We start from the raw sequence: 57,671 nt of genomic DNA on the forward strand, positions 1-57,671 counted from the left end.
CTACAGAGCAACATGGTCAAAGGTGAAAGTAGCGGTCGTACAAAATACAATGCCAAGCCAAGCATAATAAAGGCAAAGATGATTTTAATTTGATTCATCCATTCGCCCGCTTTAGGCAAAACTTTGGTGCCGACTAAACTCACAAGCAGCAAAGGGATGCCCATACCAAAGCCCAAAGCAAATAAAAGCGTTGCACCATGCCATTGATTTTGTGTCTGTGAAATAAACAACAAAGCCCCAGCAAGCGGTGCAGTCATACATGGGCCAACCAATAGTGCAGATACTGCACCCATGACGGCAGTACCCATTAATGAGCCACCTTTTTGTGTAGACTGTACACGGTCTAGGCGATTGGTTAGGGCGGATGGCAATCGAATTTCAAATAAACCAAATAAGTTCAACGCAAATAAAATAAATAATCCACTAAATGCAATTAACGTACTCGGTTGTTGTAACCAGCGCTGAAAACCAAGTCCTGCATAGGAGGCAACTATTCCTAAAAGAGCATAGACCGATGCCATACTGACCACAAAAGTAAGTGCTGTCAGCCATGCTTTTGTGCCTTTTTGATCACGTAAAATTAAAGAGCTGACAATCGGCAGCATTGGCAAAGAACAGGGTGTAAATGCCAATAAAAAACCAAGCCCTAAAAATAGCCCTAAACCATAAATGAATGAATGGTCTTGTAATTGATCTGACCAACGTTGGTCTTCTGCAACAGATTTTACATTTTGACTTGGTATTGCTGCTGCCGCAGGTTGTAGCGTATTTGATGACTGTGCAGCAAGATCAGATAAACGCAATGCATTATGTGTTTGCGCTTGGTCTTGGCTGATTAGCCCATTTAAATCGGTCGTCACTTCAGTATGCTGCGGTGGATAGCACAAACGATCTTTAGCACAACCTTGCCAAGTTATCGAATACGTGGTGTTTGGTTGAACTTGGATTTTAAATGCCAAATTGTGGTAATACACCAAACTTTGTCCAAAGTTTTCATCATGCTGAGCAATGGCCTTTGGGAAAGCAATTGCTACGTTTTGCTTCTGCGCTGTAACTGCAATTTTTTGTTGGTATAAATAGTAATCAGGTGCAATCTGCCAACGAAGAGTTGCTGTTTGAGATGAATCTGACTCTGCTGAAAAAGCAAATGCTTGTGCAGCAGGCAACAATGGGGCATCGTTGGCATAAATGCTACTTGATACCAGCAAACATAAAATACATTGTATCCCCAAACGCAATGTTGCTTTTATATTTACCAATTGATTCACCCCATCACGCTATCAACTATTGTGTTGATTAAAATAAGAAAGATACGCCAAAACCGCCTTTATAATCAGGAATATCGCCACTTAGACTTGCACCAATGTTTGCATCAAGTTGCATACGCTGATTGACACTATACATTACACCTATTGCCAAAGTGCTTTGAATATTTTCGCTTTCTTGTTTACGGTAAACGAATTCAGAATAACCTGACCATTTCTTAGAAAACTTATAGTTTAATGTTGGAATGGCTGTCACAGCCCATGTGCTATTTTGAATTTCATAACGCATGGTAATGCCTGTGGTTAAAAACTCATTTTGAATATAGTTCACGGTAGATGCCACAGTATAAATATCATCGTGTGCTGTAAAGCCATCATTGCCTGTCGCGATTTGTGCTTGAGCAAGTAATGCCATACTCATACGGTCATCATTTAAATCAATGGCCTTTTTCAAACCAATACTGACATCACCTAAACCTTCATCTGTAATTTTTTTACCCGCTTGGTTGGTTCTGATCCAACCCGGACCGCCAAAGCCTACACGTAATTCAAGGTCTTTTGTTAAACCTGTACGCAATAACATGTCACCTTGGATCGCAATGGTCTTTTGCTGATCATTTTGACGATCTGCTTCAGTATATTGAACTGTTGGTAAGCTTTGCTCCCAAGCTAAGTTCCCAACGGGTGTAATACTTGTGGTAAATCCAGTACGTGGACGATCAAAAGAAAAATCTTCTGCAAAAACTTGCGTTGTGACCAATGTTGCCAATACAAGTGTTGTCATTCTTAACTTGTTATTCATATCAATACCAAACATTTATGTATTCAACTCTTTAGACATCTTTGCACCATGCTCTCGGAGTGTTTGCAAAGTCTTTTTTTCTTCAGGTAAGGCTTGTGACCAATCGATTTCATCATAGTCGCATTCAAAGAATAACTGACTAATAGACGACAATATAGTTAAATTTTCATCATCTCGTGTATTTGGGTCGACGGATTCAGCCAATAAGCGCTCTACAGCAGGTACACATGCTGCACTTGCAGCATCCCAAAGTGGACCATAAAACTCTTCACTGTCCCACAAATGCACATTGGCTTGAGCGGCAATTAAAGCATCCAATAATTGTAAATGAATGCTTAAGCGATCTGTTTTTTCTTGTTCTGATAAAGGTTGCCCAGACTCATATGCCTCAGCGACCCCTTCCCACCACTGAAATAATCCATCACAAACAATAGAAATTGGAAATCCTTGATCAGGATCAATGAAATTCACATCTAAGCCTGTACTTAATAATGTTTGAACTGTCGTCAAATCTAATTCTTCAAGTGCTTTAACTAGCGCTTGTTGTTCTGTTGTCAGCATAGCGATCTCGTTTAATGTGTGCTTGAACTGCACGTAAATTGGCTAGAAGTGGTTGAATCATGCCATTATAAACGATAAAAAAAGCGCCAACAGGCGCTTTTTTAAATAATCCACTTTAAATGCTGCTTTCAACTGCTTCTAATAGAGGTTTAGGCACACGCGGATTTTTCTTTTTCTCAAAAATATGGTCTAGGCTATGCTTTAGTCGTACCACAGCACCATGAATTGCTGCATCAATATTGGTTGCTTTATGAGACACTGCCACAGGTTTAATGCCTGCCGGACGTGCTTCAATCATACAACGCAAATCTTCTTCTCCCCCTTTTGCGGCATTTTCATCGCTGATATGGACTGAAAAATGGGTGATTTTCTCACCATGTCGTTGGAACTTTTCATTTAAAGATGTACGGATGTAACTGATTAAACGTTCACTATTTTTGATGTTCTTGTCGGTGCGAATTTCAATATTCATAAATCGTCCTCACTTTTGACTTTACGGTACAAAAATCTTAAACACAAATGTACCTTACGACTATATAGCATTATTTTTCATAGATATAAATTTAACATATAATTTAATTTTTTCTAAAAACCTCACCATTAATTGTTTCCATACTTTTAATATGCGCTTAATTTAAAAAGATGCAAGTGGTATTTATTAAAAATTTGCAAAACAAAAACAATTCATTTCGTTGTGCAACATGCCCTGAAAATTAATGCAAATTATTATGCAAACAAATTCAATCATTAAATGATTTAAGTGAATTATTACACTTTTTATTTGCTATTTTTATTGATACAAAGACATGAATTGTTACTAATTGAGCAGATTAAAGAAATTAATTTATTTCTGATAAGTATTTTTATTCTATTCATTTGCAGCTTTTATGCGAAGAAATGCAAAATAATGCATATACTTTATTTTGCACTTTAAATGCACTATTTCTGCGCTCGCAGCCGCAAATTTTAAACATTCAATGACTCAAACCGTGCACTGTTATTATCAAGCACCAAATAAGTGCATCAATAATGATCATGACATTTTAGATAACCCAAAACACCTAATGAAATGCTCAATCTAGATATTTCAAGCTGTTTAAAATGAACCATCCATTATTTTTCTCGGATTTAACATATTTATATTTAAGTTAAATGAATGAATTCATGTGTAAATTTCAAAAAAACATATTTTTTGTTTATTTTTTGATACAAATTGACTACAGTATGGTTCATTTTTTGCTAGATACGCCAACACATGGCTGATTTCAACACATCAGTCTAGCAAACTAAGGTCAGATACTCGTTTATCTTGGTCGTGCGGTAAGACCACTGGGGCATTTATTATGTTGTTTACTCTCCTATCTACTTATAGAAAATCGGCAATTGCAACTTCGTTGTTCAGCACGCTGTTATTCTCTCAATCAGCATCTGCACTACTTTGGAGTGACAATGCAATCGGCTGGCGTTATAGCAATGATTTTGCTGAACCCTATAAAAACAATAGTGATGGTTCTCGAACAGATATTACCAAACATATTTTTTCATTTACGCATAGCAGCGGATATGCCTACGGTACAAACTTTTTAAACGTTGACTTTTTACAGTCATCAGAAGAAAAGTATGGCGGATTTGGTAGCGATCAAAATGAAACAGGTACACAAGAAGCTTACGTGGTCTATCGTAATAACTTAGACATTGGAAAAGTCTTTAAAAAAGATTTGTCGTCAAAAGGGATTCGTGGTTACTCACTGACTGCAGGATTTGATTGGAACACTAAAAACGACTCATACAGTTCAAAAAAGCAAATGTTTGTGGTTGGTCCAACCATTAACTTTGATGTGCCTGGATTTTTAAGCTTCAGTACACTTGCCTTTTTTGAAAGCAATAAACCAAAAGGTATTGATAGCCGTTATAGCTATGACCCAACAGTTGCATTTCAATTGACATGGGGCATGCCAATTGCGAAAACACCATTGTCATTTGAAGGCTATGCGCTTTGGATTGACTCAAAAGGCAAAAATGAATTTGGTGGCAAAACAGCACCTGAAATTAATATTGATGCCATGGTGATGTATGATTTGAGCTCATTATGGGGCAAAAATGATAAAACCTTACGTGTCGGTTTTGAATATCAATATTGGCACAACAAATTTGGTAACCCATCTCGTGGCAATGCAGGCGCAACTGCACACACGCCAATGGTTCGTGTTGACTACCACTTCTAAGACAGGAATATAGTGTGGATAACAAATGATTTATCCACACCCAAACTCAATACATTCATCCACTTTATGGTGTGAAATGACTTCTGATTGACGTCAGTTTCTTTTACATTTTGTGGTGTTTATGAAGCCTTGCTGATAAAACATTACACAGCGCTTAACTTGCTTTGTTATATTGAATCTTATTTTTATGGGATAATTTATGCGTTTTCATATTTTGATGGCATGCCTTTGTAGTGGTGTTGTTTTGTCTGCGTGTAGCCAAAACCCAGCCAAAAATTTGGCAACAGCCAATCCAGCCAGCCAATATTGTATTGAAGAAGGCGGTAAATTACGCAAATTAAAAGATGCGTTTGGCAATATCAGTTATAACTGTAAGCTGCCAAATGGGGTCGAAAAAAATGAATGGGATCTCTACCGAGAAACCCGCGAGTTAAATAACTCAGCACAATAAAAAAACGGGATATGTAAACATATCCCGTTTTTTGCTTTTTAATTGAATTTTAAACGTCAATATCCGCTAAATTACCATTTAAGCCTAGCCATTCTTTCCGATCGGCAGAACGCTTTTTGGCAAGCAACTTATCGAGTAAATTGGCGGTAAAGTGCATATCATCTAAATCTAGTTGCACCAAACGGCGTGTGTTTGGATCCATTGTTGTTTCACGCAATTGGCTCGCGTTCATTTCCCCTAGACCTTTAAAACGGGTAATTTGCGGATTTTTTGTTTTACATTTTTTCAGGGTTACTTCTAGCTCATTCTCATCTAAGGCATAGTGCACATCTTTACCATCGTCAATTCGAAATAATGGTGGCATAGCGACAAATAAATGCCCCTCTTCAACCAAAGCTCTAAAATGCTTCACAAACAATGCACAAAGTAAGGTCGCAATATGCAATCCATCTGAATCGGCATCTGCCAAAATACATACTTTGCCATAACGTAACTCTGATAAGTCATCACTGCCTGGGTCTACACCAATGGCAATGGCAATATCATGGACTTCTTGAGATGCCAAAACTTCATCAGATGAAACTTCCCATGTGTTTAAAATTTTGCCACGAATCGGCATAATGGCCTGAAAGTTTTTGTCACGGGCTTGTTTGGCACTGCCACCTGCTGAATCTCCTTCAACAATAAACAACTCACTTTCTTCACGGGTTTGACCTGAACAGTCTGCAAGTTTTCCAGGCAGTGCAGGCCCTGATGCAATACGCTTACGCTCAACTTTTTTAGCTGCTTTTAAACGGCGTCCTGCTTTAGCAATCACCATTTCAGCCAAGCGAGAGGCAGTTTCTGCATTTTGGTTAAGCCATAAAGTAAATGCATCTTTGGCAATATTTAATACAATCGCAGATGCTTCACGACTTGATAAACGTTCTTTGGTTTGTCCTGAAAATTGTGGCTCTTGTAATTTCAACGACAAAATATAGTTCACGCCATCCCAAACATCTTCTGGTGACAGTTTGAGGTTACGAGGTAAAAGGTTTCTTAATTCACAAAACTCACGTAAGGCATCTGTAATACCTGAGCGTAAACCATTCACATGGGTTCCGCCTTGTGCTGTGGGAATTAAATTGACATAGCTTTCTTGAACTTGCTCACCGCCATCGACATTCCAACACAAGGCAAATTCACATTGTGCTTTATCAATTTGTCCTGTAGCAACAAAAGCAGGATCTGGCAAAATCTCACGGTCTTGCAATTCATCCATGAGGTAATCAACCAAGCCATTTTCAAACTGCCATTCAATTTGTTCTTGGTTAATTTCATCAATGTAGATAATTTTTAACCCTGCGGCCAAAACGGCTTTGGCTTTAAGGTTGTGCTTTAAGGCTTTTAAAGCAAATTTAGGATGGTCAAAATACTGACTATCTGGCCAAAACTGAACGCGCGTTCCCGAGACTTTTTTGGCAATTCGATTACTTGTCACCTCTAGACCTGTCACAGGTTCGCCATGTTCAAATGCCATTTTATACAGATGACCTTGACGCTGCACTTCGACTTCAACACGTGTCGATAATGCATTCACCACAGAAATTCCAACGCCATGTAAACCACCAGAAAATTGGTAATTGTCTGTGCTGAATTTTCCGCCAGCATGAAGTTTGGTTAAAATAATTTCTATGCCGCTTTGTTGATATTCAGGATGAATATCAACAGGCATACCACGACCGTTATCTTGCACAGCCAATGAGCCATCTTTATACACGGTCACAGTCACTTGATTAGCATGCCCTGCAAGTGCTTCATCCACAGCATTATCAATAACTTCTTGCGCCAAGTGATTTGGACGTGTGGTATCAGTATACATTCCCGGACGACGACGAACAGGATCTAAACCTGATAGAACTTCAAGCGATTGGGCAGTATATTGTGACACGTTTTATAGATTCCTTGATAAACAGCGATGCACTAAAAACATCAATAACATCGGGATTTTGTCTGCAAAGTTACGCATTACATGATCTCCCTGTTGCTCTAAGATCATCATACATTGCGAATCTTCTGCATGATAATAGCGTGCTGCATGACGATAATCCAAGATTTCATCTCCTTGTTGCAATAACAATAAGATTTTTTTGAGATCTTGCGGTTTATGCGCCATGTCATATTGTAAATAATTTAGGTCATCTTGAGTTAATGTCCAATCCGTTGTAATAGCAAATGGCAATTGATGATGACCAAAACGACTATTAAAAAGTTGCCATGGTGAAATGGCTGGATTGATCAATACCGCAGGCAGATGATATTGACTCGCCAAATAATTGGCATAAAAACCACCTAAACTACTACCAACACAAACCAAGTGTTTGTCAGTGTGGTCTTGAATATACTGATCTAGCCGCTGCACCACAGCATGAGGAGATTGATTCAAATCAGGCAAATACACATTTATTTCAGGCACATGTTGCTGACAATACGCAGCCAACAGCTGCCCTTTCACCGAGCGATGGTTACTTTGAAAACCATGTAAATAGATCACATGCATGTGACCTAAATGTTTTTTTAATAAAGCTGACAGCATGTTTAAGTTAAAAGCGAATCATATGGTTTTATTTTGCCTGATTTGCACATCAGTGCTATATATAAACACGGTAAAAACAACGAAGCATTACCGTGAGTATCAAGCGCTTAAAGTGATGCTCAATCTACGTTTTCAAGCAAAGTAACTATACATGATGTGCATAGCTCTGACCATAACGCTTGCAGAGTGCAATACTTTTTTCATTTAAACCGACAATATTGCACGACATTTGATGACGCTGATACTGCTCTATAATGTAGTCCAATGCCTCTGCTGCATTAATGTCCCAAAGTTGTGCTGCGCTAAAATCGATGATGACATGCGTGACTTGGCTTGGATTAAAGTTAAAGGCATTAATTAATCGATCTGTAGAGCTGAAAAAAACCTGTCCTTGTACAACATAGGTTTGTGTCCCATCCGCTACAGATTGCAATCGCACTTGTACACTATTTTCAAGCTGCGCCACCAAACTAAGTGCAGCAACAATCACTCCTGCGAACACACCTACAGCTAAATTATGACTCACCAACACCATAGTCACTGTGACAAGCATGACGATGTTATTGCTTTTAGACTGCTGTTTAAATTCAGTAATCGACTTCCATTCAAAGGTATGAATACACACCACAATCATCACTGCAACCAAGGCTGCCATCGGAATAACTTTGAGCCATGCTGTTAATACCAAAACCAACATCATCAAAAAAATACCTGCAACTAAGGTAGACAGTCTGCCACGAGCGCCTGATTTTATATTAATCATAGACTGGCCAATGATGGCACAGCCTGCCATTCCCCCTAAAAAACCCGTCACAATATTGGCAACGCCTTGTCCAATACATTCTTGGTGCTTATCGCTGACTGTATCTGTCATTTGATCGATAATTTTTGCAGTCATCACTGACTCAAGTAATCCAACAAATGCCATGGCAATCGCATGAGGTAAAATAATACCGAAGGTTTGCCATGTCCAAGGAATATCAGGCAATATAAATGTCGGCAATGTGGTTGGTAAATGCCCCATATCACCAACAGTTTTTACTGAAATATCAAATATTAATGTGAGTACAGTTAAAATAATAATACAGACCAATGAAGGTGGTAGCATCTGACCCACTTTGGGGATTTTAGGAAATGCATAAATAATTAATAAACCCAAAGCCACCAAACCATAAACAGCATAAGGTGCATTCATGAGCTGTGGAAATTGAGCCATTAAAGTCACAATCGCCAAAGCATTTACAAAACCAATGACCACAGGCTTAGGTACAAAGCGCATCAGTTCTGCTAAGCGGACCTTGCCAATCATAATTTGGATCAACCCTGTAAGTAATGTCGTTGCCAACAAATATTGCAGTCCATGTTCTTTCACTAAGCTGACCATCAATAAAGCCATGGCACCTGTGGCAGAGGAAATCATGGCGGGTCGCCCACCCACAAAAGCAGTTACAACAGCCATTGATAGCGCAGCATATAAACCCACGCGTGGGTCTACACCCGCAATCACAGAAAAAGAAATGGCCTCAGGAATTAATGCAAGTCCAACCACTAACCCCGCTAAAATATCTTTATGGATATGGCTAAACCATTCTTTTTTATAGTTTAATAACATAGGTAACCGTACTACTATCAATAAGGGTTAATCAAGCTTCTAACAATTGGGCACTGACCAAATAAGCTTGATTTCAAAGTATTTTAAAGCAATTTTTAGTCTTTTTATGATGCCATTTAGCCATTAAAATTCACTTAACCCATTTAGGGAGATAATTTGAAAATATATTTACTTTTCAAATATATAAAAAAACGCCTCAATTGCTTGAAGCGTTTAACATGAATTTATTTAGTCGTGTGGCAAAATTAATTTGGTCCACGGTCTCTTGGTCCGCCGCCGCCATAACCACCACCGCCTCCACCGCCGTGACCACCATCACCACCATGATGTCCGCCCCACCACCAACCTGGATCAAACAGCATACAACCTGAAGTTGCTAAAACCGATGCAATGATTGCGCATCCAAGTAAGGTTTTAATTTTTTTCATTGAAGCATCATCCATTGTTTAGATGGATTTAATGTATCTTGTTTGATTTGCAAGTCATAGATGAATAATTTCTTGTTATGTAAGCTCGAGCTGACTTTATGAAAGCAATATGAATATGCAGCAGATTTAGACAAGCCAAAACGAAAAATACATCATACAAAAAGTAAGAGCCAATCATATGGCTCTTACTTTTTACTCTATGTACTTAAATTTTACGAAAAACTTGGTATAAAGCGATCACTGCTAAAACAATAAAAAAGAACAATGACCACATTGGCAATGACATGCCAAGCAACGTCCAATCAATTTTGGCACACTCCCCTGAGCCTGTAAAAACTTGCGTTAATACATCTTTCATTGGAAAGGCTTCTACCAAATAATTTAACCCTGGACCACAACTTGGCACTTCATCTGCAGGTAAGTGCTGAATCCACACATGGCGTGCTGCAACACCAACTGACCATAAAATACCTATGGCAGCCAACAATGCATAAATACGTTTTAATACGTTTTGTGCAGGATGATGAATAAAACCAATGAGTGCGAATAATCCCATTGCCATTAGCCCAACACGTTGAAAAATACATAATGGACAAGGATTTAATCCTTTCCAATGCTCTAAGTACAAGGCGAAAGACATGCCGATGATACTGGCCAAAACCAGCAATCCATTGACAAGGCGATAATTCAATTTCATGGTTAAATTCTCTCACTTAATCTAGCGAAATTTACTCAAATACGCTTCAAAGCTTTGGGTTGATGCCTGTTCTAAAGCCTGCTGTTCTTGCAATGAAATATCGACTAGATCATTAAAATACTGCTGCTTTTCTGCGGACAATTGATGTTGTGCATACACTTGTGCATGCTGTTCAGCCAAATAGCCCCCAAAACGCCATGTTCCACCATGCTGAACCATATCTTGAATAACATGTGCAGATAAAGTTTGCTGAGGATCATGAATACGAGATTGCATTTGTTGCAGTGCATCTGCATATAAAGATGTGTTGTTGCTGTCATCAAACAGTTTTGCTAGCGGCTGCATATTAGCAACATGCTGCGCCAACCATGCGAATACTGTGATTTCACCATCTTCTGTTTGCAACACTGTATCTGGAGCACGACCACGTTCTACAATTTGATTTTGGTTTAAATCAATGCGATCTTGCTCTGCATCTGTGATTTCAGGGCTTTCTAACAATAAACAATATAATGCCAAGATTTCTAAAAATGCAGCACTCTTTTTTGTAATCCCAATCGGATCATAAGGATCGACATCCACAGAACGCAATTCTACATACGCTACACCACGGTGTCTTAGTGCATCAGAAGGTGTTTCATCTTGCTTTGGTACTTGTTTTGGTCGCACCAAACTATAATATTCATTTTCAATTTGTAGAGTATGGTCATTAATTTGAATTGGCTGACCTTGCTCATCATTTAAACCAAGCGCTGCAAAAGGTGGATATGGCATTTTTACAGCCTGCTTCACCCCTTCAAGATAACCTGTGATGTTGTTGTAATGAATACCGAGCTTTTTTTGTGCTGAATTTTGATAGCCATACTTGCCCATTCGTAATGCAGTTGCATGAGGTAAATGTAAAGCACCACCCACTAAAGATTTAAGGTCGTGCTTTCTATTAATTAAAAAACTGCCACATGCGGTGGGACTCGCACCCAATAAAAAAATCACCATTGGCGTATAACGAATAAAATTTCGAATTAGACCAAAATACCGATGACTTTTATAATCTTCAAAAGAGAGTTGCTTAAGCGACTCATCTAATTCATGCGCTTGTAACTGCGCAAATAATGTATCTGGAAAAGAAATATTATAATGAATGCCCGCAATCGTTTGCATACGGCGGCCATACCGAATGGCTAAACCCTTACGATAAAGTGTTTTAAAACGACCGATATTCGATGTGCCATATTGTGCAAGTGGAATACGTGACTCATCTTCATCCAACATACATGGCATAGACATTGGCCATAAACGCTCACCTTCAGGTAAGTGCTTATGTGCAATGGCATGTAAATCAGTTAAATAATTCAGTACTTCATCAATTGATGACTGCGGCGGCGTGATGAGCTCCATCAAGGCTTCTGAATAATCTGTTGTAATATGTGGGTGTGTTAACGCTGAACCTAATGCTTTAGGATGTGGTTGTTTGGACAAATAGCCATCGCTTTGCATGCGTAGGCTTTCTCGCTCAATTCCCCGTAAAATCCCTTTCAGCATTGATGCATCGACCCAAGCTGGTAAAATTGAACCTGAACTTGCGCTGGGTTGACTCATATCCACTCACTCTCTTTTATCCAATATTTAATATTTATATGTGTGTTTATTCAAACATACCTTGTTGACTGTATGTTGACGAAAAAACATCAATTTTTCCCATCTCACCAATTTAAAGGGCAAATTCATACAAGATCAATCAAAAAATTCATGTTTTGATAAAAAAGTTAAAAACCAATGGCCTTCATATAAACACATAAAGTGTACTGTATGTTGCAAATACTTCAGCTGAAATCCCTCATAATATGGGATAAAAGATACACAAATGCATCAAAAAATAGCAGTTTAAATGAGAAAGGTTCATGATTTGAATCATAGCGCTCAGTTAGCTTATATCAGGGTGTTTTCTTGATTTGAAGTGAACGTTGTCTTTGCAGATCATGACAGTTAAACCAAGTTAAACATCGTTATTTATCAATCAGATCTTGGAGCAATGACAATGAATAAAAAACGTATTTATTTAGGTGGCGCATTGGCCGCTGTGTTGGCTTTATCTGGATGTACCACATTTTTTACACCACACAGCTTTAATGAGTTAGGACAATTTTCAGCATATCAACTTAATCAATCGACCTTTCGAGTTGGTTTACGAAGTAGCTCTAACATGAGTTATGGTGTAGCCCAAGAGATTGCACTGGTCAAAGCTGCACAAACTACTGTACAAAATGGCTTCCAATATTTTAAAGTGTTGAATGACCCAAGCCAACAAAATCAACCACCTAGACAAGCTGTTGTGTATCAATCAGCTGCACCTATGTTTGGTCCTTATGGTTTTTATGGTCCACGTCATGGATATTGGGGTGGACCTTGGAATGACTTTCCACAAGTGATTACTGTAGAACCCAATGAAGTGGCCTATAACATTGAATGTTTTAAAGCAGGTCAAAACTATCCAAAAGATGCGTTTGATGCTGTATTGATTTTGAAGTCTTTAGGTGCAAAATATGGTGTTGCTGAAAACGGTACATTGCTTGCACCGCAGCCAATAAAAACGAATTAATATGCTTTAATTAAGTGGGACCAACTTATGGGTTTAGAGACAGCACAACCATCATCACCCAATTTAAAACGCAGTAAACGCTATGCAACGATTGCTTTACTCAGCGCGATTATTGCGTGGATTGTGCTTTTAATCAGCGCACATGTGTTTCCACAACACCAATGGATTATTCATTTGCTCATGCTCTCAGCAGAAGCGGGCGTGGTTGGTGGCTTTGCTGATTGGTATGCCATTACAGTTTTGTTTCGCAACCCATTTGGTAAGCTCCCTATTCCTGGCTTTTTACGGGATCACACAGAAATTATTCCACGGAATAAAGCTCGTATTGCTGAGTCTATGGGGCATTTTGTACAGGAAAACTTTTTATCACCACATGTGGTTGAAACCAGTTTACAACGCACTGATTTAAGCATGAGCATCGGAAATTGGCTAAATAATCCCAATAATAGCCGTCAAATTACCGAAGCCATGCAAAATACCTTGCCTAAAATTTTTGATTTTATTGAACAAGAAAAAATTGCACAGTTTATTCAAAGCAACAGTTTACAATGGATTGAAAATACCAAAATTAACCGCTTAGCTGGCGAAATGTTGCACTCTATTTTAGACAATGACTTCCACGAAGATCTTTTACAGCATAGCTTAGATTTAGCACATCAATGGGTTTTAGCGCATCCACAAGAAATGCGAGACATTACAACCAAATTATTTAAAGAACTTGGAATCTCTAAGCTGTCTAAAGGCGCAAGTTGGATTGGGATTGATATGCAGCAACGGACTGTCGACAGCTTTATCGAACAGCTTGAGGACATGTTACAAAACCCTGCACATCCATGGCGTCATTATGTAGACACATATGGCCAAGCATTAATGCAAGATTTGCAAAATGATGATAGTGAGGCCAGTGTTCGTTTAAATGCAAGTAAAGATGCTTTATTACAAAGCCCTCAATTGGTCAACTTTATTAGCAGTGCCATTATTATTTTATTTAATGCAATTAAAGATGACTTAGCAAAAGAACAATCTGGCATTGCCATGAATATCCAAGCTGCTATTGAATTGGTCGGCAAAAACTTAATTGACAGCCAAGAAGTAAGACACCTGTTAAATAGTCGTTTAAGCACCTTGGCTATACATTTTAGTGGTCAATACAGCGATAAAGTCATTCGATTTATCAGTACACGTATTCAAGAATGGGATTCGACTGAAATGATTGCGAAAATCGAAAATGAGGTTGGTGCTGACTTACATATGATTCGAGTCAATGGCGTATTGGTTGGTGCATTTATTGGCTTGGTGTTGGGACTGATTCGTCTTGCTGTCGATGTCATTTTTTAAAGTTGTAGGAGATTTTCATGCTGAGCTTATCATCGAAACTGCCAAATCAAGGCACCACCATTTTTTCAGTGATGTCTGCATTGGCTCAGCAGTTAAATGCCTTAAATTTGTCTCAAGGCTTTCCTGACTTTCCTGCACCACAAGCATTGCTTGATTTATTAAATGATGCCGCACAGCAAGGTTATAATCAGTATTCACCAGGACATGGTTTATTATTATTACGCCAACAAGTTGTTGAGCTGATGATAAATCGAGACCCTCAACTGCAGTTGGATCTTGAGCAAGAAGTCACCATTACATCAGGAGCCACTATTGCCTTACATAGTGCAATACAAGCTTTGGTACAACCCAACGATGAAGTCATTGTTTTTGATCCAAGTTATGACAGCTATGCGCCTTGTATTGAATTGGCTCAAGGCAAACCCATTCATTTGGCATTACAAGCACCTCATTTTTCTGTCGATTGGCAACAGGTTAAAGATAATATCTCTGACAAAACACGCATGATTATTGTCAATACACCACACAATCCGACAGGTACAGTGTGGTCAAAGCAAGATTGGCTGACTTTAATTGAGTTAATTCAAGATCGAAACATTGTGGTGTTATCCGATGAAGTCTATGAACATTTAATTTTTGATGGGCAACCACACTACTCTGCTTTATCTTTTCCCCAATTACGACATCGCGCAATTGTGGTCGGCTCATTTGGTAAAACCTTTCATGTCACAGGTTGGAAAACGGGTTACTGCATTGCAGCACCAGAGCTTACACAGCTTTTTCGACAAGTCTATCAATTTGCAAGCTTTTGTGGGGTAACCCCTGTCCAAATGGCCCTTGCACAATTTATGAAACAGCATCCTGAACATATTCAAGAATTGGCAGGTTTTTATCAAAGAAAAAGAGATTTATTTTTAAATGCCATTCAGCATTCCAACTTTCTATTTCAGCCAAGTCAAGGGACTTACTTTCAAACCTTAGACTACCGTCAAATTCAGCCAACACTCACGGATCGAGAAATGTGCTATTACTTGGCTGAACAATATAAAATTGTTGCGATTCCATTGTCTGCATTTTATAAGAGTCCGCCTAAGAACTTAACCTTATTACGTTTTTGTTTTGCAAAACACGATCACACGCTACAACAAGCAGCTGATATTTTAAATACTTGTTCATAAATCATGTTTTAATACTCATATTAGATGTCTATATTGCTTTATTTGGTTTAGTGATTACAGCTATTTTAATTAGGCGTTATTTGCGACCATCTCAGCTTTGCATACGTACTTCAACATTAACATAAAAGTTAAATTATGTGATACATTACATATTTATATTATATATTGATTAATAGTGAATATTTTAACTAAACTCTTTTTTATTTTATGTGTAATGCAATTTCAATCCATCTATGCCAATGCAACCGTTGGTGAATGGAATTTGAGCGATCCTGTTGTGAATGGTGCTACAACTAGATGGAAAGCAATTAAAAATACATCAAACACTTCTCCATTACCAATATCAACAACCACAACTGCACTGAAAGTCACTAATCATCTTGCAAAAAATGGACTATCTGAACTAGCTCTAAATGCTGTAATACCAGCTGTTCCTGAAGGTACAGATTTTATTGTTGATGTACCTAATCAGTATATAAAATATAGTTTAAAAAAGAATAATCATAATACTTCTAAATATCAATATACTTCACCATTTGGGCAATATACTGGGTATGAAGCTTATATTTATACGTTAGAACAAGCTCGTCTAGAAGTCAGAAAGTATTTAAATGAATATCCTGGGGAAGGAAATTTCTTTATCACAGAATGTATCAATCGTGAATATCAATATGAATGTTATTGGGGATCTAAAGGAGAAGAAAGTAATCCTTATGGGTATTCATTTTTCTTTTCTCAAACAACCAATGATGAATATGATGCCAATGCTAAACCTGAACTTCTTTCATTAAGAAATCTGTCATCAAAAATACTCATTTTAGCGAAACAAAAGAACGTTCAAGCTGAAAAGTATATTTCATCTGTCATACAAGATATGCTTCTGCATGACGAAGCTTATAGAAAGTCTTTGGAAGCGCAATTAAATACCAAATTACAAGCATCACAGAACACTGGAAGTAATAACGGAAATAACTCAACGCCTCCTAATAATGACGATGAGGATGATGCCAACAATAAAATTGATACCCTCTTGAAAAAAACAACGCTTGAAACTAAAAAGGGAAGTAAAAAAGGGGCTAAAAACAGTATTTATGACAGAATTGGAGGGGGAGGGTTTGAACAAGTCATGACTGACTTTAATTCTTTAGCTTTAAAGAATATTCGAAATATACCTTCCAAACCAAATGAGACTGTTGTTATTGGTCAACTTCGAAACAATCAATGGGTAACAGCTCGTTCTTATAGTACTAGAGATGGTAGACCTACTTTGGAAATAACAGATAAAAGTATAAAAATTCGATATTAGAGGATAAAATAATGTCAAATTGGGCCATGAGTAAACTTCTAGAAATAAAAAGTTTTTTATTTCTAACATATATAAAATTTGAAAAAGATGAATTGTTTTTAATATTTACATTTGATGATAATGATAATAAACGAATAGTCGTTTATTTTGATGAATATTTATTTTTTAAAAATATAGATGAAGGATTAGCCTTAGAAACATATGCTTCTCGAGATTTTCATGGCAATGATAGTCATATATTTTCAACAAATCATTCAGAGTTAGTTGACTGGTTCAACAAAGAAAGTGGTGGTGAATTTCAAGATAAATTTCAACACTATGTTATCCCTAGTCAAGAAGATATTACTGTGGTATTAGCTAAATCCCCACCCAAAATATCTAAACCATTCTTGGGTAACTATCTAAATATCTCATTAAAAGATAAAGCTATATTTTCATATTCCGATCAGGATAATTTCTAATGTTAAATTGGTCTCCATGCAATATGGATAGATTGACAGGTATTCCATATCTAGAGAATATTCAAGAAATTAGAGATAGCGAGGAAGAAAGTGGACTAATTTTAAATCTAAAATTTGATACTGGTTCTCAAGCTTTAAAATTTGAATTACCACGTTTATTTAGGATTAGAAAAAAATATATTAGTTCAAACGAACTATCTCAACAAAATTTAGATGATAAATCATGGTTATTCACAGTGAATGAATCTGAATTAATGCATTGGTTTCATAAAGAAAGTTATGGTATTTTACCTGATATAAATCATTTCGTTATTATTACTCAAGAACAAGTAATAGATATATTAACAGATAAAGATTTAACGGATTTTCACCCTAAGATCATTTCTACTGAGCAGTAACTTTATCATAGCTATCTTCTTAGTGAAGGTGGCTTTTTTATACACTGATAGATAGCTTTAAAATGAATAATGATACCTATAAAAATTTCTTATCTGATGTGATTCAAGAAATTTTAGAAAAGAAATTACCAGTTTCTAATGAAACTGAAAGTTTCGATAAAGGCTATAACTTTGCTATTTATGAAATCGTTTCATTACTTGTTCAACAGAGCGAAAATTTTGGAATTGATAAAAAAGAAATAGGGTTAGGTGATATTCAACCTGAGATTAATTATCTTTAATATGGATTCAAGTTTGATAAACATGAATCTGTTTTAGTTTCTAAGAAAATTAAAGTCTTACTGCGTCATTCATTCGGCGAATGTAAGACATTTTATTTTTACCTGAAAATTGCTCTTGGCAAAACAAGATCATACGCTACAACAAGCAGCTGATATTTTAAATACCTATCAATAAATTAAGTATCTATAGGCTTATAATCAATGATACATTGCAAGATGCCTTTATCTATGATCAATTAAATATGAATAAACAATCACTGGTCACAGATCAACCTTTATTTAAAACCTTTTTGATCTTTTTATTGCCATTGGTTGCCACCAATATTTTACAAAATTTATCTGGCACCATTAACACTATTTTTGTTGGGCAAATGCTTGGTGTGCATGCTGTAGCAGCAGTCGCAGTTTTTTTTCCAATCTTATTTGCATTGATGGCATTTGTCATTGGCTTATCCTCAGGTTCAAGCATTTTAGTGGGACAAGCTTGGGGGGCCAATAATTTAGCCAAAGTACGACAAATTGTTGGGGCAACACTCTTTTTGACGCTCATTTTAGGTGTCTGTATTGCTTTATTTGGCATTGCATTTACACCTGATTTTTTAAAAATCTTGGGTGTTTCACCCGATGTCATGCACTTATCTATTCCTTATGTGCGCAGTATGTTGGCGGGCAGTCCATTATTATTTATCTATATTATTTATACCTCTGTTTTACGCGGTGTTGGTGACAGTGTCACGCCTTTACTTGCCCTCTCAATGACCAGTTTATTTGGTTTGGTGATTACACCTGTTTTAATTGGTGGTTACATGGGACTGCCTCAACTTGGCATTGTTGCACCAGCAATTGCATCTATTGTGGGTAATATTGCAGTGATTCTTTTTTTAATTGTGTATCTAAACAAAAAAGACCATGCTTTAAAGTTAAATAAAGATTTACTCAAAGAAATTCATTATCACCCGGCACTTAGCCGTAGCATTTTAAAACTTGGCATCCCAACAGGCATACAAATGGTGACCACGTCTTTATCTGGTTTGGTGATTATGCGTTTAGTGAACTCATTTGGTCCCGATGCCACAGCAGCGTATGGTGCAATTAATCAGGTGATTAATTATATTCAGTTTCCTGCATTATCCATTGCCATTGCCGCTTCGATTTTTGCCTCTCAGGCCATTGGTGCAGGTAGAAATGACCTATTGGCCAAAGTAAAGAAAACAGCGTTACAATCTAGCGTCATCATTACAGGCGGCTTGGTGTTATTGGCATATTTATTTTCACGCCACCTCTTAAATCTATTTATTACTGACCCTCATGTGGTTGCACTTGGTCAAACCTTATTATTTACCGTCATTTGGTCAATTGTGTTTTTTGGTGTGAGTGCTGTTTTTGCATCAATCATGCGTGCTTCAGGCACTGTCAATATTCCCATGATCATTAACATTTCTGCCATTCTTTTGGTTGAACTGCCTTGTGCTTATTTATTTAGCCACTTTTGGGGATTACAAGGTATTTGGATGGCATATGCATTGTCATTCGTGAGCTTATGTTTAATGCAATACAGTTATTACCATTTTGTATGGAAGAAAAAATCAATTCAGCGTTTGGTCTAAGACACACATAGGGCATATTTGCCCTATGTGTATTCAATTAAATCAATGCAACAATCTCTAATAAATATTGTTTATCAACTTCATCAAATGTACTTAACTCTGCACTATCAATATCTAATACGCCAATACACTGACCTGCTTGATAAATAGGGAGGACAATTTCTGAGCGAGATGCTGAACTACAAGCAATGTGCCCTGGAAACTCATCCACATTGTCGACAATAATGACATCTTCTTTCGCCCATGCTGTGCCACAGACACCACGTCCTTTTGCAATTCGTGTACATGCAATCGGGCCTTGAAATGGACCAAGTACCAATTCATTGTCTTTAACCAAATAAAAGCCAATCCAAAGCCAATCAAATTGCGTTTTTAATGCAGCTGTCATATTGGCTAAATTGGCAATCAGGTCAGGTTCATCTTCCACCAAGGCCTTAATTTGTGGTATCAAGTTCGCATATTCAGTAGTTTTGTCGCCCTGTATTACATTTAAATCTTCTGCCATAACCATTATCTTCAAAATAGAATACACTCTATAATGATTTTATCAGTGAATAAATCAAGTCCTGAATGGCATCATCCGTATGTATTTGATCGAAATGTCATTTTACTTTCACAAATAAAACGTATTTTTGTCATAAAAAAGGAACTACTGCATTGGTTGCAATAATAGTGTCATAATAACACTTTGTAATAGCCGAAAGTTTATAAAATGCTCATATAGGATATTGCGCCGTGAAAGAGGAATACATTTTAATTGTTGATGATGAATTGCCAATTCGAGAAATGATTCATACATCATTAGATATGGCAGGCTTCCAATGCTTACAAGCAGAAGATGCCAAACAAGCACATCAAATGATTGTTGATCAACGTCCTGCTTTAGTTTTACTTGACTGGATGTTGCCTGGCGGACTCAGCGGTGTAGACTTATGCTATCGCTTAAAACGCGATGAAACATTATCTGAAATTCCAGTCATTATGTTAACAGCACGTGGTGAAGAAGATCATAAAGTACAAGGCTTAGATGCTGGTGCAGATGACTACATGACCAAACCGTTTTCGACCCGTGAGTTGATTTCACGGATTAAAGCTGTGCTTCGCCGTTCAAATGCATTAAATGGCGAAAAAACCATTGATGCAAATGGCCTCATTCTAGACCCTGTCAGCCAACGTGTAAGTTTTAATGATAGTATCTTGGAAATGGGCCCTACTGAGTACCGTTTGCTTGCATTCTTCATGACCCATTCCGAACGTGCATATACACGTGCCCAATTGCTTGACCATGTTTGGGGCGGCAATGTTTATATTGAAGATCGTACCATTGATGTTCACATCCGACGTTTACGTAAAATCTTAGAACCTTTTGGTGTTGATAAGTTTGTACAAACTGTTCGTGGAACAGGTTATCGCTTCTCAACACGTACTGATGCATTAAATTAAGCCAGATTAAATGAATTATGTATGAACCGTACCCAACGCCGCAAGTGAAGCCTGAACAGCAAAAATATCGTTATAGCAGCCTATGGGAATATGCAAAATACGATATTAAAGTCCTTTTTTTTATTTTGCTGATTACAGGTCTCATCGGTCTTGGGATCAATCATCTCATTTTATGTTTAAGCATTGGCTTTACAATTTTTATTTCGTTTCATTTTTATGCGCTTTATGTGGTCAATCAATGGATTTCCCACCGCTCTTATGATGCCCCACCCAATTTAAATGGCATTTGGGGTGCTCTATTATTTAATATTTATCGTGCGCAGCGCCAAGAACGCATTGTACAAGCTGATATGGTGGGCTTGATTGCGCGTGCGCAAGAATCACTCTTTGCCTTGGGTGAAGCGGTGGTATTAACGGATGAATTACACCAAATTGAATGGTGGAATGCTGCTGCTGAACGCCTACTGAATATTAATCAGCAAGATAAAGGCCGTAATATTTTAGGTATTTTACGCCAGCCTAGTTTTGTCGACTATTTTCACAATATGGAACAATATCCTGATGGCGTTAAGCTCAATTCATCCGTCTATGAAGATCACCATGTTCAAATTAAGTTGACACGCTTTGGAATGGAAAGCCGTTTATTGGTTGCATATGATGTCACACGTGTTCATAACCTCGAGCAAATGCGTAAAGACTTCGTTGACAATATTTCGCATGAGTTACGTACACCACTTACTGTGTTGAGCGGCTATTTAGAAACTTTCACAGATCAAGATGACTTTAACCCAAGATGGAAGCGTGCATTTGATCAAATGCAATCACAAACGCGCCGTATGAATGCATTAGTGAATGATTTATTGCTCTTATCACGCTTAGAAAATGATCGACAAGTTGCAAAAAACCAAATTGTTGATATGCCAAGCCTCATGACACAACTTTTTGATGATGCGCAAGCGTATAATACAGACTATGGTCATATGCTTAACTTAGACATAGACAGCCATTGCGATTTAATTGGTTCAGATACTGAGCTTGCTAGTGCCTTTGGCAACTTAATTACCAATGCCATTAAGTACACTCCACGTGGCGGTAGTGGTGCAATTACGATTGGTTGGCATGATGACCAAGAAAACGGGTATTTTACTGTGCAAGATAACGGCATTGGCATTGATTTAAAACATCTGCCACGTTTGACTGAACGTTTCTATCGTGTCGATTCTGCACGTAGCCGTCATACAGGCGGTACAGGGCTCGGTCTTGCCATTGTTAAGCATGTACTAATGCAACATAATGCTCACTTAGAAATTGAATCTGAAGCGAATAAAGGCTCTTGTTTTAAAGCCATTTTCCCTAAAGATCGCCTTTGTCAAAGTGAAACTCCATGAAGGTTAAACTATCTTAACTCATGATTAAAAAAACATATTTTGTAATAGGACTACTTTTTCTGCTGATCACTGTTGGCATATATTTATTAATTACAAAGCCATCAGAAGAAGAAAAAACTTATCATCGTGCAGCATTGTGTTACATCATTCAACATCATGATATTAGCGCTGACAATGAGCAGAGTTTTGGTCGTGTCAAAAACATTATTGATTATAGCGTGCCTGACTATGCCTATCACAAACCTAAAGTTTACCCTGATTTTGTGCATGAAGTCATTCAAGATTATTTGGCATTGTCTAACGAACAAAAAACCATTGCAAAAAGCGATTACATCAAATGTGATGATTTATTAAAAAAATAAGTCAAAAAAACGCGATCAATGTATCGCGTTTTTTTATGGCTATATCATCAGGCTTAAAGGACTTGACCTAGCTTTTTACCCATGACCACAGCAGATCCTGCGCTAAATGCAGCGTCCCAAGATACTTTTTGGTCTTCAAATAAAACAATGGCTGTTGAACCCAAATAAAAACGCCCAAGCTCATCGCCTTTATTTAATGCCAATTCATGCTTTTCAAGCTCTAAACGACCTGTAGGCTTAACCTTACCCGTTGCCACTGTTTCGATGCCTGCAACAATCATTGCACCAACCAAAACCACAGCCATACGACCGACATCGGTATCAAATAAACACACCATACGCTCATTACGTGCAAATAAACCGGTGACATTTTCTGCAGTCACTTGGTTCACGGAGAAAAGCTCGCCTGGCACATATAAAGTTTCAGTTAATGTGCCTGCAAGTGGCATATGAACACGGTGATAATCTTTTGGAGACAAGTAAATGGTTGCAAACGCACCTTGTTTGAAAGGTGCTGCCAATTGTGGGTCACCCACAAGCTGTTCTGCAGTGAATTTTTGGCCTTTTGCTTGAAAAATATCACCATCAACAATATCACCAATTTGTGACACAACACCATCTGCAGGGCTTACAACATGCGCTGCATCTTGGTCAATCGGACGTATGTCAGACTTTAATGAGCGAGTAAAAAACTCATTAAATGATTTATACTTTAACGCGTTTGTTTGTTCTGCAATCGACAAATCAATCCCATACTTTGCTTTGAATGCTTGAATGGCAAAATTTTTGACCACAGGATGTTCACTTGCTGCAACTTTCCCCACGACACGGCTTAACTGATGTTGTGGTACAACACGTTGAATCTGTAAAAAAGCTTTTTTCTTTAATGATGCGAGGCTCAAAGTGGCTTCTCTCCTGTAACTATTGGACTGCTTGGCATATTGCCCCACTCACTCCACGCGCCATCGTATGCTCGAATATTCCAATTGAGTAAACGTCCCACCATATAAGCAAGACCCGACCGATGATGAGACTGGCAATACACAACGACAGGTTGTGCTAAATCAAAACCTGTTTGCTGTAAACTGTGTTGAATATACTCTAGTTCGTGCAATTTTAAATGATTTTCACGATTTAATGCACGACTCCACTCATAGTTTAACGCATTTGGCATATGACCGCCTCGGCGTGCTGCTAAACGTTGCCCTGTATATTCATCAAATGTACGACAATCCCAAATCTGAACTTCTTTTTTTTCAACCAATTGCAATACATCATGATATGAAATTTGATATTGGCTTAAAATTTTTTCAGGTACAGGAAAAAAATGACTGACCGGTTCAATAGGCTCTTTTTCAGTGGTTGTTGGCAAGCCTGCACCTAGCCATGCATGAATTCCACCATTTAATAAGCTGGTTTGGTGAAAGCCAATACAATGTAAATTCCATAAAAAACGGCTTGCCCATGCACCGCCTTCATCATCATATGCCACCACATGATGCTCAGGTGATAACCCCAAAGCAGCAATGAGCTGCTGTAGTTTTTCATGATCAGGTAATAAGCCCGATGCTAATTCTTGTTGTTTCACCAACTGCTTTGGTTGTACATGAATTGCATGTGGAATATGCAGTTGTTCATAAACAGACGCACGGGTCAAATCCACGATTCGTAACTGAGGATGACCTAAATAAGGAACCAAGTCTTCTGCCTCAATCAGTAAACTTGAAGTCAAATCAGATATTGCCATAATGGGTCGATTCTGTGTTTATTATTACATCAAATCATAACATGATGAAAAAAATTGTTTTTCTCAACTTTGCATAAGCTTTCATTGAAATTTAATTTAAATTGACTCTTCATCAATATCAAATACTTGACGTAAATAAGCCAAAAAGGTGTCATTGTCAGTCATGGTTTTTCCTGGGCTGTCTGAAATTTTAGCCACGGATTGCCCATTACATTCGACCAATTTAAGCACAATATTTAACGGCGTAATACCCATATCATTGGTCAAATTGGTACCAATACCAAAGCTCACCTGAAAACGATCTTTAAAGTATTGATAAAGATCCCATGCTGTTTCTAAGTTTAAACCATCACTAAAGGTCAGCATTTTGGTTTGACTGTTAATTTTTAATGCTTGGTAATGTGCATAGGCTTTATCGCCCCATTCATACGGGTCGCCGCTGTCATGACGCAGACCATCAAAGAGCTTGGCAAAATATAAGTCAAAATCTTCTAAAAATGCGTCCATACCCACCACATCGGTTAAAGCAATCCCTAAGTCACCACGGTATTCTTGCACCCATGCTTCAAGTGCTGCTTTTTGGAAATCGCGTAATCGGACATCTAATGCTTGAAAGGTTTGTAAAAACTCATGTGCCATCGTGCCAATCGGTGTCATGCCCAATTGTTTCGCCAACAAAACATTACTCGTACCACGGAACAACGTCGGTGCTGTCAATTTAAATTCTTGTACCACATGGCGGTGCCATGCATAGCTATAACGGCGTCGTGTACCAAAGTCTGCAATTAAAAACGGTGGATCACCTTTAAGCTGTAACTTTTCATATTCTTTAAGTTTGGTAAGCTTTTCTTGTAAGCGTTTTTCACCCTCAAGCATTACTTCATCTGAATTTAAACGGCTAAAATACAACTCATTCACAATAGCAAGGACATAGATTTCAAACATTAAAGCTTGAATCATTGGGCCTTCAATATGAATATCTAAACGGCCTTCAGCATCAATCCCTGTATGAATAAAACGGCGTTTTAACTGAAACAGTTCTAAATAATCGACAAAGTCACTTTTAATAAAGCGCAATTTTCTTAAATATTGTAATTCTTCTTTTTTAAACTTTAATCGACATAATAGGTCAAGCTGATGGTTTAAATCTTCTAAAATATCGGTCAAAGGATAGCGTGTATGCTCCAAATTACGACAACGGAACTGATATACACTGTGCGTCTGTGGGAACTTATGCAATACCACTTGTAGCATCGTGAACTTATATAAATCCGTATCTAAGAGCGAGTGAATAATTGGTTGCATAACAAGATATATTTTTATGGCTTGCCGCATTAAACCATATTTTATAGGCAATCTGCGGCTATTTTTTGCGAAAAGGCATAGACCATCGTCGTCTTTTACACTTCAAATACGTAATTTATTCAAAAAAGGGAAAATCATTTATGCGTGCATTAATTCAACGTGTCAAACATGCCAAAGTGGTGGTAGATGACAGCATAACCGGGGAAATTGAACATGGCTTACTTGTATTTATTGGTATTGCACAAGGTGACACCTTGGCAACTGCTCAAAAACTCGTTGATAAGATTTTAAAGTATCGTATTTTTGATGATGAACAAGGCAAAATGGGGTGGAATGTTGCTCAAGCCGAAGGCGGTGTGTTATTGGTTTCACAGTTCACATTAATGGCGCAAACGCAAAAAGGCTTACGCCCTGATTTTGGTCCAGCAATGCCACCACAAGATGCCAAAGTGCTGTATGAACAACTTGTCACCTATACCCAATCTCAATATAAAGTGGTAGCAACAGGAATTTTTGCAGCAGACATGCAAGTCCATTTGGTCAACGATGGACCTGTCACGTTTAACCTTGAAGTGAATTAGCTATTTCAGCTTATTTACCTAATTTTTTACGAACAAATAATTTGGCTTGTTTGAATTGGCGCTCAACGTTCTTAGGTAGCTTTGGTGGCAATAAACGCATTAATTTGCTAAACCACACTAAAATGCTTTGGTCGCCATCAATTTTAATAGAACCATCTTTGATGCCTGCGATGAATACTGACGGATCGCCTTTAAGTAAGGTTTTTACGCCATAATCACTGTCTTTAAAAATTAAAGTAAAGTCAGCGTCTTTGTTTAACCCAGGCTCACTGTCCACTTTATCTTTATTAATGATAATTTGACGTGCCATACCATTTTCAGCACAAATTTGAATCTTCAACTGACGATCATGTACAAGCTCTATAAATTTTGGGCTTGTTTTTGCCAATTGCTTCATGCGTAACACCATCCCCACAGTGGTTAAATCAAGTGGATCGGTACTTACATTCACTAAAGGTAATTTTACGACAGGAATCGCAGAAAGATTCATTTGCATTTCGCCTATTGTCATTTTCAAAACGTGATACATCCTATCACAGCTCAAACAATCTCCTAGCTCAAGCTGTCATACTTTGTAACTTTTTTTAAATGAAAAAGCGGCGTATATGAAATACGCCGCTTTAAATACTTATGATGCGTTGTTATTTTTCATCATCATAAATTGGTGTGTGTTCAATTAATTGACGATTCGCAAGCTGTTGTTGCTCTAAACGGCCCAACCGTAACAAAGCAAAGAGCAATCCAAGCATGACCACGCTGATTGCAGCCAAGTACGAATAAAGCAATGACCATTGAAAAATAGACTCCACGCCAAAGCGGAGCATTTCAATTCCACCCCAAAACACCATACCAGCAAACATAAACCCAAGCCAATGACGATATGGTGAAAAGAAAACAGCGATCAATGCAATCAGAATCAGGCTAAACCCTAAAACACTCGCAAAACTAACTGTTAACATAATGCAACCTCCATCAATCACATTGTGTGAATGACATATGCGATAAACGATTATCCCAAACAGATCAGCGATACATTTCACATCTTCCATGTACAGCGTATTGCTTGATTGATGTTTCCATATTATTCAAAAAATGTGGAAAACAATAGTCGATTTTTCACCTTAGACGACGCATTTTGTCGCGATAATCACTTGTCATTACACTTTTGTTTTGGTGCTTTTTGAGCAATAGAAGTCTACTCATGGCTTCGCGTGTCATTACAAATAAATACCCAATTTTTACCGATAAAATAATTATTTTATGAAAAAAAAGGTTTAATTTTATCGGTTTTTCCCCTGAACAGTAGTTTATGCAGAAATGTGATAACTAGGCGATATAAAAGCCATATTTGTTGCTGTTGTTTTAAAATTCATTCAACACCAATGCCAATACGCCATCTAACCCCACATGCGAAATCGCATATTGTGCTTGTGAGCGAACCAATGGCTTCGCGTGATATGCCACCCCAATTCCTGCTGCTGACAGCATTGGTAAATCATTTGCGCCATCACCCACTGTGATGGTTTGTTCTAAGGTTAAATTCAGACGTGTCGCCAAAGTATTTAACAGTTCAGCTTTACGTTCAGCATCAACAATCTGCCCCACAACCTCCCCTGTCACAACCCCATTTTGAATATCTAAGGTGTTGGCATGGACTTCATCAATACCGAGTTTTTTCTGTAAGAACTCTGCAAAGTACTGAAACCCACCTGAAAAAATTGCGGTATGAAAACCTTGTGCTTTTAAAGTGGTGATTAAATGTTGCGCTCCTTCATTGATGGTTAGGCGATCAGCAATTTTTGCCAATACATTTGCATCTAAACCTTTTAACAATGCAACACGAGCACGAAAGCTTTGCTGAAAGTCGAGCTCGCCTTGCATGGCACGTTCAGTAATTTCTGCTACTTGCTCACCAATTCCTGCCTCTTTCGCCAATTCATCAATCACTTCTTGACCAATTAAGGTTGAATCCATATCAAAACAAATTAAGCCATGCGAAATATTACGCTGCACTTGAGGTTGTATGAATACATCAAGCTCATATTGATCAGCCAGTGCTAAGCTAATGATTCCAAGTTCAGTGGGTGAGCTACGCGAAGAAGTTACATCTATACGCAACACGCTCAGTAAGCCATGACGCTCAATGGTTTCTGTTTGTTGTTGGTTAACGATCAGTCCTGCATGTTCTAATTCTGCTTTTACACGTTCAATATGATGTGCTGTAATTGTTTTTGCCAACAAGATGACGGTATAGTCATGCTGTATAGATGGACTATGATTAGAATTCATTTTATACGTTACTAATTGGTTGCAATAGCACAATACTATCTTGCGCTTATGCTAAAGTTAAGGTTATTTTTTAAGATAAATAATAATATGTTGAATTTAGGTTCTCGTGCATTGTCAATTGTGCTGAGATTGCGTATAAAACAGCGTTTTGTACTGTAATGCAGCCATTCGTTACGATGAAGTTCACCTTCTGTCATTGCAACGTCTGACTTTGCCAACCATCAACACGAAAAATGAACTATATTGCTTTGGATGTTTACTTTGAATGCACCTAGACAAGGGCTTTTTGCAAGCCTCCTGATTGTAAGTTTTGCATTACAAACAGTTTTATTGGTTGTTGCAACAACACATCAATTACAAGAAAACCGTATGAGCCAAGGTCAACTCATGACCAGCCAAATGATTGCGGACAGTTTGCAAGAAATGAATCCACCCAATACGGTCTCTTTGGCACTGATTGCAAACCGTTATGCAACCAATCCAAGTGTTGCGTCTATTCGTATTTTAGACAACAGCAATCAAGTGCTTGCAACCAGTGGAATGGAACAAACACGAACAGGTGAGGTATTTTCACGTGATGCATTACAAAACGATCAAAAAGTTGGTCGTATTGAAGTCACACTGATTAAACCGAGCATTGGTGAAATTCTAAGGACTGAATGGCTAGCAATTGTTTTATCTTTTGTACTTTACTTGGTTTTATGGCTTGCTTATCGTGTGATTGCACGTCCAAGCCGCAGTGAATACCTTGCGCGTGTGAACCGTGAAATGACCTTGAAAAATGAAATTCAGGAACTCACCTTAGCACTTGAACAAGAAAAAAATCTGACCACACTCAGCCAAAACCTGCCTGAACAAGCAAAACCTGTGCTTAAAGCTGCTGTCAATGACACAGATCATGAACCAAGTGCTCAACTGAATCAAAAAGCCATTGCACTGAATATTCAGTTTTATGATCCAAAACAACTTTTAAGCTCAGTCAGCCAATCGGTGGCTTTGTCTTACTTTAACTTGTGTCAGCTGTTTTTAAATAAAAGCATTGCGCTATGTGCTAAGCACTATCGCCTTGCTGAAGATGACTTTGTTTTAAAAGACAACTTCAGCGCAGAAGGAATCACCCTCACCATTCAAGCAGAAACGTATAAAGCTGCAGAATGTTTATTGATGATTTCTTCGGTGTTTCAATTGCTCTCAGAAGTATTGTATAAACGCTATCGTGAAGAAAAACGTTTTGTGTTACAAACTCGCTCTGCCATTGCCAGTGCCGTGACGGAAATGAACCTTGAAGCAGAGCAAGCAGCAAGCCGTTTAACACCTGTGTTAAGTGCCAAAGAAAGCGCGGTATATATTAATCATAAACTTTTACGCGGTGCGACAGACTCTTACCATTTGTTGGCATTGCCTAACCCAAATAACGTACTTACACGTCATTCATTTCTTATTAATGGCATGAATACAGAATGTGCTGAACTCGCACAACAGCTCAGAACAGATATATTAAAAAGTAAGAAGTAAATCATTTTTAAATCAAAAAAAGCTCATATTTGAGCTTTTTTTGATCGTATTTAGATTAAATTGCCTAATTTTCCAACAATATTTGCAATCTTGATGCCATGTGATAATGCGGACAAATACATCTCTTCTCTTTTCATCGTTATGATTTTACTTTATTGTAAATATATGGCCATCACCGCTTGTTGAACCACTGCACAGACAGGGTTAAACAGGCTCAGAATCGATTTAAAATAAACAATTAACGCGCTTTGCGTAATACACGCAAACGGGTGCAGGGAAACAGATGTCACTCAATACCGTAGAAGAACTCATCGAAGATATTCGTGCAGGTAAAATGGTCATTCTCATGGATGACGAAGACCGTGAAAATGAAGGCGATCTTGTGATGGCGGCAACCCATGTCCGTGCAGCAGATATTAACTTTATGATCACCCATGCACGAGGGCTTGTTTGTCTAACTTTAAGTAAAGCACGCTGTCAGCAATTAAATTTACCTTTAATGGTCGATCAAAACGGCGCACAACACGGCACAAACTTCACCCTATCGATTGAAGCTGTTGATGGTATTACCACAGGTATTTCTGCGGCTGAACGTGCGCATACCATTCAAACTGCTGTTGCACCGCATGCGAAGCCTGCCGATATTGTACAGCCAGGTCATATCTTTCCGTTGATGGCACAACCAGGTGGTGTTTTACACCGTGCAGGACATACAGAAGCAGGCTCAGATTTATCACGTTTAGCAGGTTTAGAGCCTGCATCTGTGATTTGTGAAATCATTAATGATGATGGCACAATGGCCCGTCGACCAGATTTAGAAAAATTTGCCGAGAAACATGGCTTAAAAATTGGTACAATCGCTGACCTGATTCATTACCGCATGACCAATGAGCAAACGGTTGAACGTTTAAGCCAAGAAACCATTGAAACTGAATACGGTGTGTTCGAGTTATATCGCTATAAAGAACATGGCACCACCGAAGTTCATCTTGCATTAGTGAAAGGTGAGCCGAAAGATGGAATTACCACTGTTCGCGTTCATGGCTTTAACCCAACACGTGATTTAATTAAGCTGAAAAAGCAATCGAATGAAGCCGCTTGGAGTTTAGATCAAGCCCTTCAATATATTGCCCAAAGCGAACGTGGTATTTTTGTGTGGATTGGTCAAAAACATTTATTGGATTTAGGTCAAGCATTAAATACCTTAACCACGCCAAAAATTGCCAAATCAAATGCAGATTTGTCAAAACAATACCAAAATACAGGTGTTGGGGCGCAAATTTTACGTGATTTAGGGGTGGAGAAAATGAAGCTGCTTAGCTCACCACTCCGCTTTAATGCACTATCTGGCTTTAATTTAGAAGTTGTAGAATATATTTCTGCTGACTCATCTACTGAGAAATAATAGAGGTTGTTATGGCTATTCGCCGTATTGAAGGTTTAATGCATCTTGCTGGCGAAGGTCGCTATGCAATTTTGGTCGGACGTTTTAACAGTTTTGTGGTAGAGCACTTGCTTGAAGGTGCAATTGACACATTAAAACGTCACGGTGTTGCGGAAGAGAATATTACTGTTGTTCATGCACCTGGTGCATGGGAACTTCCTGTTGTTGCTAAAAAATTGGCAGCAACATCATCTTATGATGCCATTATCGCGCTGGGTGCTGTTATTCGTGGCAGTACACCTCATTTTGAGTTTGTTGCTGGTGAATGTGCAAAAGGGCTAGGTGTGGTCGGTTTAAATACAGGCCTTCCTATTATCAATGGTGTACTGACCACAGACAGCATTGAACAAGCTATTGAGCGTTCAGGAACAAAAGCGGGCAATAAAGGGAGCGAGGCTGCCTTAACTGCCATTGAAATGGTTAACTTGTTAAAGGCAATTTAATCGATGTCACAAACATTACAGGCAGCGTATGCTGCAAAACGTAAAGCCCGTCGCTTTGCTGTACAAGGGATTTATGAATGGCAAATGACGCATAACCCTGCCCATCAAATTGAAGCACGTACCCGTGCTGAAAATGCGATGCACAAAGTTGACTTAAATTACTACCATGAACTGCTCACTGAAGTGATTGCAGATCATCAAGCACTTGACCTATTGTTGGCAGATGTCTTAGACCGTGATTTAGATTTACTTGATGGTGTAGAACGTGCAACCTTACGTTTAGGTGCATATGAGCTACGCAATCATGTTGAAATCCCATATCGCGTGGTTTTAGATGAAGCCATTGAATTGGCAAAACACTTTGGTGGTGCAGACAGTCACAAGTACATCAATGGTGTACTTGATCGTTTAGCGCAGAATTTGCGTCAAGCAGAAAAACAAGCGTAAAACGGACGAGTTCATGGCCGAATTTTCAATTATTGATCGATATTTCAAAAAAAATATTGTTCAGCAACAAGATGTCATCTTAGGCATTGGTGATGATTCGGCTCTGATCTCACCACCTTTGCATCAGCAATTGGTGGTATGTACAGATACATTAGTGTCTGGACGCCATTTTCCAGTCGATACCAGTGCACATGCCATTGGCTGGAAAAGCGTTGCGGTCAATTTGTCTGACATTGCCGCAATGGGCGCTAAGCCACATAGTATTTTATTGGCTTTAACCCTCCCCGCTATTGACCATGAATGGCTCGAATCATTTTGCCAAGGGCTATTTGACTGCTGTGCGCCATACCAAGTTGACTTAATTGGTGGCGATACCACGCAAGGGCCGCATTTAACCATCACCGTCACTGCAATGGGCTGGGTCGAATCTGGTCAAGCCATTACGCGCTCAGGGGCGCAGGTTGGCGACTACATTGTGGTTAGTGGCCAATTAGGCGATGCTGCTTTTGCTTTAGCACATCCTAATCACCCATTAAGACAACGCTTAGACTACCCAACACCACGCTGTGAACTTGGCCAGCAATTGGTGTCTTTGGCATCAAGCATGATCGATATTTCAGACGGGCTTTGCCAAGATTTAAGCCATATTTTACAAGCATCTCATGTGGGTGCAGATATTTATCTTGAAAGTTTACCCATTGATTCAGCATTACATGACTTGCCACTGACTGAGCAATGGCAATATGCTTTAGCCGGCGGTGATGACTATGAATTATGCTTTACCATTTCGCCTCAGCACTATGAAAAATTATGTCAATTGACAACATCTCCTGCTTTCACTGTGATTGGACAAATTCAATCTAAATTAGGCTTGAATTTTATGCATCATCAACAAAAGCAAATGTTAGATCTACGTGGATACCAACATTTTGCCTAAATCAAAAATTCAGTTTTCCCAATATTCTTTTTACCATCGCTTCATTTTATTTTTAGGGGTTGGTCTTGGTTCGGGACTTGCGCCCAAAGCACCTGGCACCTTTGGCTCATTATTTATTCTTGTTTTAATTCCACTTTGGTTATGGTGCGGTTTTTATCTTTCATTCGCACTCATCACCATCATGTCAATGGTTGGCTTTTACATTTGTGGTCACAGTGCCAAACTCATGAATGTTCATGATGATGGACGCATCGTTTGGGATGAATTTGCAGGACAATCCATTGCACTGTTGCCTTTAATCTATTTTAATATCGTCACGGTACAATGGGTCATTATCGCATTTTTGTTATTTCGATTATTCGATATTTGGAAACCATGGCCAATTTCGATTGCAGATGAAAAATTGGTAGGCGGATTAGGGATTATGCTTGATGACCTGATGGCAGGAATTTGGGCAGCGCTGTGTATCATTATTTATTTTTTGGTTTAAATCCAATGAAATAGGGTTATTATGTCAACTACTGTTATTATTCTTGCTGCAGGTAAAGGTACTCGCATGCGCTCAAGCCTTCCAAAGGTACTTCAACCTTTGGCTGGACAGCCCCTACTTGGTCATGTTGTCCAAACAGCAAAAGCATTACAAGCCCATCAAATCATCACCATTTATGGCCATGAAGGCCAACGCGTCAAAGATGCATTCCAACAAGAAGACATCCAATGGGTTGAACAAAAAGAACAATTGGGTACAGGACATGCTGTACAAATGGTATTGCCTGTTTTACCACAAGATGGCTATTCATTAATTTTGTATGGCGATGTGCCACTTGTCAGCAAAAAGACCTTAGACCAACTTGTTCGCGCAACAGCAACATCAGGCATTGGTATGATTACACTCAATGTTGCTGATCCAACAGGTTATGGCCGTATAGTCCGTAAAAATGGCGCGATTCAAGCCATTGTTGAACATAAAGATGCATCTGATGAAGAACGTCAAATTCAAGAAATTAACACTGGCATTTATTGTGTAAGCAACGCGAAACTGCATGAATGGCTACCTAAACTGTCCAATCATAATGTTCAAGGCGAATATTATTTAACCGACATTGTTGCCATGGCCGTTCAAGATGGATTAAGCACAGCATCTATTCAGCCTGAACAAGCATTTGAAGTTGAAGGTGTAAATGATCGTATTCAATTGGCTGCCCTTGAACGTGAATATCAACGTCAACAAGCCAAACAACTCATGCAACAAGGGGTTGCTTTTGCAGATCCTGAGCGTTTTGATTTACGTGGTTCACTCAAAGTCGGACAAGATGTATTTATTGACATCAACGTGATCATTGAAGGTGAATGTGAAATTGGTGATCATGTCGTGATTGGTGCAGGCAGTATTTTAAAAAATACCTGTATTGCTGCACATACCCAAGTCCAACCCTATAGTGTATTTGACCATGCTCAAGTCGGTAAAAATAACCGTATTGGACCATTTGCACGTTTAAGACCTGGCAGTGTACTTGCAGCAGATGTTCATATTGGTAACTTTGTTGAAGTAAAAAATACACAGATTGGAGAGGCATCTAAAGCCAATCACTTCACGTATTTAGGTGATGCAGACATCGGCAAAGGCTGTAATATTGGTGCAGGTACCATCACATGCAATTATGATGGCGTCAACAAACACAAAACAACAATTGAACATTATGCATTTATTGGATCAAATTCTTCGCTTGTTGCTCCTGTTCATATCGGCACTTATGCAACTATAGGTGCAGGCTCCGTCATTACCCGTGATGTTAAAGCACACACGCTTGCTTTTGAACGTTCACAACAAACGGAAAAAACAAACTATCAACGTCCTCAAAAGACGCAATAAAAATACAAGGAAATTATATGTGTGGCATTGTTGGTGGCGTTGCAGAACGTAATATCAGTGAAATTTTAATTGAAGGCTTAAAACGCCTTGAATACCGTGGTTATGACTCAGCAGGTCTAGCGCTCATTAATGAGCAGCAAGTCTTACGTGAACGCCGTGTTGGTAAAGTTGTAAATTTAGAAGATGCTGTACGCACACAAAATCTAAGCGGTAATCTTGGCATTGCGCATACGCGTTGGGCTACACATGGTAAACCTAGTGAAGTGAATGCACACCCGCATATTTCAGGTAAAGTAGCGATTGTGCATAACGGCATTATTGAAAACTATGCGGAAATTAAAGCAGAATTAGAAGCGCTTGGTTATCAGTTCAGCTCACAAACAGACACTGAAGTGGTTGCGCACTTAATTGCTGAAGCATTAAAAACACAGGCAACTTTATTTGATGCAGTACAACAGATTGTACCGCGTTTAAAAGGTGCATTTGCTTTAGGTGTGATTCATGCAGATTATCCTGATGAATTGATTGCAGTACGTGAAAACTCACCGCTTGTGATTGGTGTCGGGATTGGCGAGCACTTCATTGGCTCTGACCAATTGGCATTACTCCCAATTACCAATCGTTTTATTTACCTTGAAGAAGGCGACATTGCACGTTTAACACGTACTAACGTTGAAATTTTTGCTCATGGCACTAACCGCATTGAACGTCCAATTAAAGAGCTTGATGCCGCTGTTAGCCATGCATCAAAAGGTGAGTATAAACACTTCATGCTCAAAGAAATTTATGAGCAGCCAGAAGCATTACAACAAACTATTTCACAAGCACTCAATGGCAATCGATTACGTGATGACTTTTTAAGTCATGCTGAACAAGATTTCTCAAACATTGATCAAATTCAAATTATTGCATGTGGTACCAGTTACCATGCAGGTATGATCGCGAAATATTGGTCAGAACAGTTAATTGATTTACCATGCCAAGTTGAAATTGCAAGTGAATTCCGTTATCGCTCACCTGTGATTATGAATCGCACTCTGTATTTGTGTATTTCACAATCAGGTGAAACTGCGGATTCATTGGCTGCTTTACGTGATACACAAAAGCGTGCCAAAGCCAAAGACTTAAACATCACAACCATGGCGATCTGTAATGTCGCGACATCATCAATGGTACGTGAAACAGACTATCATTTATTGACTTTGGCTGGACCTGAAATTGGTGTGGCATCAACCAAAGCATTTACCACACAATTGGCTGCGCTGATCTTATTAATTTTAAAAATTGGTACGGCTAAGCAACGTTTAGATGAAGCTGAAATTGACTGTATTGTCAAAGGTTTATGGCACTGTCCAAAAGTATTGTCAGAGACTTTACAGCACAATCAGGAAATTTTACGTTTATCTGAATTGTTTGTTGAAAAACAACACTGCTTATTCTTAGGTCGTGGCACGCTATACCCAATTGCACTTGAAGGGGCATTAAAGCTCAAAGAAATTTCATACATCCATGCAGAAGGTTATGCAGCGGGTGAGCTGAAACATGGTCCATTGGCACTCGTTGATAACGACATGCCTGTGGTCATTTTAGCACCTCAAGACAGCATGCTTGATAAACTGAAATCCAATATGGAAGAAGTTCAAGCGCGTGGTGGCGAACTGTTTATTTTTGCGGATGAAAACAGTGGCATTGTTGAAAAAGATCGTCAGCATGTTGTGAAAATTCCGCATATCAGCGCATGGCTTGCACCTATCGTGTATAGCATTCCTGTGCAGTTATTGTCATATCATGTGGCTGTATTACGTGGTACAGATGTTGACCAACCAAGAAACTTGGCTAAGTCAGTGACTGTTGAATAAGTCTTTAAACAACTATTCTTGATGGTGTATGAGAGTAATAAAGTACTCTCGTACAGATGGTGAGAGATTAAAATGCTCTCACCATCAATATAATAATTAAATCTTAGATTTTTTGTGCTTAATATATTTTTTTAAATCAATACTATTCTAAACCTATCAAATAAATTCTAAGACCATTAAAAATACATATAAAAGTGAAGGATACACTGAATGAATTTTATGGAGTTAGGTCTTTATGTTCTAACCATTGTAGTCATGATTGCAACGCCAGGACCTGTGATGCTGTTGGTTGCAAGTGCAGGTTTAAAAAATGGATATCGTGCTGCATTACAAACTATTTTGGGAACCAATTTTGCCTCATTAATTTTAATAGCTATATCTATTTCAGTATTAAAAGGCATTCTCAGCATCAATGAACTTGTATTTATTATTATTAAACTATTAGGTTCGCTTTATATTGCATATATTGGTATTGCTTTACTCAAAGAAGCAAGACAAACCCATACTGCAAGTATGACACCAATAACAACGGCAAATGGCGGGTTTAAAAAAGGCTTTTTAGTAGGTATTTCTAATCCCAAAGATATTATATTTTTCTCTTCTTTTTTCCGCAATTTATTGGTATTCATCATAGTATTAATATCAGTTTATCTATTTTAGTGATTGTTTGGATTGTGCTTGATTTCATAACGCTCTCTATAGTTTATAAAATGTTCCATACCATTTCAAAAAGTAAAATTTACCCTAAACTTTTAGCCAGCTGTGCATTACTATTAATCTGTATTGCAGCTTATGGTATTTATATGTCTGTTCAATATTTTGTCTAAATTATTTATTCACTCTAAAATATTTAATTTTTCCTACGCTTATAGATTTTCAACTATGGATTTACTGCTATTTGCTTTGTGGTCAGATCATGTTGATGTTCACGGGTTAAGTTCCCAATCGCATCATAAATCCATTGTATTTCACTGTGTTGGTTTTTACCTTTAATGAGCTGACTACGATCATCATATGCAAACTCTTCTGTTTGCTGATGTTCTAGCTCATGACCAATATGTCCATAGCCTACTATACGCTGAGTAATTAACCCGGCTTGATCATAAGCATATGAGGTTTGTTGTGCATTGGCATCGATATGAACGAGTAAGCGTCCTTCAGCACATGATATAACGTGTCAAGAGCGTTTACTCTATATACAATACACTTTAGCATTTACAATAAACTATTAATAAATTGTTCTTGAAAAAATATTAACCATTCTTCATCCTCATTTAAATCACTATCAAACTCTAAAGTTAAGATAAAAACTTTAATCCTTAAAAAAAAATAATAGGTTGTATCCTTTTGTATATTTTTATCAATCTGATCCCAGTTTTTTTCATTGAGGTTATTAAAAACTTTTAATAACTCTTCTTCACTCATATTTTTTTTTACTATTAAATTAATTTCATTAAAGAAATCTTGTATATAATCTATAGTCGTATATCTACTCAAAAAATCTAAAGCCTTTAAGTTAATATTATTTTTGCGTAACTTTAGAACTTCAAATATTTTAAAATAATCTTCAATAATCATATTTAACTCCTAGTTGGTTAAGAACAGACTGACATGAGCGACAAGTCTTTTTTAATGTCCCATGTCCTTTACCAGATTCACCAATATTAACTGCTAAACTTTTGGAACCAATTATAGATTCATGTTCTTCTAATGCTTGATTAGCACAAGATATTTCACCACAATACCCATGCCATTTTTCTCTTTGCATAGATGGTACATTATCCAGAGCTTGCTGTACTTTTGGATGAGTTTTTCCAATACTCCCACTTACACCAGTATAGATTTTTCCGTTTACTTTTAACTCAGCCGCCGCTCCTTTATTTTTTCCTGAGCTCAAGGCTATATCTGCAGCATCCTTCGCACTTTTTGCACCAGAACCTAACCTTGTATTCAACCCTAATGGATCCACCCACCCCACAGGGTTCGGGGCATAGGCATATACATTCAATCCGCCTGATAGGCCAATCGGGTCTTTACTGATAAAACGACCAATCTCTGAAGAGTAATAGCGATGTCGGTTGTAATGCAACCCGGTCTCAACATCAAAGTATTGCCCTTGAAAGCGTAAGTTGTTGGTGACAATCTCACTATTCTCAAACAACTGTTGGACTGAAGGACCTTTTAACTCACCCCATGCTTTATATGCTGCTTGCCAAACAATGTGTGCCTTGGCATTACTCAGCTCTTGCGGTGTGCCTAAATGATCACAGTGGTAATAATAAATTTGACTTGTGGTCACTGCATGTTGCTTTGTATTCCACAATGGGTCTTTGTGAATACTATATGTTTCGTTTTGAGCGAGTTGCGGCGTGGTATGGAGTGTAATCGCTTGATCATAGTTGATTTGCAACAATGGAATGAAGCTGTCTTTTTCATACACATAGTGACGCGTGTGTTGTTCTGCAGACTCATAGGCTAAGGCCTCACCATCCCAACCATAAATCGTGCGTATGCTACTGCCGGCTTGCTTTTTAGCCTCTTTAGCAATCCGTCGCCCAAGTGCGTCATAACGATAGCTTGCGGTATATTGTGCATTACGACTTTCAATTAATCGCCCAAATACATCCCATCTTAAATTCAGCTGTCCTTGTTTACCTGTCGTGTTGTGCTGAATCAGTTGACCATAAGCATCATATTCATATTTTGAATCTAAATAATCTTGAACAACATTGTTGATCAAATGGGTGGATCGCTTACTCGAATGCGTTTGGGTTTGAGATGTTGCAGCTCGTGGATCAAGTAAATTACTTGCAGGGTCAAATGCAAAGGTTTCTCGACCAAGTGAACTAGTTGCTTCAAGCAAACGACCTACAGGGTCATAACGGTAATTTAACGTGCCTCGGCGGCTGTCTTTAATTTGTGTCAGTTGTCCTGTACGGTCATATTGATATACCCGCTCAATTAAATCCTTGCTGTGCTGTATCGCATTATTTTGTGGGCTTGATGTGCTGTTGTTATAGCCACTTTGATGATGGTTTTGGATGGTTTGTTGTTGTAACTGCCCCATCACATCATATTGTTGGCTTTGCGATAAGCCATTGGCATAATGACGTAATGTTTCACGGTGTAAGTCATCACGTTCAAAGCTGACTAAGTCATCACCATTGATGGCAAGACCATAAACATGTCCTGTACCATAAGTCATGTGGCTTAAGGTTTGTCCATCTGGACGAATAGTTTTCACCCGATCATGAATTTCATCATACATATGCTGCCACACTGCTGTTTGCTTTGTGGTCAGATCATGTTGATGTTCACGGGTTAAGTTCCCAATCGCATCATAAATCCATTGTATTTCACTGTGTTGGTTTTTGGCTTTAATGAGCTGACCACGACCATCATATGCAAACTCTTCAGTTTGCTGATGTTCTAGCTCATGACCAATATGTCCATAGCCTGCTGTACGCTGTTCAAGGCGTCCCATACTGTCAAATACAAAATGCTGAATACGATCTTTTACTGCAAGGCTGTCATGGGTTTGACCATAACGTTTCGCCACTTCAACACTGGTTGTTAGTTGACCTGTGCTTTGTTCATAATGGTAGGTTTTACATTTACCGTCAAAGTCTACTTCTTCAAGTAACCGCCCCATAACATCGTATTTAAACTGATACCGTGCGCCATTTTCATTAGTCAAACAAGTTAAACGGCTTAAACGATCCCATGTATATTTGAGGGTTTGCCCCATTGCATCTGTACGCTGAGTAATTAACCCGGCTTGATCATAAGCATATGAGGTTTGTTGTGTATTAGCATCAATATGTACAAGCAAACGTCCTTCAGCATCATGAATATAATGCTCTTCGCTGCCATTTGGATAGGTTATTTTTTCTAATTGCCCGAGCGCATTTAAAGGTAAATTGGCTGCAATCGGCTGACGTGGCTCATTGCTTGGCTCACTATAATGATAAGTGACTTTCTCACGTAATGCATTGGTGACACATACCACACGGTTACGTGCGTCATACTCCCACTGCATGGCCTTACCTGAACAGTCAACATAACGAACCAAGTTACCTTGTGCATCATATTGTAGCTGTTTAATACCGCCTTTAGCATCTTGGATGCTGACAGGTAAACCAAGCCCATTATAACGATATTGCGTAACTGATTTGAGCGGGTCGGTCTCTCGAATTAAATTGCCTTGATCATCATATTCTTTAAGCCAACGCCCATCTTCTGCATCAACATGCCCCACCAAACGGTTTTGCTCATCATAGGCATAATGCAGCATTTTTCCATCTGGCTGGGTCATGCTTAAAACATTACCACGCTCATCATAGCTATAACTGGTTTCTGAATCATCTAAAGCAATATGGTTAATAATGTTCTTTTGGTCATCACGGAAAAACCATTCTTGTAATCCATCAGGATACACAGTGCGATAGGTATAACCTGTAATACCGTAATAATGCTCGGTTTGATTGCCTTCCAAATCACGAAGGGTGGTTTTACGAATATCTGGATCCCAAATCAGCTGGCTGGCTGAACTACGGTCATCTGCCCATTCTGCAACGGCCTTAGATGTCGGCAATATGCCATCATATTCGATGTTCATACCACGACCTGTCAGGTCGGTATAACGTGTCAGTAGATGATGCTGATACGCATAATGATGGCTTTGTGCAAACTCATTAGTTGCTTGGATTAAATTACCAAATTCGTCATAACGGTATGCTGCCAATTGGCGTACAGGTTCATTGTCTTGAATTAACCATGCTGCCGCCACTTTGCGCTCAGTGTTGAGCTGCAAATTTACCTGTGCAAGAATACTTTCGCCTTGTTTAAAAACAAGATCTGATAAGTAGGTTTGACCATCAATCAAATGATCATAGCGTAGCCCAACTGTAAATCCATGCTCATGGTCAAGCGTAACCAAACGATAATTTTGACTGGTTTTATCTAGCTTATAAATTTGGTGATTGAGCGAATCAAAAGTAATTACTTTTAAGTCATCTGATACGCAGCTATAGGTAAAGCCTTCTACAGCATCATAATGGCTTTCACCTTGTTCTAATTCTGGAAGTTTAATTGCACGTCCATCTAAACCAATATATTCAAATCCATTTAAAGGGGTTAGCTCATTTGGTAAGGCTGGATTAAATGCAGTGGCAGGAATAATTGCCGTATTAAACGGCGTGATCCAACGAGCACCAAAAATACCATCATTGTATTGGTACAGATCTGACGAATAATAACGAATCAGTTGTTCTGCAAATAAAGGATGGATTTGCGCATCTTGATGCAATAAGGTTTCTGTGCCTTTTGCAAAGCTAATTGAGCAACCTGTACCTGTTGATGTGCCATTTTTACAACGACTGGCATTTTGATTGGCAGGCACTTCTTTACTGATTTTTTCAAGTGGCTGCGTATTTTTATTGGTCGCGGCTTTCGCTGTTTTATTGGCTGCAACAGAAGTTGAAACCGCTTTCTTTCTATGTAAAACAACACTATCAAGTAAAACCTGTAAAAGCCAAGCAATACTCTGTTCTGTTTTAGGGTTACTTAACCCTGAAATTTTTTGATTGGCTGTGATCCCCAAACGTTTAAACTGATTCGCTAAAGTAAGTACAGATTGTTTCGCATCTGCGGATGTCAGTTGAGTCGCGACTTGAGCAGTTGCATTTACTTCGCTTTTAATTAATGCTTTGCCAAGGTTTTGAACCATATAACTTAAATTGAGTACAACACGTTTAGCATCACCCTGAGCAAAGCCGTCTACTGCGCCATCAAATTGCTGTTTTGCTCGGTCGACATTACGGCCACTATTACTAAAAACTTGACCTTCGTTAATAACTCGAACAATCCCGCCATGTGTAGTGTCAGTAATTGTCTGAACTGTCTGACCGGATGTACTTAAAATAGGACCTATTTCTGCAAGACCTGAAGTACAAAACTTTTCGATATCTCCTGCCACACGTTCATTAATATGATTCGCAATCACGGTGACTATGGCAGCACTTAACCCACTCTTACCACCCCTTAGCATTTCTTGGCGAACGAGTGCCAATGCTGGACGTGCTGTTACTCGAATGGCAGCTGTTGCAGGCACTGGAATGATACCAATGACATCAATTGCCAAATTACTGTAATCTAAGATATCTGCTTTTTCTGTTCCTTTATCCACCAATTGAATAATATCCGAGACCACATCTACCGCTGCCATGATACTGCCTGAAATCGGCAACATAGACAAAAATCGGATCAAGACATCAATACCAATCACTTGATAAGTATGATCTAACAACCATTGATCTATTTCTTTACGGACTCGATCGATATCTTCAGGTACAAGCTCTGTTAAAGGTTTAACCACTGATTCTGACACGGAAGGAGCCTCTTAAATAGATACAAATGGATTTGTTGGAATGACATCAGATGTTGACGTATTGGGATGCGACATATCGTCATTTGAGCCAATACCATCAATTACTTTTTTAAGGTTTTCTTGATTTAACATGGTTTCTTGCATTAAAGGAATGACACCGCGTAAGCCATCTGATTTAACTTTTTTAGTGTTTTCAATCAGTTGATTAAGCGTGTGAGGTTCAGATATTTTCTTAAAGGCTCGTCCAAGTAAACTGGTACGCTGAGGCTGAGTCGTATTGGCCGATGGCCACGCTGTTTGACGTTTAAAATCACTGTCTGCACGCCAAGGATCACGTGAATCAGGCTCAAAATACACTTTAGCAAAACCTGTAGGTAAGCCTGTCACTTCAGCTTGACCTTGATCATTTAACTGACCTTTGGTTTCTTTGCCTAAATTATCAACCAACGTATAACGACCATTTTTTACCCCTTGATCGCGGTTATAAGTATTCAATAACTCTAAGATGCCTTGACCACGTTTTGGGCTTGGTGGCAATTTTAATTGCACCTGCCCGCCACTTGCGCCTTTAAAGGTGCTTTGCGATGATTGAACGTCAAATACGCCTTTGGTTTTAAGGACAATTCCTGATGAAGACAGTTGCAAACTCGAACCATTTACTTCAAAAGTAATCTCTTTCGGTGCAGAGATACGAATAGATTCTTCAACTGACCCCAATTGAATACTTTGTTTAGCCAATGCTGAAATGCCGCCACCATGTGCTTGAATTTCAACATTGCCTAATCCTGCAAATAGACGAGCCCCTTGCTGCGCTGCAAATAAACTGATTTTTTCTTGGGCTTGTACAAATACATTCTTTTGCGTGCTGACATTGATGCTGTCGCCCGCACTGTGATTAATTTGCCCATCTGCAGATAAAAAGATATTTTCATGACTTGATAACGCCACATCTTTAGGCGACGCCAATAAAATGACAGCCTCTTTAAAGACTTTGGCTTTATCTTGATCTTCTTGCTCAATTTGATTTAAAAATGCTTTTAAATTCTCTAGCATATCGAGCGGATCAACTTGTTGCCCTTGGGCAATTTCATTTAAAGCTTGTGTATTATCAAGTGATCCTTGCAGCTGTTTTTTTGTGGTTGCAGCATCAGCATGAGGCTGTTTTGCATGAGCGTCTTCATGAGTAGAAAGTAATAGCCCACGACCCGCACGGACCGCACCCAATGCATCTGTTCGTAATTCAAAGCCTTCACCGCGCCCTTGACTGGTCGCCTGATCTTTAGGATGGCTTAAGTGACCTAAGTTAAGCTGACTGACTGCATGGCTACTTTGTAATTGGGTACTAATTTGCCCTGTGGTGTCATCAAAGCGAAGTTGGTTAAACCCGCTACCATCGACTTCTTGTGAACGAATTCCACTTAACTTTTTAGTGTGTGGTAACTTTCCTTTTCGATCAAACTGGGTAGGTGTACGTTCTGCTTCATGCAAACGACCCATCACAAATGGACGGTCAATATTGCCATCAAAGAAGTCAATCACTACAATTTCACCGACACGTGGTAAAAACCGCGCACCATAACCATCCCCTGCCCACGGCGTTAATACATCTACCCATGCCGAATCTGTATCTGAGTGATTACTTCCTGCACCGCCATCATGTGCATTATCTTCTGCACGACTAAATAGAAAACGTACTTTAATTCGTCCCCATTCATCCACATGAATTTGCTCACCTGCAGACCCTACAACCTGCGCACGTTGTACATGTGCAACAGGCTTGTCTTGTTCTGGATGATATGACGGTACAACATCAATACTACGACGAATCAAAGTTAAGCAATTGCCTTGACGCTGTGCTTCTTCTTCATGGTTTTTGTTGTGCCAATGGCTTTCTGTTAACAAGTATTGAACTTGTTTTTGAATATCTTTGGGTAAGTTATTTTGGTTATAAAAATGCTTATTTAAGATCAAAAATTCTTGTTCTGATTCATGATGTTGATCAATTTCTGGATGCCCATGAAATTTAAACCAATAACCAACTTTAGCATCACGCACGGTGCTATAGGCTGTAAAATATTTTGCGTTGAGATTATGCTGTTTAGACAATTGATCATTAAGATGTTCGAGTTGTGATCTGCTTGATGCAGTCGCACCATCTTCACCGTTTAAGTCTTGTATCCATGCAGGGCTAATGTGCCATGCATCTTCTAAACTTAAACTTTCATTGTCATGTTGCTCACTGTGCTGATGATAAGATAATACTGATCCTGCCCCATCTTGCTGATTAAGCTCATTGGGTTGCCAACGTTGTACATGTACCGCTGTGGGCTGTAATTTACGCTGTGCAATAAATTGGGTTATGGTATCAAATGGTTCAGTTGCATCGCTACGGTGAAAACGAATATTCTGACGTGTTAATGCCTCAAACTGATGATTATCATCAATTAAACATAATTTTTGAGGCTGAATTGGAGCACTGTTATCACGAACAAAACTTTCTGTTTCATCAATAAAAAAATTAATCCCTTCTGACTTGAGTAACCGAGTTATAAACTCATACTCAGATTCTGCTGACGTTTGCATTGTAAAAGGTCGAACATCATAGTCTTGATGAAGACGTTCGGTGCTGAGGGTTAAGCTTGCTGCAAATAAAGGGCTGCGTTCTTGCCATTCTTTAAACAAAATTTGGATAATGTCTAGGCAAGATTTATTCATAAAGACACGCTGATTACGGCGTTTTTGCCATAAAGCAGTTGCGTCTTTGAGTTGTAATTTGTAGACCGTTAATGAGCCGTCACTTTGACCTTGTGAAGCTTCTGTAATAAGCCCTGTTGTTCGAAACAATTGACCTGTATCTGTAACCGTATCAATTGCAACTTGGCAACCCATGAATTGTTTTAAAGGAATTGTTGAGTCAACCGACAGTGCCAATAATTCTATATTTAAACCAGAATTAATTTCTTGATGACCATCAACGCGCTGAACAAATACGTTTTTATTCAAAAAAGTATTTGAAAATTTCGCACTGATTGCACGTGTCTGACTATCAAAACCTAATTTATCTAAAATATCGTAAATATTGAGCACTAAAAAAGCCTATCAAATAATATTTAATTAAGATTAAGTTGAATATATCACACTAATTTACATAAAGAATACTTTTTATACACAGATTTTTATAAAAGTGATTGAGTGAAGAATTGTTAGTTGTAATTGCCAATATATGACATCGGCTTGCGTAGTTCATGCAATAACAGCGCTAGCTACACCGATATTTAATTGCACAGATCTATGTTTTAAGCCTAACCTGCACCAACAACATGACTTTGTTGTTTAATTAATTTTGCACCACAACTTAATGCATCATTTTCATAAGCAACCGATTTACCATCGACAATCACATCATTATGCATTTTTTGCACAGTCGACCAGCATTTGCATTTGGGACAATAATGGCCATCTCCTGCTCTGAGTACAGGAACACCCATGGTGGTATATTGACTTTGTGTAGCAGGCACAACACCCCCATGTGTTGTCTGTGCTTTATCAACAGCAAAACCTTTCATAACTTAAACTCTTTGTTAGCAACAAACTTAATGATTACATTTAGAATGAATATTTAAACACATTTATGCAACATTAATGTGACAAAAATTACTTTTTTTAGTGTAAAAGTTAATAGATTTACTGATTTAAATTATTATATAGTCATTTTTAAACTGATTAACATCATAATGGCCTTGTTCTAAGTGAATGTGATAATCATCAAACAAAGTCAGTTCAATACAATCATCCACATCAATGACAGCATCGGTATGTGCTTTCTCCCAGTGTTGTTCAATAAAAAATTTTCCTTCTTGTTTGGCATCCATCGGATCATGTCCTGCCACTACTACATATTTATGAATTTCACCAAAAAGATGGGGCACATATGCCCCAAGATTAATTAAATATAATTTTAATTGTACTGATTGATGAGGTGGTTCAGGCTGAATCACCACACGATAATCTATCCCTTGGTAGCTGACACCATGAATTTTCATCCATCCGTCAATGTGTACCCCTTGTTTTAGACCAAACCATTGTTGTTTTAATTTGCCATAACTGTGGCTTAAATCAGTACAAATGACAGGTCGTATATCATGCACTTCAATGTGTGCCTGTGCATGTTTGCCTCCAAGTAAAACCAAATAAAGATTTAACACCAATTATGCCTTTGTTTAAGTCGATGAAATCAGTAATCCTGCCACTGTAAACATCATGAATGCAACAAATAAGTCAATGCAACGCCATGCTATCGGCTTTTTAAACCACGGTGCCATTTTTCCTGCCCCCCAACCAAGTAAAGTAAACCAAATGATTGATGCTGCGACTGCACCGACAATGAAAGCAATTTTTGCTTGCCCTGCTGTATGCTGACTGCCAATTGCACCAAGCAAAACCATACTGTCTAAATACAAGTGTGGGTTTAATACAGATACAGCCAATACCAAATGTACTGCTGTGGTTCGGGTGATTTTTTCTTCTGCATGTCGCACATACAAACTTGCTTGGGCAAAAACTGCTCGTTGAAGTGCTTTTAGCCCATACCATGTTAAAAAGGCAACACCACCCCATTTGGCAATAAACATCAAAATGTCATTTTGTTGAATAAATTGTCCAATACCTGCCACGCCTAGGGTGATTGCAATGGCATCACATAAAATACAAATGAATACCGTAAGCAAAACATGTTGACGTTGTAAGCCCATACGAAGCACATGTGCATTTTGCGCTCCAATAGCAATAATAAGTCCCGCACCCATGAACAAGCCTTGTCCAAATGTCATCCACCACATGGCAACCTCTTTTTAATATTTGGTCTGAATATGGCTATTATTCACAAAGTGATTGCTTTTTAATTATTATTAAGAAAATATAGATCAAACTAAATTTTTTTAAGGTTACCGTTGGTGTTGGATCACAAACAGTGCGCAGCTTTTTTAGCTGTGGTCGAAGCTGGCAGTTTTGAGATTGCAGCAACTCAGCTTCATGTTACTGCTTCTGCAATTACCTTGCGGGTGAAAGCACTTGAGCATGCTTTAGGGCAAATTTTATTGCTCAGAGAAAGACCGTGTAAAATGACACAAGCAGGAGAAGAACTTTGGCATTATTTAAATAAAGTTCGTTTATTAGAACAAGATTTACTGCATCAGTTTTCAGGTAAAGAAAATAACTCGCCATTTTTTAAAGCTTCAATTGCCACCAATGCAGATACCCTTGCCACTTGGTTTTTGCCTGCATTACAACATGTCATTTTAAAAGAAAAAATATTGTTAAATATTCATGTTGATGATCAAGATCATACTCATGCTTTACTGCAAGCGGGTCAAGTCAATGCCTGTGTCTCAACATTATCGACCCCACAGCATGGCTGCTATGCGGTGTATTTAGGTCATATACGATATTATTTGGTGGCATCAGAAAACTTTATTCGGCAATGGTTCCATCAAGGAATTCATCGTAATACTTTACGCCATGCACCTGCTGTTATTTTTAACCGTAAAGATGAAATGCATGCGGATGTGTTACTCAAACAATTTGGTCTACCTAAAACGGCTTATCCATATCATTTTATTCCATCGTCTGAATCTTTTTTACATGCGATTGAATTAGGACTTGGTTATGGCATGGTGCCAGAACTGCAAGTCAAAGACACTAACTTAATTATTTTAAGTCCTCAAGCCACCTTAGATATTCCTTTGTATTGGCACCATTGGCAGCAACAATCTAAACAATTACAGCTATTAACCCAGCATGTTGTACATTATGCTCAACAAATATTAAACTAATTATTTATATTATATATTTCATTCACTTATAATCAAAAAAATGCTTTTTTAGTCCTATTTTCATTGAATATTATACTAAAGAATACAGCATATTTATTTCTAATTTGATTCAGATATATCACAACTCAAATCATGGTTTTTAAATTAAATATATTTAAAAACAATATCTTAAAAATAAAGATATCAATGTAATACATATCACATGCAGTATAAAAATAGGTTTGAGCATTAAATTTTAATTTTATGCCCGATTGGCTCTCTCTATTATCAAATAAATGGCTCTCGTTTAATGGCATGAAAATCGCCAAATTCTTATTTATAAACATAAAACATTTAATGTTTTATTGATTAATACGGTACGGCCTATTTATGCACGAACTGATGGGGGTCTATATTAAAATGACTGATTGCTTACCCTCATTCCAAAGTACGCTACTGCTAAATAAGTCAGTACATCCAGATGGTTTTATATGTATCAGTGCTCTATTGCTTTCAATTAAAAACAATATCACATGACATGAATAGGGATGCATCATGAAAAATAGCGCAGTAAAAGATACCTCTCTTCCAACATCCGATACATCTTCTCAATTTGAACGGTCAATTGGGCTGATTTCAAACTTTTCTTTGGGTTTTACTTATTTATCACCATTGACCGCAGTTTACTCCTTATTTGCTTTGGCCATTACATTGGCAGGTCCACCTTCTATTTGGTGGATTTTAGTGGCAGCATTTGGTCAATTATTGGTTGCTATTGTGTTTGGTGAAACTGCATCACAATACCCAATTACAGGCGGGCTTTATCCTTGGGCACGGCGGCTATGGGGACGTAAATATGCATGGATGGCTGCTTGGATTTATTTATGGGCCATTGTTGTGACAGTTACCTCTATTGCAGAATATAGCGCAGCCTTTGTTGCCTCATTATTTCACTATGAAAATAGTCCGATCAATAGCTTATTAACGAGCGTCGTTTTATTGCTGTTTGTGATGGTTATTAATATGTCTGGCACCAAAAACTTAGCACGAGTTGCTCGAATTGGGTTTTGGTGTGAAATTGTGAGTGTTATTGCCTTAGGTATTTATTTACTGATCTTTCATCGCGAACAACCCTTTTCAATTGTTTTTGACTCAATGGGTGCAGTCGCAAGTAATGGTTCTTATGTGACTGCATTTTTTTCTGCATCCCTCCTTGGTTTGTTTATGTTTTTTGGTTTTGAGGCATGTGGTAATGTCGCAGAAGAAGTAAAAAATCCAAGCCGACAAATTCCTGTTGCAATGATTCTAAGTATTGTCTTTGGTGCTATTTCGGCAGTGATCTCTGTACTTGGCTATTTACTGGCATCGCCTAATTTGGCGGCTATTGTTTCTGGTAAAATTAGCGATCCTATTCCTGCTATTTTACGTGATGCCTTAGGAACAACTGGCGCCAATATCTTTATTGTCATTGCCATTATTGCAATGCTCTCTTGTATTTTATCGTTACAAGCTGCGCTCAGTCGTTTACTGTTTTCATTTTCACGTGACAAAATGCTGCCGAAAAGTGCTTGGTTATCTAAGCTGTCTGCACAAGGTGTGCCTGACCATGCCATGATTGTAAGCTGCATATTGCCGCTTATAATTTGTGTATGGGTTTATTTCTCACCAGACAATTTAGCACGCATCACAGCATTTGCTGTCATCGGAATTTATGTTGCATTTCAAATGATTGTATTCGCTGCACTGCGTCAACGTATCAAAGGGTGGAAACCTGCAGGTGAATGGAGCGTGGGTCGCTTTGGCTTTGCAATTAATGTGATTGCGTTAATTTATGGTGTAATGGCAATTTATTTATTGGCACAGCCTGCGGATGGCCATACCATTTTAGATCGTTGGGTGGTGTTGATTGGCCTTGCGATTGTCATTGGTAGTGGCTTGTTATATATGTTTATTGCCAAGCCATATGGACAATCGAATGCACCAGAAAATGATGCAGTCGAATATGCCAACAAGTTACGCGCATTTAAACAGCCATAAATGATTTAATGTAACGTACCACTGAAATATAAGTGAAACGGCGCATAGGTATTTTTTTGATATGCTTGAACTTGATTGTCATGAATCAAACTACCTATGCGATATTTTGCCGTATTAGAGACAATCACCCGCCCTTCTTGGTTGGTAATACAGACCACATCATCAATCAGTTTAAGTTCTTCTGAAATGCATTCTTCAAAGGTTGCAACCAATAAGTCCATCACTGCAACACCCATAAACTGTTGGTTCACATAAATAGGCTGTGCTGCAGTTAATGTATACGCTGTACTGCAAATATAGTCCACATATGGGCCATGAATATATGGTGTTTGGCTGCATTCTGTATGATTAAACCATTCAAACGTTCTAAAATCTAACCGCTGCTGTGTGCCTTGATCAAGCTCTAATTGAAGATGATCTGACGTCGGCTGTTTTAACCACCACTCAAGTAACCAATATTCAGAATTGGTTTGTTTTTGATCAAAATAACTGGCAAACCCTGCACCATGGCAATATGGGTCATTCTCAAGCCGCGGTTGAATGGCTGTTTGCAGCCCTAAACGAAGCTCAGGTGAACACAATATTCCTGGCGTTAAATTTTGTGTGGCTGACGATAAAAAAACCTGTTGAAAATCCGCAGCCAATTGTTGAATAGACTGCATAAACAAGCCAGCAATAGATGAGATTTTTTGCTCTAAACGTTGAATGCGCTGCTGCTTATCGCTTGTAATGTCCATACTCAGACCTTCATTAAATTTGAGATTTATAATGTTTTCAGTTTAAATTTTTGATTTAACAATTCATCTGTCAAATGCATGAAAATCTGCTCAATACAATGAATCGCCTGTGTATTTTTTTGACTAAATTGCTCAAAAAATTCTAAATATAATGTGCTCATTGCTGTATGAATTTCATCTTTTTGATATAACACCGCAATAAGTGGTGCCCATTCTGATTGAAGCATTAATGCCTGATTGGCAAGTCGGGCGGATTGTGCGTTGGCAACAATAGTAAGTAAGCAGCGCATATCTGACTGAGCTCGAAACTCAGCTGTGCTTGCTTCGGCAAATACATCAATACAATGTTTTAACTTGGTCAACTCTTTCACAGTGGTGCGCTGTAAAGCAAGTTTGGTGCTTCTGAGCACGATTGCCGCATGAAACTCTCCTAAGTCAGAGAGATAATCACTACTAAGCTGATGTAGAGGATGTTGTTTGACCCGCTGCTCAGATGATATTTTATTAATGAAGCTACCACCATGTCGTCCACGTGTGGTGTAAATCAACGATTGACTTCGTAATGTATTGAGTGCTTCACGAATTGTGATATGTGACACCCCCATTAGCTTCGCCAATTCTGCTTCATTGGGCAATTGCTCATTCGCTTCTAACAAGCCAGTGATAATGGCATGGCTTAAACGTGCAATCACTTGCTCAACTCGAGTAGCTTGTCCAAGTGGACTAAAAATTACAGCATGTCTAATCATGAGTCTGCTAGCAGATCCATTTGAAATAATAAATGGATTGTAAGAGAAGCAACTTAAAATGAATAATTATTTTTCTCAATAAACAAAAAAAAGAGAGCGAGCTCTCTTTTTTTATGTACCGAATGCTGACTAGCTGAGCTGTTTATTTAAACTCTCTGCATCATAATAATCACCTTGATAAGTAATTTTACCTTCATGTATGCGAATAAAGCTCACACCCGTGAAGGAAATTGGCTTATTGGTTGCAGGTTCAGTTCCCCATACACCCGTATTTGTCCCTGTAATACGCCATTCAAATGCAATCCCATCTTTATTCAAAATAGGGGCGCTAATCATTTCCCATTTGAAATCAGGCAACGCTGTTAAGAACACTTGGATCACTTGTTCTTGTGCTTGTGTCTGACCAATCAAAGGTGAACCAACCGCTGCATCAAAATATTGAACATCAGGTGTCAAATATGTTGCGGCTTTTGGAGCATTTTGATTATTCCATTCAGCCATATAGGAATCTATCAATTGCTTTGATGCTGACTCTGCTGCAGTTAAATTTACTGTTGCTACTTCTTTATCATTATTCATTATGTTTTAACCTTAAAAATACTTTCTACTTCAATGACGTTCATACAAGTGTATTATTCGTCATATGCACTCATTACATGCTTAATACGGGTATATTCTTCTAAGCCATAAGCAGATAAGTCTTTACCATAGCCTGATTTTTTGAAACCGCCATGTGGCATTTCAGCAGCCAAAGGTATATGGGTATTAATCCAAACTGTACCAAAGTCTAAATCACGGCTAAAACGTAAAGCACGAGAATGACTTGTCGTCCATACACTTGATGCTAAACCATATTCAACATCATTGGCTTTCTCAAGCGCATCATCATCGTTTTTGAAAGATTGAACAGTAATCACAGGACCAAAGATTTCTGTTTGAACCACTTCATCATGCTGCTCTAAACCACTAATGATGGTTGGTTCAAAATAATAACCTGGGCGGTCAACACGGTTACCACCAATTTCAATTTTGGCATTGGCAGGCAGTCGTGCTAAAAAGCCTTTAACTTGATCAAGCTGACGATCATTATTTAAAGCGCCATACAATGCAGTTTCGTCATCTGGTTGGCCACAATGAATGGTTTTAGTTTGTTCAACTAAAAGCGCAATGAATTTTTCATAAATTGACTCTTCAACCAAAACACGTGCTGCAGCTGTACAATCTTGCCCCGCATTAAAGAAGGCTGCAATGGCAATGGTTTCTGCTGCTTTTTCTAAATTCGCATCAGCAAATACCACGACAGGTGCTTTTCCGCCTAACTCTAAATGTGCTTTTGCTAAGTTTGCAGCAGCAGATGCCGCCACTTGTAACCCTGCACGCACAGAACCTGTGATTGAAACCAAAGCAGGTGTTTCATGTGAAACAACTTTAGAGCCTGCATCAGCACGACCTAAAATTACGTTAAACACACCTTTTGGAAATAGTGGCGCTGCAAGCTCCGCTAAAATTAAGCTACTCGATGGTGTGGTATCACTCGGTTTTAATACAACAGAATTACCTGCTGCCAATGCAGGTGCAATTTTCCAAACGGCCATCATTAATGGATAATTCCATGGTGCCACTTGACCAACCACGCCCAACGGCTCACGGCGGATACTTGATGAATAACCCTCTAGATATTCACCTGTTGCTTTACCCTCTAAACAACGTGCAGCACCGGCAAAGAAGCGAATATGATCAATAGAAGTTTTCACTTCTTCTTGAGCAATCATATGCTTTAATTGTCCTGTTTCAGCACTTTGTGCATCAATGATGCGCTCAGCATTTTGTTCTATTACATCTGCAAGTTTTAACAACGCATTTTGACGAGCTGATGGTGTAGTTTTACCCCAAACTTTTGCCGCTTCCAATGCTGCAATATATGCCTGATCCACATCATCTTGAGTCGCATTTGGTGATGAGGCATATACTTGTTCATCTACAGGACTGACAAGATCAAAAAACTCAGTACCACTAGTTTGGACATATTCGCCATTAATAAAATGTTTTAGTACTTCTTTAGTCATTTCCATCGCTCTTGTTAAAACATATAACATTTTATGTATTATTTTAACTATTTTTTGTCAAGAACTATTCAGTAGCCTCTTCATTCATAGTATGGGATCAAATACAGTAAAAATAACGAAAGAAATAACTTAAAGTACTATTTATTAAACATTTTTATTTATATATACAGCAATATGAATACCATCAATACCCTGCATTGGCTCTCTTCTCTAAGTAGTAAATGGCTCCTTAAAATTGCATTTGCATACATCTTTTTTTGCTGTCTTAATTTAGCTTTTCAATGCCAAATTCTCGTAAACATTGCAATAACATACCAAAAGCCATCATCATGTCTTTTTCATTCACACAAGCAAATCCAAGCAATAGTCCGCGCTGTGCACGTGCATGAGAAAACAAATAATATTGTGATAATGGACGAGTTTTCACGCCATAGAGTAAAGCACTTGAAGCAATTGCCACATCATCACAATGCGATGGTAATTTTAAAATGATATGTAAACCGGATTGATCATCATATTCATGTAAGAAATCTTCACCTAAATAACGTGAAATTAGGTTAATTAAAAATTTTCGTCGCTTACCGTAAAGCAGACGCATACGACGAATATGTGCTTCATAGTGTCCTTCACGAATAAATTCAGCCAATGCACGCTGAATCAGTAAATGTCCACCACGGTATAATTCTGCCGCAGCCACACGAAGTGGCGAATACAATGCTTTAGGTACCACGATATAACCAATTCTTAGCGCAGGATAAATGGTTTTACTAAACGTGCCCATGTAAATAACAGGGCTGTCTTCTTCTAATCCTTGCAAAGATGGGTAAGGTAATCCTGAAAAGCGAAACTCACTGTCATAATCATCTTCAATAATCCAACTTTTATGCTCACGTGCTATAGCAATCAATTGCTTTCGCCGTTCCAAACTAAGATGTGACCCCAATGGATATTGGTGTGATGGCGTCACAAAGATGAGTTTAGGCGACCCTTTGGGCAATTGATCTAATACAACACCATGCTGATCAATAGGCAACGGACGCATTTGAACGCCATTCATGCGTAAATTATTCCGAACACCCCAATACCCAGGATCTTCAATCCAAACATCGTCACCAATATCAGTAAGCGTTCGACAAACCAAATCTACCGCTTGATGTACGCCTTCAGTAATAATAATTTGGTGAGCATCACAGTGCACTGAACGTGCAACACGTAAATGATCAGCCAAAGCACTACGCAATTCTGGGCAGCCGCCTGCACTGCTATAGATCAACTGTTCGATTTGCGGCTCTTTATTGAGTTTAGCCTGTATCCGACTAAATATTGGATGTGGAAATTCGGTCACATCTGGTGCACCAGGTACAAAAGCACCCCATTGGTAGGGCGATGCGGCAGCATAGCCGACTAAGCTTGCACCACGACGTGACAACATTTTTTTTTCAGTACTTGATGGATGAACTGTATTGGCTTTTTCTTGCGCAACTTTTAAAAACGCATCTGGCAAGTGTGGTACTACCCATGTGCCATGTCCTGTTTTCGCATCCACATAACCTTCTGCCTGTAATTGCTCATAGGCACTTAATATGGTATTTCTTGAAACATGTAACTCTCGTGCTAAATCTCTTGATGCTGGCAGCCTTGCCATGGGTGCTAAAATACCCTCTACAATTGCATACCTTAAGCAACGAAATACGCGCTGATGTAACGTGCCACTGGTTTCTTGTTGCAACCGTTGCAGTACATGATCTCCTAACAAACTATGCAATTGGCTCTCTCCGACATGTAAAAAGTGGCTCTCGTAAAATCAATAAAAACAATACAATGTAGTTTAATGATCCGTCGTGTTGTTATTGTAAAGCATCTATCGATGCAACAGCACATGACAAAATCAATGTATTTAAAAAGATAATGAGGATTGCAATGAGTACACAACAATCAGAGCTCAATACACGTAAACAAAATGCGACCCCTCGTGGTGTCGGTGTAATGTGTCAGTGGTATGCTGAAAAAGCTGAAAATGCAACTATTTGGGATAAAGAAGGCAATAAGTATATTGATTTTGCAGGCGGGATTGCCGTTCTAAATACAGGGCATCGCCATCCAAAAGTGATTGCAGCTGTTCAAGCACAACTTGAGCAATTTACTCATACAGCATATCAGGTTGTACCGTATGAGAGTTATATCTCATTGGCTGAACGGATTAATGAACGTGCACCAATTTCAGGCGCAACAAAAACTGCTTTCTTCTCAACAGGCGCAGAAGCTGTCGAAAATGCAGTAAAAATTGCCCGTGCGCATACAAAACGCCAAGGCATCATTACTTTTGGTAATGCATTCCATGGTCGTTCATTTATGACTATGGCGATGACAGGTAAAACTGCACCATATAAGCGCGATTTTGGTTTAATGCCAGGCGGTGTATTCCATGCACGCTATCCAGTCGAAAAACAAGGGATTAGTGTAGAAG

General features: G+C 38.5%; 53 protein-coding genes and 1 pseudogene (2 of these 54 only partly in view). 26 read left to right on the forward strand and 28 right to left on the reverse strand.

All coding sequences use genetic code 11. From position 1 onward, the window contains the following. From dsbD to CFY84_RS07630, 4 genes are all read right to left on the reverse strand, one after another. A protein-coding gene (gene dsbD, locus CFY84_RS07615; RefSeq protein WP_088823623.1) for a protein-disulfide reductase DsbD crosses the window boundary here: on the reverse strand, positions 1-1,268 show its 5' portion. It extends 520 nt beyond the left edge of the window; only the first 1,268 of its 1,788 coding nucleotides appear in the window; it begins with the start codon at positions 1,266-1,268; the stop codon falls past the left edge of the window. A 28-nt stretch (positions 1,269-1,296) separates the two neighbouring features. Then, entirely contained in the window at positions 1,297-2,067 is a 771-nt protein-coding gene (locus tag CFY84_RS07620; RefSeq protein WP_228149618.1) for a transporter, read from the reverse strand. A 15-nt stretch (positions 2,068-2,082) separates the two neighbouring features. Beyond that, the gene (locus CFY84_RS07625; RefSeq protein WP_088823624.1) at positions 2,083-2,628 is read right to left on the reverse strand and encodes an ankyrin repeat domain-containing protein; all 546 of its coding nucleotides are present in this window, start codon (positions 2,626-2,628) and stop codon (positions 2,083-2,085) included. A gap of 115 nt (positions 2,629-2,743) precedes the next feature. Then, the gene (locus CFY84_RS07630; protein WP_088823625.1) at positions 2,744-3,100 is read right to left on the reverse strand and encodes an HPF/RaiA family ribosome-associated protein; all 357 of its coding nucleotides are present in this window, start codon (positions 3,098-3,100) and stop codon (positions 2,744-2,746) included. A gap of 871 nt (positions 3,101-3,971) precedes the next feature. Here CFY84_RS07630 and CFY84_RS07635 point away from each other — a divergent pair. Together CFY84_RS07635 and CFY84_RS07640 are read left to right on the forward strand one after the other, a co-directional pair. Continuing rightward, positions 3,972-4,853: an outer envelope protein gene (locus CFY84_RS07635; RefSeq protein ID WP_088823626.1), complete on the forward strand. Its 882-nt coding sequence runs from the start codon at positions 3,972-3,974 to the stop codon at positions 4,851-4,853. A gap of 199 nt (positions 4,854-5,052) precedes the next feature. Continuing rightward, positions 5,053-5,304, forward strand: coding sequence for a putative hemolysin (locus CFY84_RS07640; protein ID WP_171289060.1), 252 nt, complete (start codon positions 5,053-5,055; stop codon positions 5,302-5,304). A gap of 49 nt (positions 5,305-5,353) precedes the next feature. On the opposite strand, the gene parE is transcribed toward CFY84_RS07640, so the two are convergent. The 6 genes from parE to gshA form a co-directional block, all read right to left on the reverse strand. Beyond that, complete coding sequence (gene parE / locus CFY84_RS07645; RefSeq protein ID WP_088823627.1) at positions 5,354-7,234, reverse strand: DNA topoisomerase IV subunit B; 1,881 nt, start codon at positions 7,232-7,234, stop codon at positions 5,354-5,356. A 3-nt stretch (positions 7,235-7,237) separates the two neighbouring features. Further along, positions 7,238-7,843, reverse strand: coding sequence for a YqiA/YcfP family alpha/beta fold hydrolase (locus tag CFY84_RS07650; protein ID WP_088823727.1), 606 nt, complete (start codon positions 7,841-7,843; stop codon positions 7,238-7,240). Positions 7,844-8,024: 181 nt separating this feature from the next. Next, the gene (locus tag CFY84_RS07655; protein WP_088823628.1) at positions 8,025-9,491 is read right to left on the reverse strand and encodes a SulP family inorganic anion transporter; all 1,467 of its coding nucleotides are present in this window, start codon (positions 9,489-9,491) and stop codon (positions 8,025-8,027) included. A 245-nt stretch (positions 9,492-9,736) separates the two neighbouring features. After that, on the reverse strand, positions 9,737-9,919 hold the full coding sequence (locus CFY84_RS07660) for a hypothetical protein (protein ID WP_088823629.1): 183 nt from the start codon (positions 9,917-9,919) through the stop codon (positions 9,737-9,739). A 205-nt stretch (positions 9,920-10,124) separates the two neighbouring features. After that, positions 10,125-10,616, reverse strand: a complete 492-nt coding sequence (locus CFY84_RS07665) for a disulfide bond formation protein B (RefSeq protein WP_088823630.1) — start codon at positions 10,614-10,616, stop codon at positions 10,125-10,127. Between the two features lie 21 nt (positions 10,617-10,637). Next, on the reverse strand, positions 10,638-12,215 hold the full coding sequence (gene gshA, locus CFY84_RS07670) for a glutamate--cysteine ligase (protein ID WP_088823631.1): 1,578 nt from the start codon (positions 12,213-12,215) through the stop codon (positions 10,638-10,640). A gap of 439 nt (positions 12,216-12,654) precedes the next feature. On the opposite strand from gshA, the gene CFY84_RS07675 reads away from it, so the two are divergent. The 8 genes from CFY84_RS07675 to CFY84_RS07710 all read left to right on the forward strand — a co-directional run bounded on the left by CFY84_RS07675 (position 12,655) and on the right by CFY84_RS07710 (position 19,784). After that, on the forward strand, positions 12,655-13,215 hold the full coding sequence (locus tag CFY84_RS07675; protein WP_088823632.1) for a CC0125/CC1285 family lipoprotein: 561 nt from the start codon (positions 12,655-12,657) through the stop codon (positions 13,213-13,215). Positions 13,216-13,242: 27 nt separating this feature from the next. Continuing rightward, positions 13,243-14,553: a DUF445 domain-containing protein gene (locus CFY84_RS07680; protein ID WP_088823633.1), complete on the forward strand. Its 1,311-nt coding sequence runs from the start codon at positions 13,243-13,245 to the stop codon at positions 14,551-14,553. A gap of 17 nt (positions 14,554-14,570) precedes the next feature. Beyond that, the gene (locus tag CFY84_RS07685; RefSeq protein WP_088823634.1) at positions 14,571-15,731 is read left to right on the forward strand and encodes a methionine aminotransferase; all 1,161 of its coding nucleotides are present in this window, start codon (positions 14,571-14,573) and stop codon (positions 15,729-15,731) included. Positions 15,732-15,906: 175 nt separating this feature from the next. Further along, a complete protein-coding gene (locus tag CFY84_RS11295; protein WP_088823635.1) occupies positions 15,907-17,037 on the forward strand; it encodes a hypothetical protein in 1,131 nt (376 codons plus the stop codon). An 11-nt stretch (positions 17,038-17,048) separates the two neighbouring features. Further along, entirely contained in the window at positions 17,049-17,498 is a 450-nt protein-coding gene (locus tag CFY84_RS07695) for a hypothetical protein (RefSeq protein ID WP_088823636.1), read from the forward strand. After that, positions 17,498-17,896, forward strand: a complete 399-nt coding sequence (locus CFY84_RS07700) for a hypothetical protein (RefSeq protein WP_088823637.1) — start codon at positions 17,498-17,500, stop codon at positions 17,894-17,896. The genes CFY84_RS07695 and CFY84_RS07700 overlap by 1 nt, the downstream gene beginning before the upstream one ends. 62 nt (positions 17,897-17,958) lie before the next feature. Next, positions 17,959-18,177 carry a hypothetical protein gene (locus CFY84_RS07705; RefSeq protein ID WP_088823638.1) on the forward strand — a complete coding sequence of 73 codons (219 nt, stop codon included), beginning with the start codon at positions 17,959-17,961 and terminating at the stop codon, positions 18,175-18,177. A gap of 242 nt (positions 18,178-18,419) precedes the next feature. Beyond that, the gene (locus CFY84_RS07710) at positions 18,420-19,784 is read left to right on the forward strand and encodes an MATE family efflux transporter (protein WP_088823639.1); all 1,365 of its coding nucleotides are present in this window, start codon (positions 18,420-18,422) and stop codon (positions 19,782-19,784) included. Positions 19,785-19,821: 37 nt separating this feature from the next. On the opposite strand, the gene CFY84_RS07715 is transcribed toward CFY84_RS07710, so the two are convergent. Further along, complete coding sequence (locus tag CFY84_RS07715; RefSeq protein ID WP_088823640.1) at positions 19,822-20,289, reverse strand: GAF domain-containing protein; 468 nt, start codon at positions 20,287-20,289, stop codon at positions 19,822-19,824. Positions 20,290-20,519: 230 nt separating this feature from the next. Here CFY84_RS07715 and phoB point away from each other — a divergent pair, with 230 nt between their 5' ends. From phoB to CFY84_RS07730, 3 genes are read left to right on the forward strand one after another with little or no spacing between them, the layout of a single operon-like run. Beyond that, positions 20,520-21,227, forward strand: a complete 708-nt coding sequence (gene phoB / locus CFY84_RS07720) for a phosphate regulon transcriptional regulator PhoB (protein WP_088823641.1) — start codon at positions 20,520-20,522, stop codon at positions 21,225-21,227. Positions 21,228-21,244: 17 nt separating this feature from the next. After that, positions 21,245-22,615 carry a phosphate regulon sensor histidine kinase PhoR gene (gene phoR, locus CFY84_RS07725; RefSeq protein WP_088823642.1) on the forward strand — a complete coding sequence of 457 codons (1,371 nt, stop codon included), beginning with the start codon at positions 21,245-21,247 and terminating at the stop codon, positions 22,613-22,615. 20 nt (positions 22,616-22,635) lie between these two features. After that, entirely contained in the window at positions 22,636-22,977 is a 342-nt protein-coding gene (locus tag CFY84_RS07730; RefSeq protein ID WP_088823643.1) for a hypothetical protein, read from the forward strand. Positions 22,978-23,030: 53 nt separating this feature from the next. Here CFY84_RS07730 and asd read toward each other — a convergent pair whose 3' ends face one another. From asd to pncB, 3 genes are all read right to left on the reverse strand, one after another. Further along, positions 23,031-23,879 (reverse strand): archaetidylserine decarboxylase, encoded by an 849-nt coding sequence (asd, locus tag CFY84_RS07735; RefSeq protein ID WP_088823644.1) that lies wholly within the window; start codon positions 23,877-23,879, stop codon positions 23,031-23,033. Then, on the reverse strand, positions 23,876-24,724 hold the full coding sequence (locus CFY84_RS07740; protein ID WP_088823645.1) for a sulfurtransferase: 849 nt from the start codon (positions 24,722-24,724) through the stop codon (positions 23,876-23,878). The genes asd and CFY84_RS07740 overlap by 4 nt, the downstream gene beginning before the upstream one ends. A 96-nt stretch (positions 24,725-24,820) precedes the next feature. Then, complete coding sequence (pncB, locus tag CFY84_RS07745; RefSeq protein ID WP_088823646.1) at positions 24,821-26,029, reverse strand: nicotinate phosphoribosyltransferase; 1,209 nt, start codon at positions 26,027-26,029, stop codon at positions 24,821-24,823. 140 nt (positions 26,030-26,169) lie between these two features. Here pncB and dtd point away from each other — a divergent pair, with 140 nt between their 5' ends. Beyond that, positions 26,170-26,610 (forward strand): D-aminoacyl-tRNA deacylase, encoded by a 441-nt coding sequence (gene dtd, locus CFY84_RS07750; protein WP_088823647.1) that lies wholly within the window; start codon positions 26,170-26,172, stop codon positions 26,608-26,610. Positions 26,611-26,620: 10 nt separating this feature from the next. On the opposite strand, the gene CFY84_RS07755 is transcribed toward dtd, so the two are convergent. The 3 genes from CFY84_RS07755 to serB all read right to left on the reverse strand — a co-directional run bounded on the left by CFY84_RS07755 (position 26,621) and on the right by serB (position 28,899). Next, on the reverse strand, positions 26,621-27,100 hold the full coding sequence (locus CFY84_RS07755; protein WP_088823728.1) for an SCP-2 sterol transfer family protein: 480 nt from the start codon (positions 27,098-27,100) through the stop codon (positions 26,621-26,623). A 151-nt stretch (positions 27,101-27,251) separates the two neighbouring features. Then, positions 27,252-27,569: an AciT family ciprofloxacin tolerance protein gene (aciT, locus tag CFY84_RS07760; protein WP_088823648.1), complete on the reverse strand. Its 318-nt coding sequence runs from the start codon at positions 27,567-27,569 to the stop codon at positions 27,252-27,254. Between the two features lie 403 nt (positions 27,570-27,972). Continuing rightward, positions 27,973-28,899, reverse strand: coding sequence for a phosphoserine phosphatase SerB (gene serB, locus CFY84_RS07765; protein WP_088823649.1), 927 nt, complete (start codon positions 28,897-28,899; stop codon positions 27,973-27,975). A 261-nt stretch (positions 28,900-29,160) separates the two neighbouring features. Between serB and CFY84_RS07770 the strand changes: the two genes are divergently transcribed. The 9 genes and pseudogenes from CFY84_RS07770 to CFY84_RS07810 all read left to right on the forward strand — a co-directional run bounded on the left by CFY84_RS07770 (position 29,161) and on the right by CFY84_RS07810 (position 38,244). Next, positions 29,161-30,414 (forward strand): hypothetical protein, encoded by a 1,254-nt coding sequence (locus tag CFY84_RS07770; RefSeq protein WP_088823729.1) that lies wholly within the window; start codon positions 29,161-29,163, stop codon positions 30,412-30,414. Positions 30,415-30,697: 283 nt separating this feature from the next. Further along, positions 30,698-31,819 (forward strand): bifunctional 3,4-dihydroxy-2-butanone-4-phosphate synthase/GTP cyclohydrolase II, encoded by a 1,122-nt coding sequence (gene ribBA, locus CFY84_RS07775; protein WP_088823650.1) that lies wholly within the window; start codon positions 30,698-30,700, stop codon positions 31,817-31,819. An 11-nt stretch (positions 31,820-31,830) separates the two neighbouring features. Then, on the forward strand, positions 31,831-32,301 hold the full coding sequence (ribH, locus tag CFY84_RS07780; RefSeq protein WP_088823651.1) for a 6,7-dimethyl-8-ribityllumazine synthase: 471 nt from the start codon (positions 31,831-31,833) through the stop codon (positions 32,299-32,301). Between the two features lie 3 nt (positions 32,302-32,304). Next, the gene (gene nusB / locus CFY84_RS07785) at positions 32,305-32,748 is read left to right on the forward strand and encodes a transcription antitermination factor NusB (protein ID WP_088823652.1); all 444 of its coding nucleotides are present in this window, start codon (positions 32,305-32,307) and stop codon (positions 32,746-32,748) included. A 13-nt stretch (positions 32,749-32,761) separates the two neighbouring features. Further along, a complete protein-coding gene (gene thiL / locus CFY84_RS07790; RefSeq protein WP_088823653.1) occupies positions 32,762-33,685 on the forward strand; it encodes a thiamine-phosphate kinase in 924 nt (307 codons plus the stop codon). Continuing rightward, the gene (locus CFY84_RS07795) at positions 33,663-34,175 is read left to right on the forward strand and encodes a phosphatidylglycerophosphatase A family protein (protein ID WP_088823654.1); all 513 of its coding nucleotides are present in this window, start codon (positions 33,663-33,665) and stop codon (positions 34,173-34,175) included. The genes thiL and CFY84_RS07795 overlap by 23 nt, the downstream gene beginning before the upstream one ends. A 21-nt stretch (positions 34,176-34,196) precedes the next feature. Then, positions 34,197-35,558, forward strand: a complete 1,362-nt coding sequence (gene glmU, locus CFY84_RS07800; RefSeq protein ID WP_088823655.1) for a bifunctional UDP-N-acetylglucosamine diphosphorylase/glucosamine-1-phosphate N-acetyltransferase GlmU — start codon at positions 34,197-34,199, stop codon at positions 35,556-35,558. A 17-nt stretch (positions 35,559-35,575) separates the two neighbouring features. Next, complete coding sequence (gene glmS, locus CFY84_RS07805; protein WP_088823656.1) at positions 35,576-37,417, forward strand: glutamine--fructose-6-phosphate transaminase (isomerizing); 1,842 nt, start codon at positions 35,576-35,578, stop codon at positions 37,415-37,417. A gap of 210 nt (positions 37,418-37,627) precedes the next feature. Next, a pseudogene (locus CFY84_RS07810) lies at positions 37,628-38,244 on the forward strand (LysE family translocator). A gap of 388 nt (positions 38,245-38,632) precedes the next feature. On the opposite strand, the gene CFY84_RS07820 reads toward CFY84_RS07810, so the two are convergent. The 6 genes from CFY84_RS07820 to CFY84_RS07845 all read right to left on the reverse strand — a co-directional run bounded on the left by CFY84_RS07820 (position 38,633) and on the right by CFY84_RS07845 (position 48,643). Further along, entirely contained in the window at positions 38,633-38,995 is a 363-nt protein-coding gene (locus CFY84_RS07820; protein ID WP_088823657.1) for a hypothetical protein, read from the reverse strand. Then, positions 38,985-43,805 carry an RHS repeat-associated core domain-containing protein gene (locus CFY84_RS07825; protein ID WP_143218775.1) on the reverse strand — a complete coding sequence of 1,607 codons (4,821 nt, stop codon included), beginning with the start codon at positions 43,803-43,805 and terminating at the stop codon, positions 38,985-38,987. The genes CFY84_RS07820 and CFY84_RS07825 overlap by 11 nt, the downstream gene beginning before the upstream one ends. 12 nt (positions 43,806-43,817) lie before the next feature. Further along, entirely contained in the window at positions 43,818-46,892 is a 3,075-nt protein-coding gene (locus tag CFY84_RS07830; RefSeq protein ID WP_088823658.1) for a type VI secretion system Vgr family protein, read from the reverse strand. A 215-nt stretch (positions 46,893-47,107) separates the two neighbouring features. After that, positions 47,108-47,371: a PAAR domain-containing protein gene (locus tag CFY84_RS07835; RefSeq protein ID WP_088823659.1), complete on the reverse strand. Its 264-nt coding sequence runs from the start codon at positions 47,369-47,371 to the stop codon at positions 47,108-47,110. A 126-nt stretch (positions 47,372-47,497) separates the two neighbouring features. Then, entirely contained in the window at positions 47,498-48,010 is a 513-nt protein-coding gene (locus CFY84_RS07840) for a DUF1543 domain-containing protein (protein ID WP_228149619.1), read from the reverse strand. 15 nt (positions 48,011-48,025) lie between these two features. Next, entirely contained in the window at positions 48,026-48,643 is a 618-nt protein-coding gene (locus tag CFY84_RS07845; RefSeq protein ID WP_088823661.1) for a LysE/ArgO family amino acid transporter, read from the reverse strand. A gap of 114 nt (positions 48,644-48,757) precedes the next feature. On the opposite strand from CFY84_RS07845, the gene CFY84_RS07850 reads away from it, so the two are divergent. Together CFY84_RS07850 and CFY84_RS07855 are read left to right on the forward strand one after the other, a co-directional pair. Beyond that, a complete protein-coding gene (locus CFY84_RS07850) occupies positions 48,758-49,636 on the forward strand; it encodes a LysR family transcriptional regulator ArgP (RefSeq protein WP_088823662.1) in 879 nt (292 codons plus the stop codon). Positions 49,637-50,170: 534 nt separating this feature from the next. Then, a complete protein-coding gene (locus tag CFY84_RS07855; protein WP_171289061.1) occupies positions 50,171-51,652 on the forward strand; it encodes an APC family permease in 1,482 nt (493 codons plus the stop codon). 5 nt (positions 51,653-51,657) lie between these two features. Here CFY84_RS07855 and CFY84_RS07860 read toward each other — a convergent pair whose 3' ends face one another. The 5 genes from CFY84_RS07860 to pdxR form a co-directional block, all read right to left on the reverse strand. After that, positions 51,658-52,389, reverse strand: a complete 732-nt coding sequence (locus tag CFY84_RS07860) for a cache domain-containing protein (protein WP_088823664.1) — start codon at positions 52,387-52,389, stop codon at positions 51,658-51,660. Positions 52,390-52,415: 26 nt separating this feature from the next. Then, complete coding sequence (locus CFY84_RS07865) at positions 52,416-53,138, reverse strand: FadR/GntR family transcriptional regulator (RefSeq protein ID WP_088823665.1); 723 nt, start codon at positions 53,136-53,138, stop codon at positions 52,416-52,418. Between the two features lie 129 nt (positions 53,139-53,267). After that, positions 53,268-53,717 (reverse strand): ester cyclase, encoded by a 450-nt coding sequence (locus CFY84_RS07870; RefSeq protein ID WP_088823666.1) that lies wholly within the window; start codon positions 53,715-53,717, stop codon positions 53,268-53,270. Positions 53,718-53,770: 53 nt separating this feature from the next. Continuing rightward, positions 53,771-55,204 (reverse strand): gamma-aminobutyraldehyde dehydrogenase, encoded by a 1,434-nt coding sequence (locus CFY84_RS07875; RefSeq protein ID WP_088823667.1) that lies wholly within the window; start codon positions 55,202-55,204, stop codon positions 53,771-53,773. A 265-nt stretch (positions 55,205-55,469) separates the two neighbouring features. Further along, the gene (pdxR, locus tag CFY84_RS07880; protein WP_088823668.1) at positions 55,470-56,969 is read right to left on the reverse strand and encodes a MocR-like pyridoxine biosynthesis transcription factor PdxR; all 1,500 of its coding nucleotides are present in this window, start codon (positions 56,967-56,969) and stop codon (positions 55,470-55,472) included. A 155-nt stretch (positions 56,970-57,124) separates the two neighbouring features. Here pdxR and gabT point away from each other — a divergent pair, with 155 nt between their 5' ends. Continuing rightward, on the forward strand, positions 57,125-57,671 hold the 5' end (the start) of the coding sequence (gene gabT / locus CFY84_RS07885; RefSeq protein WP_088823669.1) for a 4-aminobutyrate--2-oxoglutarate transaminase. 713 nt of this gene lie beyond the right edge of the window; the window shows 547 of its 1,260 coding nt (coding positions 1-547); it begins with the start codon at positions 57,125-57,127; the stop codon falls past the right edge of the window.

Origin of the sequence: Acinetobacter apis (assembly GCF_900197575.1) — a bacterium.
Taxonomy (GTDB): Bacteria; Pseudomonadota; Gammaproteobacteria; order Pseudomonadales; family Moraxellaceae; genus Acinetobacter; species Acinetobacter apis.

Excerpts from the sequence above, each read along its gene's own strand:
- CFY84_RS07635 (WP_088823626.1), top strand. The coding sequence starts at position 3,972 with ATGTTGTTTACTCTCCTATCTACTTATAGAAAATCGGCAATTGCAACT.
- CFY84_RS07820 (WP_088823657.1), bottom strand. The coding sequence starts at position 38,995 with ATGATTATTGAAGATTATTTTAAAATATTTGAAGTTCTAAAGTTACGC.
- CFY84_RS07685 (WP_088823634.1), top strand. The coding sequence starts at position 14,571 with ATGCTGAGCTTATCATCGAAACTGCCAAATCAAGGCACCACCATTTTT.
- glmU (WP_088823655.1), top strand. The coding sequence starts at position 34,197 with ATGTCAACTACTGTTATTATTCTTGCTGCAGGTAAAGGTACTCGCATG.
- CFY84_RS07625 (WP_088823624.1), bottom strand. The coding sequence starts at position 2,628 with ATGCTGACAACAGAACAACAAGCGCTAGTTAAAGCACTTGAAGAATTA.
- CFY84_RS07705 (WP_088823638.1), top strand. The coding sequence starts at position 17,959 with ATGAATAATGATACCTATAAAAATTTCTTATCTGATGTGATTCAAGAA.
- glmS (WP_088823656.1), top strand. The coding sequence starts at position 35,576 with ATGTGTGGCATTGTTGGTGGCGTTGCAGAACGTAATATCAGTGAAATT.
- gshA (WP_088823631.1), bottom strand. The coding sequence starts at position 12,215 with ATGAGTCAACCCAGCGCAAGTTCAGGTTCAATTTTACCAGCTTGGGTC.
- CFY84_RS07730 (WP_088823643.1), top strand. The coding sequence starts at position 22,636 with ATGATTAAAAAAACATATTTTGTAATAGGACTACTTTTTCTGCTGATC.
- CFY84_RS07660 (WP_088823629.1), bottom strand. The coding sequence starts at position 9,919 with ATGAAAAAAATTAAAACCTTACTTGGATGCGCAATCATTGCATCGGTT.
- CFY84_RS07755 (WP_088823728.1), bottom strand. The coding sequence starts at position 27,100 with ATGAATCTTTCTGCGATTCCTGTCGTAAAATTACCTTTAGTGAATGTA.
- CFY84_RS07835 (WP_088823659.1), bottom strand. The coding sequence starts at position 47,371 with ATGAAAGGTTTTGCTGTTGATAAAGCACAGACAACACATGGGGGTGTT.
- CFY84_RS07700 (WP_088823637.1), top strand. The coding sequence starts at position 17,498 with ATGTTAAATTGGTCTCCATGCAATATGGATAGATTGACAGGTATTCCA.
- nusB (WP_088823652.1), top strand. The coding sequence starts at position 32,305 with ATGTCACAAACATTACAGGCAGCGTATGCTGCAAAACGTAAAGCCCGT.
- CFY84_RS07695 (WP_088823636.1), top strand. The coding sequence starts at position 17,049 with ATGTCAAATTGGGCCATGAGTAAACTTCTAGAAATAAAAAGTTTTTTA.
- dtd (WP_088823647.1), top strand. The coding sequence starts at position 26,170 with ATGCGTGCATTAATTCAACGTGTCAAACATGCCAAAGTGGTGGTAGAT.
- CFY84_RS07855 (WP_171289061.1), top strand. The coding sequence starts at position 50,171 with ATGAAAAATAGCGCAGTAAAAGATACCTCTCTTCCAACATCCGATACA.
- CFY84_RS07865 (WP_088823665.1), bottom strand. The coding sequence starts at position 53,138 with ATGATTAGACATGCTGTAATTTTTAGTCCACTTGGACAAGCTACTCGA.
- phoR (WP_088823642.1), top strand. The coding sequence starts at position 21,245 with ATGTATGAACCGTACCCAACGCCGCAAGTGAAGCCTGAACAGCAAAAA.
- CFY84_RS07715 (WP_088823640.1), bottom strand. The coding sequence starts at position 20,289 with ATGGCAGAAGATTTAAATGTAATACAGGGCGACAAAACTACTGAATAT.
- thiL (WP_088823653.1), top strand. The coding sequence starts at position 32,762 with ATGGCCGAATTTTCAATTATTGATCGATATTTCAAAAAAAATATTGTT.
- aciT (WP_088823648.1), bottom strand. The coding sequence starts at position 27,569 with ATGTTAACAGTTAGTTTTGCGAGTGTTTTAGGGTTTAGCCTGATTCTG.
- CFY84_RS07675 (WP_088823632.1), top strand. The coding sequence starts at position 12,655 with ATGAATAAAAAACGTATTTATTTAGGTGGCGCATTGGCCGCTGTGTTG.
- CFY84_RS07655 (WP_088823628.1), bottom strand. The coding sequence starts at position 9,491 with ATGTTATTAAACTATAAAAAAGAATGGTTTAGCCATATCCATAAAGAT.
- CFY84_RS07845 (WP_088823661.1), bottom strand. The coding sequence starts at position 48,643 with ATGTGGTGGATGACATTTGGACAAGGCTTGTTCATGGGTGCGGGACTT.
- CFY84_RS07650 (WP_088823727.1), bottom strand. The coding sequence starts at position 7,843 with ATGCATGTGATCTATTTACATGGTTTTCAAAGTAACCATCGCTCGGTG.
- CFY84_RS07860 (WP_088823664.1), bottom strand. The coding sequence starts at position 52,389 with ATGGACATTACAAGCGATAAGCAGCAGCGCATTCAACGTTTAGAGCAA.
- pncB (WP_088823646.1), bottom strand. The coding sequence starts at position 26,029 with ATGCAACCAATTATTCACTCGCTCTTAGATACGGATTTATATAAGTTC.
- CFY84_RS07640 (WP_171289060.1), top strand. The coding sequence starts at position 5,053 with ATGCGTTTTCATATTTTGATGGCATGCCTTTGTAGTGGTGTTGTTTTG.
- CFY84_RS07620 (WP_228149618.1), bottom strand. The coding sequence starts at position 2,067 with ATGAATAACAAGTTAAGAATGACAACACTTGTATTGGCAACATTGGTC.
- CFY84_RS07740 (WP_088823645.1), bottom strand. The coding sequence starts at position 24,724 with ATGGCAATATCTGATTTGACTTCAAGTTTACTGATTGAGGCAGAAGAC.
- CFY84_RS07665 (WP_088823630.1), bottom strand. The coding sequence starts at position 10,616 with ATGAAATTGAATTATCGCCTTGTCAATGGATTGCTGGTTTTGGCCAGT.
- serB (WP_088823649.1), bottom strand. The coding sequence starts at position 28,899 with ATGAATTCTAATCATAGTCCATCTATACAGCATGACTATACCGTCATC.
- ribH (WP_088823651.1), top strand. The coding sequence starts at position 31,831 with ATGGCTATTCGCCGTATTGAAGGTTTAATGCATCTTGCTGGCGAAGGT.
- CFY84_RS07680 (WP_088823633.1), top strand. The coding sequence starts at position 13,243 with ATGGGTTTAGAGACAGCACAACCATCATCACCCAATTTAAAACGCAGT.
- CFY84_RS07710 (WP_088823639.1), top strand. The coding sequence starts at position 18,420 with ATGAATAAACAATCACTGGTCACAGATCAACCTTTATTTAAAACCTTT.
- ribBA (WP_088823650.1), top strand. The coding sequence starts at position 30,698 with ATGTCACTCAATACCGTAGAAGAACTCATCGAAGATATTCGTGCAGGT.
- CFY84_RS07630 (WP_088823625.1), bottom strand. The coding sequence starts at position 3,100 with ATGAATATTGAAATTCGCACCGACAAGAACATCAAAAATAGTGAACGT.
- CFY84_RS07875 (WP_088823667.1), bottom strand. The coding sequence starts at position 55,204 with ATGACTAAAGAAGTACTAAAACATTTTATTAATGGCGAATATGTCCAA.
- CFY84_RS07870 (WP_088823666.1), bottom strand. The coding sequence starts at position 53,717 with ATGAATAATGATAAAGAAGTAGCAACAGTAAATTTAACTGCAGCAGAG.